Here is a 57,470-nt window from a genome sequence, read left to right as displayed (position 1 = left end):
CCACAGCTTGCGCAGCACGGGACGATCTTCCGGGTGTGGAGAGAGCGGTGCCGGATAGCTGCCGCGCACGCCACGGATCATCTGCCACAGCCGCTGCTTGATGGTTTCCAGCTGGGTGCGGCCATTATCCAGAACCCGATAGCGCCCTTCGAAACCGAGCAGCAGGCAGTAGTTGATCATCTCCAGCAGGAGGATATGTTCACGCGGGTTCTGCGACAGACGCGCCAGCAGCTGGAAGAACTTTTCGCCGCCCCAGGTTTCGTTATGAAACGTGACCAGCAGACCATTGCTTGACCAGACACCGCTGCTGCCCCAGGGGGTCAGCGCCGCGGCTTCATCCAGCGCCGTACAGAGGCAATAGCGCGCCCCGACGATCACCTCATACGCCAGCCCTGCCTGCTGGCAGCGGACTTCAAAACGGCGAATCTCGTCGATCAGACGCTGGCGCAGTGCCACCTGATCGTCATGAGACACCGAATGACGGATTTGCGGAATCGCGTTGAGCAGCGGATTAGCGGCCGCCACCAGCTGATTGTTGCTACTGGCTCCGGTAAACGCGGCATCACTGCCGGTATCCTGTCGTTCCTGCATATTAAGCGCTCGCTTTATTATTCAGTCGGGCTACGGATGGCCCAAAACTCCATATCAAGACCCGGGAACTCCCCTGCGAGATGCAGGGCGAATGCACCGGACTTATCCATCTCGTGCCACAGCTCGCTGCCCTTCTCCAGCTCAAAGTAGCTGTAGCCCGCATGCCATGGGATTTGCGGCGGCGCAACCGGCATGGCGCGCAGCATGATGCCCGGCAGCTGTAACTGAACCAGATCGCGGATTTTCGACACCGGCGCGACTTTCATCTGGGCAGGGAAATGGGTTTGCAGGTGTTCGCCCGGCACGTTGGCTTTGACCGCCAGGACGAAGCCGAACTCGCGCACCATGCTGGTCTCCGGCACCGTGGCGATGTTCAGGCCATGGGAGCGCTCGTTCAGCGGCAGCTGAATGGCCTGATCTTCCATCACCAGCGACAACCCCTGACGCAGCATCAGCATCAGCTTGCTGAAGCATCCCGCAAGGTCGTCGTGATCGTAAATCGGCAGCACGCTTTCGGCGGTGCGTTGCGAGGTCCAGGTGGCAAGCTCCGTGGCAAACGGCAGCCAGCTGCGCCAGAGCGTTTCCGGGTGCAGCAGCGGGAGCGTTTTTAAATGGGAGACTTCGCCCAGTTGACGGTTAACCAGCGACAGCAGCGTAAATTCGATCAGCTCTGAGGTGTTAAAGCGGCCAGGCTGGCGCAAACGCCCCCCAATTTGCTGGCTGCGCTGCACCAGCAAGCCGTGGAGATCGTTGACCATGCTGTAGAGTTGCGGGCTGTTGCAGGCGTTCAGCATCGGCGGAATGTAGCTGCTATCCAGACGCACATGGTTGTCGTTGCGCTTTTCCGCGACAAACGCGATGCCAATCGCCGTCCATTCGGCCGTCAGATCTTTTTCCAGCATCAGGGTCAGACGTAAACGGCCAAACTGCACCGTGGCATCCCCCACCGACATGGCGTTATCGTCTTCCACCTCCTGCTCGAAGGCGATGAAACGCGCCAGTGACGCGGGCTCTTCGCTGAAAATAACCTCTTCACGCTCTCCCCTACGTACCGGCAGCGCGAGCACCACCTTTTCGTTGGTGAGATTGTCAGGAATTTTCAGCGGGGCCGGGCCATTGCGCCCGTTACGAACCTGGAAAAACGTACCGTCGGGTAGCACGCCGCTGGCGTAGCTCAGGGCAATGCAGCCCTGGCGAAGCATCGCTTCGTCCAGTTCAACATCGAGGAAGCCCCAAAGATACGATCGCTGCAGCGCACCCCATTCCCGAACGTGGTTGAGCAGATAACTTTCTGTCCGTTGAAAATGGTGTGGACGCAGGAACATGCCTTCGGTCCAGACGACCTTCTCTGCTTTGGTCATGATAGGTTTCCTGTTTTTAAGCGCGTTACTGGCTGATGACCCGGATGCCATTTATGTCGAGAAAGACATTGGCCTGGAGTTCATCGGATGACCATTTCCAGAACTGGTAGAGATGGTTTTCGCCCGGAACAGGCAGTGGGAGTGAGACACGCCATTTCTTTCCATCCAGCATCTGATATTCGGCCATAACACCGATATAGCGCGCCTCGGGTGAGCTTTGTCCGCTAAGGGTTTTCGAAAGCTGGCCCGGCATCAGGAAGAAAACATCGCTGTTCAGCAGATTCGCGCCAAGCGTGGCTGACGCGTTGTTCTGCAGGGAATAGAAGTCACTGGACATGAAATCCGCATCGGACTTCAACAGCAGCACTCTGACTTTAAGCGGCGCAGAATCATTGATTTGTGGATGAGCCTGAAACTGCAGATTGTAGCGGGAGGGGTCGCTGTGTGAAGACGACGAACAACCACTGACCAGGGCGAATATCACCGCGTAAAAGACGAACCACAGCTTATGAAAATTTTTATTATTCATAAAAATACGCTCAGAAAAGCCGTTTAGTTCAGGATCCAGGTACCGTTAGCGCTGTCTTTGCAGGCTTTGCTGTTACCATCGACATCGACACAGGTCGCTTTTTTACGCGCCTTAGGACGAATAGCCTGTTTACGCACGGTGGCTTCGTACTGATCGGCTTTGATTACCGCACGCATTGGAACGTAACCAATCAGCTGGTCTTGTCCTTCATCGGCAAGCGCCATCCAGTAGTGTTCAACCTGCCCCAGCACCACGTAGGTTTTACCGGTGACAAGCGTACTGACCACTTTCCCACCGAAATCAGGGCGGCTCATCAGGGAGGCCGGATACATGGCACGGTATGGCTCGTTAACCTGAGTGAATTCAGCAGGAGGCGTGATGGCATGACGGTGGGTTAAGGTGACGCCGTTGACCTGGCTGGTCACGATCGTATCGTCGGTGACCACAGGTTTCTGCGGCGCTTTACAGCCCGCCACCGCCATTACAAACAGAAGTGAAAACAATACGCGCATTTTCATATGCTTTTCCGTAGCGATATTTCGATGATGAGATAAAGGGGATGAAGTTTGACTTAAGTGCTATCGTTAAAATAGCCAGGATATTTTCGGGGCGTTACTATTATTCGGGCATAGCTACCGCACGAGCCCTTCAGAATAAGGCCCAGCGTCTTCCTGACATATTTTGACAAACGGTAAACAAGTTTACATGAGCTTGTCACCAATTCAATATTTCCTTCCTCACAACTGCTGCTTAATGAAGCACCCGACTCATTATAGGATTAATCTGAGAAAAAAACTTACTTTGCTGAATTTGTCTTATTATTATGCGTTCCTCTAACGCAAACCATTGATTCAGAAATGAAAAAATCAAAAGAGAACCATTGTCATTAACGCAATACTGCTATTATCGCCACTACCATAATTAGTAGAATAGGGATTTTTTCAGGGAGAGTATGAATATATCTTCCATGAATTATTTGTTGCATTGATAGCGTATCTTTAATAGCGATGACTTTTCCGCCCTGAATTAAGACAATTCATAGACGATGAAAAAAATTAATTTTACGGCGCAAAATAACCAGGTGCCTTTAATCCCTTAGAGGCACGATTTACACCGCCCGCAGTGAATTAACAGTTAAGCAGGACTACATCTTTATTCCCCGGCGCATTGTTCACTTTATCGCCTTCAGCATCGTCGGGTAAATATATTGCAGGTTCCCCTGCCCGCCTTTTCATTTGAAATTTTACTGTCACTAACATTGTCGCATTCACGCCCCCCTTGTCAGGACACATTATCGACATGATAAAAATTTGTTATGATTTCTTTAATTTTTCTCAGCCGCATCATGCACGACCGGCGGTCTAACAGGGTAATCTGGAATGAATAACAAACGACGTGCCGTTCCCGGCATCAGACCTTACGACGGCCCTGCAGGCGGCTGGGGAGCATTAAAAGCGACGGCAATTGCCGTGCGAACACAGATGGATGCCCTGGATGCTCCCGCCACGCTGTTGCGCACCAACCAGCCTGACGGCTTCGACTGCCCGGGCTGCGCGTGGCCAGACAAAGAGCATAAATCCACATTTCAGTTCTGCGAGAACGGGGCAAAAGCGGTCACCTGGGAAGCCACCAGCAAACGGGTGACCCCTGAGTTCCTCGCTCATAACACCGTTACGTCGTTACTGGCAAAATCTGACTTTGAGCTGGAAGGATACGGGCGCCTGACCCATCCCCTGCGCTATGACCGGGCAAGTGACACCTTCCGCCCCGTTGAGTGGGAGGATGCCTTCGAACGCATCGGCGAGGTTCTGCGTGGGCTTGAACCAGACCAGGTGGAGTTTTATACCTCTGGCCGCGCCTCCAACGAAGCGGCCTGGCTGTTCCAGCTTTTTGCCCGTGAGTACGGAACCAATAATTTTCCCGACTGCTCCAACATGTGTCACGAAGCCACCAGCGTCGGTTTACCGCGCTCTATTGGTATCGGGAAAGGCACCGTCTCGCTGGACGATTTTGACAAGACGAAGCTGGTTATCTCCATCGGGCATAATCCCGGCACCAACCATCCGCGTATGATGGGCACCCTGCATGAACTGGCTCGCCGCGGCGTGCCGATCATCGTCCTGAACCCGCTGCGCGAGCGCGCGCTGGAACGGTTTGCCGATCCGCAGAGCGTGATTGAGATGGCGACCTACAGCTCTACCGACATCGCCTCTACCTACTTTCAGGTTAAAGCCGGTGGCGATGCCGCCGCGCTAAAAGGCATCGCCAAACACCTGCTGCAAATGGAAGCCGGGCGCGGCAACGTGCTCGACCACGCGTTTATCACCGAACACACACAGGGCTTTGAAGACTTTGCGGCAGACATTGCGCAAACGAGCTGGGACGCCATTGAGCGCGAGTCCGGGCTGAGCCAGGCGGCGCTGAAACAGGTTGCTGATGCCTACGCGAAATCGAATGCCACCATCATTACCTACGGCATGGGCATTACGCAGCATAATAAAGGGACTTCCAACGTCCGCCTGATCGCCGATGTGCTGCTGCTGCGCGGCAATATAGGCAAGCCCGGTGCGGGGATCTGTCCGCTGCGCGGCCACTCTAACGTTCAGGGAAACCGTACCGTCGGGATAAGCGAGAAACCAACCCCGGCATTTCTGAACCGTCTTAAGGAGGTGTTTGGCTTTGAGCCGCCCTCTCACCATGGCCATGACGCAGTGCAGGCAACCCAGGCCATGATTGACGGTCGTGCCAGAGCGCTTATCTGCCTCGGCGGCAACTTTGCGGTGGCGATGCCCGATCACGAAAACGGCTTCCCGGCGATGAGTAAGCTGGATCTGAGCGTGCACGTTGGCACCAAGCTGAACCGTACGCACCTGCTGGTGGGTAAAGAGACCTTCATTTTACCCTGCCTTGGCCGCACGGAACTGGATATGCAGGCCAGCGGACGTCAGTCCATTACCGTTGAAGATTCTATGTCGATGGTTCATGCCTCCTCAGGCAAGCTGAAACCCGCCTCTCCTCTGCTTCGCGCCGAACCGGCTATTGTGGCCGGCATGGCGAAAGCAACCCTGAAGACAACCCGCGTGGACTGGATGCACCTGGTTGCGGATTACGATCGCATTCGCGATCTGATTGAGCAGACCATTCCGGGCTTTGAGGACTATAACGCGCGGATCCGGGTACCCGGTGGATTCCGTATGCCGCTGCCGCCCACGAAACGTATCTGGCCGACGGCGACGGGCAAAGCGATGTTCTCGGTATTCGAAGGGGTCAATGAGGATGCCAGCGGTGAAGGCGATAACGTCCTGCGTCTGATCACGCTGCGCAGTCACGACCAGTACAACACCACGATTTACGCTCTCGACGACCGCTACCGGGGCGTCTTTGGCCGTCGCGACGTGCTGTTTATGAATGAAGCGGATATGGCGCAGTCAGGACTGGAGCACGGCGATCGGGTGGATATCGAAACCGCCCTGCCAGGCAGCGCTCAGCGTCTGGAGGATATCACTGTGGTGGCATATGCCATCGCCCCGGGCTCGGTCGGGGCCTACTATCCTGAGGCTAACGTGCTGGTTCCGCTCGACTATCTGGATAAAGAGAGCGGCACGCCGTCGTATAAATCGGTGCCCGTCCGCCTCACCCTGCGCTCGAAAGAGATCCGTCCGCTGTAATCCCGGTTAACACAGACCAGGCCTCACGCGCCACGACGCTAAACCCGCCGATAAACAGCGCATCACACACGCCCCGGTATTCCGGGGCGCTCACCAGCGTGGTTAGCGCATCACGGATGGCATGAAGCGTTTCGGGTGCGGTGCCGGACGCAGTGATCAGCGGCAGTCCTGGCGTGAGGGGCGTCTGGTCAATCACAGTTAGCTCCGCCAGCAGGGTCGGTTCATGCCGCTGCAACAGCGCATACGTCACGCAGTCGATCGCCGCGATATCCCCTCCCCCACGTTTTACCTCGATCAGCGACTGGCGATGGCTGCCGCTAAAGATAACCTCTGAGAACCAGGCGTTTAACGCACGTGACGGCACGCGTTTGCGCAGCGCATTGTAGCCAGACTGGGAATCGGGCGCGTTACATACCACCCGCCGTCCGCGAAAATCAGCCAGCGTGCGGTGTTTATCCTCATCACGTACCACCAGAAAACTGCAGTAATTTATCCCTTCGCAGCCCGGTACCCGGTATTGAAAACAGCCGACGACCTGCACCTCCGGCAGTTGTGTCATCAGCGGGTAGCCGCAGGTCTGGCTCAGGATAAGATTAGGCTGCTGCCAGTGTGCCAGCAGATCAGGCTCAGGCCTGCCGGGAATAAGCTCCTCCACCGGCAGACCACGCGCCACCAGCAGACGCTGGACGGCCCGCCACAGGGCAAGAGTATCGGTACTATCCACCGCATACATCGGAAACGCCAGCCGGTTACTCATGTCCTTCCTCCTGTTGACGCCTTGGATGTACGGTGACGTCCACCGACGTTTTCCAGAACCGTCGCATCCATTCGCCATACCCTCTCACCAGAAACCCGTGGTTACGCTCCCGGTACGCCTGCTGGTTTTGCAGATAGATCGTCTTCAGCCCGTACCAGGGCACGCCGGGTAAATCGTGATGTATTGAATGGTAGTAAAGATTTAAAAACAGCACGCGCCAGAACAAGCCTGCTTCGTTAATCACCGAACGCGCCAGCGGGTCGTCCGCCGCGCGATGTTCGAGAAAAGAGCGTACTTTTGTCAGCGTCAGCGCCGGGTAGCTTACCGCCAGCACAAACCAGAGCGGAGAGAAACCGTTGTGCATCATCCAGGTAAAAAGCAGCGCCAATAACGCTATATGCACAAGCCACATCACCATCGCCCGCAGTTGAAGATGGCGAAACGCCGCCACCGCGCTGCCCAGCGTCTGGAGAATATCCAGCAGCGGCGCCAGCAACAGTCGCCCGGTAAAGGTGTTTCGGGCGTGGATCACCCGCTTCTGCCAGGGCGACAATCGCGCCCAGCTCGCCTGCGTAAAGTAGTATGACTCCGGGTCATCCACCGGAATGGTGAGATGGTCGTGACGATGGTGGGCCAGATGAGAATCCCGGTACAGGCCATACGGATACCAGACCGCCAGCGGCAGCGTGCCAAAGAGCTGGTTCAGCCACACGAAACGCGTGGGATGGCCGTGGATCAATTCATGCTGAAGGGACATATACCAGGCGGTAAACCCAATCAGCAACAGCGTGGCAGGCAGCAGACCGAGGGTGTGCCAGAACGCCAGCGTCGAGAACCAGCCGCCATAAATGGTGGCGATCAACAGCCACGTGGGCAGTTCGGTTCGCCAGAGAAACCCCGAGGCGAGATGGTGAATTTGGTCGCGTTGCTGCGGATGTAAATAGAGGGAGCTTCGTTTACCCATTCCTTCAGAGCCGTTTCGCCAGAGATAATATGCTGACGATCCGGGATAACGCCTGAAATAACAAAGAACTTAAATCACTTTGCTTTGCCAGAAAGGCGCGTAGCGCCCGTTAACTCCCTTGCCCTCCGCTTGACTTATTTTGCAATAAAGGTACTTTTCAGGACATGAAGAAGATCCTGATTATTGTTCCTGACGGCGGCATGTTGTTTGAAGCCGCCGGCATCGCCGACATTCTGATGCAAGCCAACCGCCTGCATCCGGGAGGCCTTGCGCAGCCCTGCTATCGCATCATCATCGCCACGACCCAGCCGCACCAGGTGATCCACGGCCAGTCCGGTCTCAATCTGCTGGCAGATTATCGCCTGCCGGAGCTGGATCCCCGTGAGCCGCTTGATACCATCATCATTACCGGGCGCGGCATGAACGAGCAGGAGAGCACCGCCGTGGTGGACTGGCTGCATCTTGCAGCCCCCCATGCGCGGCGGATCGCCTCCATTTGCGGTGGCGCAATGCTGCTGGCCCAGACCGGTTTGCTTGACGGCCGTCGGGCAACCACCCACTGGCGGCTGCTGGAAACCATGCAAGCGCAGTACCCCACCATCCGTGTTGAGGGGGGGCCGCTCTATATTCAGGATGGCCCTGTCTGGACCTCCGGTGGCGTGAGTTCCGGCTTTGATCTGACCCTGGCGCTGGTGGAAGACGATTATGGCTTCAGCCTCGCGCGCGACGTGGCGCAGGATATGGTGATGTATCTGCGCCGCCCGGGAGGACAGCTACAGTTCAGCCGCTATAACCTGTCGCAGTCCGGCTCCTCCGGCCCCATCAGCGAGCTGCAAACCTGGATGCTGCAAAACCTGACGGCCGATCTGTGCGTCGAAAAGCTGGCGGAAAAAGTAGCCATGAGCCCGCGCAATTTCACCCGGGTATTCACCCGCGACACGGGGGCGTCTCCGGCACGCTATGTGACCGAAGCGCGCCTTGCCGCAGCCCGACAGTTGCTTGAACAGACCGACGATCCGCTGTCCGTTATCGCCGAGAAAAGCGGATTTGGCACCAGCATCAACCTGCGTCGCGTATTTGAAAAACAGCTCCACCTCACACCCGGTGAATACCGTCAGCGTTTTCACTGCCGCAAAATGGCGTAATGTGATCCTTTTTTGTCGTTTACGCCATCCGGCCTGAAGCCTACAGTGACTCCAGACAACAGAGATAAGGAGTGCATTATGGTTAAGGTCGGCATTAACGGTTTCGGCCGTATCGGACGTAATTTTCTGCGCGCAGCGCTGGGCAATCCGGACCTGCAGATTGTGGCGATTAACGATCTGACGGACAGCAAAACCCTCGCCCATTTGCTTAAGCATGATTCCCTGCTCGGCACGCTACCGGCACCCGTTGAAGCGGCGGACGGCGCGCTGCAGGTTGACGGCCAGCGCATTACCGTCTTTAGCGAACGCGATCCAGCGAATATTCCCTGGCGGGATGCGGGCGTTGACGTGGTGATTGAAGCGACCGGTTTCTTCACCGAGCGCGAAAAAGCGCTGGTGCATATCACCCACGGCGGGGCGAAGCGCGTCATCATCTCCGCGCCGGGTAAAAATGACGATCTGACGGTGGTGATGGGCGTTAACCACGAGCAGTACGATCCGGCTAAGCACGTGGTAGTGAGCAACGGGAGTTGCACCACGAACGGCCTGGCCCCGGCTGCTCAGGTCCTGCATCAGCAGTTTGGTATTGAGCATGGCCTGATGAACACCACGCACGCTTATACCAACAGCCAGGCGCTGCACGACCAGCCGGAAAAAGATCTGCGCGGCGCACGTGCAGCAGCCCTGTCGATTGTGCCGTACTCCAGCGGTGCCGCGAAGGCACTGGGGAAAGTCATCCCGTCTCTGGACGGCAAGCTGACCGGCTATTCCCTGCGCGTACCGGTTCCGGTGGTCTCGATTGTGGACTTAACGGTGACGCTGAGCCGTGACGTTACGGCCGAAGAGGTGAACGATGCGTTCCGCAAAGCCGCGGCCAGCGGGCCACTGAAAGGCATTCTGGGATACAGCGATGAACCGCTGGTCTCCAGCGATTATCAGGGCGACCCGCGCTCTTCAATTATTGACGGTCTCTCCACCCTGGTAATTGGTGGTCGGATGGTGAAGATCCTGGCGTGGTATGACAACGAGTGGGGCTTCTCTAACCGCCTGGTGGATCTGGCGGTGCTGATGGATAAGAAAGGGTTGTAAGGTTTAAGCCGGGTGGCGCTTGCGCTTACCCGGCTAATAATTCACTCCGCCTTAACCTTCACGCCCATCAACACAATCACCATCGCCGTTACCAGCAGGAAACCGCTTCCGGCAAAGACGCCGCTGGCGCCGTTGAGGTCAAATACCGCCCCGCCCACGGCCGCACCGGCGCTGATTGCCAGCTGGATAGAGGCCACCAGCAAACCACCTGCGCTTTCGGCTTCATCTGGCACCGTCGTGGCAAGCCAGGTTGACCAGCCCACCGGAACCAGACCAAACGCAAAGCCCCACATCGCCACCAGCAATCCATCCAGTATCGCCAGATGACCAAACGCCACCATGGTGAGTGCCAGCACGCCCATGGCGAACGGTACCAGCGCCAGCGTCAGGCGCAGATTACGCGCCAGCAGATGTCCGGCTACGGAGGTACCGATAAAGTTGGCAATCCCAAAGCCCAGCAGAATCAGCGAGATGCTCTCCACGCTTGCCTGCCCCACCGTTTCAAGGAACGGACGCAGATAGGTGAAGAAGGCAAAATGACCGCTGAAGATCAGAATGGTCGCCAGCATTCCACCGATCATTCCCGGACGACGCAGCACGCGGAACAGTGTGCCCAGGCTGCCGCTGCTCTCCGGCTTCATTGACGGCAGTACCCAGAGCTGCCACAGCAACGCCAGCATGCTCGGCAGAATGCAGAGGATAAAGACGTTACGCCAGCCAATCAGGCTGCCAAGATAGCTGCCCAGCGGGGCCGCGACCACCGTGGCGATCGACACACTGGAGAAGATCACCGCCAGCGCTTTCGGCACTTTATCGGCAGGCACCAGACGCATCGCCGTGGCGGTCGACATCGCCCAGAATCCCCCGATGGCAATCCCTAACAGCAGGCGTCCCATCAGCAGTACGTGCAGCGTGGGTGCAAAAGCCACCAGCAGGCTGGAGACGATTTGCAGCACCGAGAAAAACATCAGTACCCAGCGACGGTCGATACTTTTAGTCGCCGGGGTGATCAGCAATCCGGTGACCAGCGCGACCAGCGCGGTGGCGGTCACTGCCTGCCCAGCCATCCCCTCCGTTACGCCCAGGCTTGCGGCCATGGGCGTTAACAAACTGGCGGGCAGGAACTCCGCCGTGATCAAACCAAACACCCCCAGCCCCAGTGAATAGACGGCCCGCCAGGCGGGTTTTGCAGGCACAACAGCCTCTCTCGCCGCGACACATGAACTCATCTGTTGATCTCCCGTTATGAAAATGTGACAACTGTCGCAAAAGGATAGAGTGTTCACCCTGGACGATCTATGACATATAATCTCCACTTATTGATTATTCGTCCGGAGTTTTGCCATGACCGCTCAGTCCCCCGATCTGATTAGCGAGCTGTTGCGCGGAATGCGCCTGTCGGGCGTGAAATACCGCCGCATTGAAGCCAGCGCGCCTTTCGGCGTGGCGTTCCACCAGGCGCCGGGCAAAGCACAGTTTCATTTTGTCAGCCGCGGCAGCGCCCTGCTGCGTATGGAGAGTGGCGCAACGTTCACCTTAAGCGGCGGCGATGCCCTTTTTATTCCGAACGGTAATGCGCACGCCCTGCTGTCTGACGAGAAAGCAACCATCACGCCGGTTAGCGCGTTTCCCAGCGAGCCTATCTGCGGCTCGGTCTGCGCCATCACCTGCGAACCCTGCCCGGACAGCGAGAACACCGTGATTTTCAGCGGATGCATGGACTTTGAACTGGGCGGAATGCAGCCGCTAATTAAAGCGATGCCGGAGGTGATGATGGTGAGCCGGTTGATGTCCACCTGGCCGGAGATCCACCCGCTGCTGGCGGCGATGGAACGCGAATCCATGACGCGTCAGGCCGGATTCGCCGGGATCCTCGCGCGGCTGGCGGACGTGGTGGCGGCGCTAATCGTGCGGGGCTGGGTTGAAGGAGGCTGCGGAAAAGCCACCGGCTGGGTGCAGGTACTGCGTGACCCGCGTCTGAGCCGGGCCATTTACGCCATGCACCAGCAGCCGGGTCTGAACTGGAGCGTGGCGGATCTGGCAAAAGAGGCTGGCACCTCCCGCTCGGTGTTTGCGGAACGTTTTCTCGCCGCGACGGGCACCACCCCGGCGAAATACCTCAGCGAATTGAGGATGCGCCTGGCCATTCAGTACATTCGCCATGAAAATCAGCCTATTGAAACGGTCGCGCTGCGCCTGGGGTACGGATCCCTTGCGGCGTTTAGCCGGGCGTTCAAGCGAATAATCGGCCATGCGCCGGGCACGCTGCGGGAGACCAGCCAGACCCCGGAAGAGGCCTGACTGGCGCAGGACATCAGAAGTAGTATTTGAAGCGCACGCGCCCGCCATAGCGATCGTCGTTACGGTCATCGCCGTCATTCGGATGTGCTTCAACCCAGGAGGCATACGCGCCAAGATAGATATTGAAATTCTTCATCTTCATGACGTTCGGGATCAGGTACGACGCATGAATGGTGTGAATATCATAATCACCGGGATCGGTCACCCAGCAGTCGCCATCACAATCCGCATTAAAGTTGGCGGTGTTGAAATTATCGATCTGGTTATGCGCGTAGATATAGCCCAGCTCAACATTGCGCCATAAGGCATTCACGCCCGCGGTGAAATCCGTCTCGTCGGTAGCATCCATGTAGGCGGTATTCAGGTTCGCCACGATACCGTCATCCGGATCGGTTTTTTGCCCGTTCCAGGTCATGGTAAAGCCATAGCCGGTGCGGTCAGACTGGTCGACCCATCTTCCGGACGCATCGTGGTAGCCGTAGGCATTGTTGACGAGGTTGCTCTCCATCGCGATGGCGGTCGAGAAGTTTCCTTCCTGCCAGGCAATCACCGGACGGACGTAGGCGACGTTTTTATCGTTATCCAGGTCCATGCCATGATACTGCTGGTCAACAAACAGCGAGCTGCCGTCTTCCAGCAGCGTGTTAACCTCGAGATACCAGTTGCCCAGGATTTTACTCATCAGGAAGTTACCGCCGCTGTCGCTACGCCCCCGCCCCTCTTTCATCATATAGATATAGCCGTAACCATCGCCGTAGAGATCGTTAGCGGTGTTGCCGGAATATTCAACGAAGGTATCCTGGTTAAGCGGGAACATGTCATAGGCTTCAAAGCGACCAACTTTTACCTTCCAGTCGTTTTCCGTGCCAAAGAAGAAGACCGCGTCATCCAGGTTCATTTTGCCCGTCAAGTCCGCCAGCGGCTGTACGGAGAAACCGGCAAAATTGCCGTTTTCCATTCGCTTATAGCCGTCAAACCCCAGCAGCAAACGCCCGTTAATATCCCAGCGTTCATGGTTACCGGGTGCCCAGTCTTTATTGGCTGTCGTTTTCATGGACGTTAAACTGCCGGTCTTGCTGGCCGCATCCATATTAAATTCAACGTCACCATAAAATTTAATATCACCGTAGCCGGATAACGTAAGCTTAGGTGCCGTTTGCGCTGTCGCAGGCTCTGTGGATTCAACCACCACAGGATTTGCAGTTACCACGGGATGCTGCTGTTGCTCAAGAACCTGAATTTGTGCTTCTGCCTTTGCTGCCCTTGTTTCGGCCTTTTCGAGGCGCGCCTCCAGTTGCGCCAGTTTATCTTCCAGACGTTGGGTATCATTTGCTGCCATTGCTGCGGTAGAACAAAACGCACTGACGAGCAGTGCAATATTTTTCACTTTCATCGACTCCATCCTCGTGAGTTAATCATTATTTCCTGACGGACACAGAGAACCTCACCGATAATTCAAATGAATTATCGGCTTACTGCTTCAACTATTAAGAGTTAGCGAATTCGCCTTTGTTTAAATCACTCACCACGCCATTCATGACGTTTTCAGTTAATTTATAAAATTTGATCGAGAATGCGGTGAGTAAATAAAAGAGTGATGGGATTAACGTGAACAATAAAATAACGCCCTGAATGGCGGATTCTGACTGTACGGTACTGTTCGACTGGTAATTAAACCAGGCCAGCACCCACCCCAGAATGGCACCACCGACGGCGACACCCAACTTAATCACGAAAATATTGGCCGCAACATTCATACCTGTAATACGACGTTGGGTTTTCCATTCACCGTAATTATTTGCATCAGTGATCATTGACCACTGCAACGCGCCGTTACCGCCTTGGACAATCTGAATGAACACATGGGCAATCAGTGGAATGACCCAGAACTCCAGCGGCAGCCAGAAGCAGGCCACGCCTAACGCAGCGTTGAGAATATTGATCCAGAACGAGAGTTTAACCTTGCAAAAACGGGTCCCGAACGGCTGCGCCAGAACCGAACCAAACATCGAGGCCAGCATCCCACCCAACATAAAGAACGAGATGACGTCAGCCCCCTTGTTGAGAACAGTGTTCACGTAATAGACCACTGCACCACCGCGGATCACCACCGCCACCAGCATCATAAAGTTGTAGATCGAGAGAATGCGCCACTGATCGTTACGAAAGAGGATTTTAACGTCCCGGGCGATGTTCAGATTCTCCTCTTTGATCGGCTGGACGCGCTCTTTGGTGGTGACAAAACAAATGATAAACATCACGCAGCCGATTGCGCCAAAAAGCGCCATCGCCACCTGGATGCCGGTCGCCCTGTCGCCGGGGTAGAGATAGTCCGCCAGGGGCAGAATCAACGCGGTGCCGAGCGCCCCGCCAATTGGCGTAATGGCAAAGCGCCAGGACTGCAACGAGAGGTTTTCACGCGGATCGGACGTCAGCGCCGCCCCCAGAGAACAATACGGGATATTTATGGCGGTATACATCAGGGTCATAAATATATACGCGCCAACGGCATAATAAATTTTCCCGGTTTCAGAAAAATCAGGTATGGAATATACCAGCACGCAACTCACCGCAAAAGGAACGCATATCGCCAGCAGCCAGGGACGAAAACGTCCCCAGCGAGTGGATGTTGCATCGGCAATCGCTCCCATAACGGGGTCGGTAATGGCATCTAATAAGCGGACCAAAAGAAACATGGTTCCCATTACGGCCGGGGGTAAGCCATAAATATCCGTGTAGTAATACGCCAGAATGGCGACCGAGGAGTCAAAAACAATATGACTCGCGGCATCTCCAAGGCTGTAGCCTATTTTTTCCCGGACCGGAATTTTTTCACTCACTGACATCACGTTACTCCTTATTGATGAAACCGGTTTCTGCTTTGGCAATAATTTCGCCTGAGCGCAACGAGGCGATCCATTATGTTTTTTCACCATGAAGTTATGTTTTTTGCTTTATGTGATCGGGATAATTAAAAGAAAGCCTTTATCCGGAAAATTATGCGTAACGGATCGCAATTTATTTTCTCGCCTACAGCCATTCACAATATCAATATTTCAGCCGCGCCACCGGGGCATTAAACGCAACGGTAAATTGTCTGGATTTGTGCAAAGTGCGATGTTCGACACGCGAAGCGCGGAATATTCGACTAAGGTTTTCTGGTGAATGATTACAGCGTGACCGCTGCTCAGCGAAATAAGGAGAAGCACCGATGATAACACCTCAAAAGCTGCGCCCTCGCCTCTTACCTCTGGTTCTGGGCAGTGCGCTGCTCGCGGTTGCCGCGACAGGCAACGCGGAAGAGATGAACTCTGGCCAGACAAATTCACCGGATATCTTGCTCGGCCCTCTTTTCAACGATGTCCAGAGCGCCAAACTCTTCCCCGATCAAAAAACCTTTGCCGATGCCGTACCGAAAAGCGATCCCCTGACGATCCTGGCCGACTACCGCATGCAGCGTCGTCAGTCCGGGTTTGATTTACGCCATTTTGTTGATATGAACTTCACGCTTCCCGCGGAAGGGGAAAAATATGTTCCTCCTGCGGGGCAGAGCCTGCGTGAGCATATTGACGGGCTGTGGCCTGTGCTGACGCGTACCACTGATAAAGCCAGTAACAAATGGGATTCACTCCTGCCCTTACCGAAATCCTACGTCGTGCCGGGCGGGCGTTTCCGCGAGGTCTACTACTGGGACAGCTATTTCACCATGTTAGGGCTGGCGGAAAGCGGCCACTGGGACAAAATCAGCGATATGGTGGACAACTTTGCCTACGAGCTGGATACATGGGGGCACATTCCGAACGGCAACCGCAGTTACTATCTGAGCCGCTCCCAGCCGCCATTTTTCTCGCTGATGGTGGAACTGCTGGCCACGCACGACAGCGAGGCGCTGAAGAAATACCGTCCGCAGATGGAAAAGGAGTACGCCTACTGGATGGAGGGCGCAGATGCGCTGCAGGCCGGAGAGGCCAACAAACGCGTGGTGAAGCTGGAGGATGGCTCGCTGCTTAACCGCTACTGGGATGACCGCGACACACCGCGTCCGGAGTCGTGGCTTGACGATATCACCACCGCCAAAAGCAACCCTAACCGCCCGGCAACCGAAATCTACCGCGATTTGCGCTCTGCGGCGGCCTCAGGCTGGGACTTCAGCTCCCGCTGGATGGACGATCCGCAAAAGCTGGGCACCATCCGCACCACCAGTATTGTGCCGGTGGATCTGAACGCCCTGATGTTCAAGATGGAAAAACTGCTCGCCCGGGCAAGCCAGGAGAGCGGCGATGCCGCCAGCGCGAGCAAATATGAAGCCCTGGCCACGGCGCGCCAGAAGGCGATGGAGAAGTATCTGTGGAACGATAAAGAGGGATGGTATGCGGATTACGACCTGAAGAGTAAGAAGGTGCGTAATCAGCTCACGGCTGCAGCCCTCTTCCCGCTGTATGTGAAGGCCGCGGCACAGGATCGCGCGGATAAAGTGGCTGCAGCGACGTCCTCACGTCTGCTGAAACCGGGCGGCATCACCACCACCACCGTAAACAGCGGCCAGCAATGGGATGCCCCCAATGGCTGGGCGCCACTGCAGTGGGTAGCCACGGAAGGGTTGCAGAATTATGGACAGGACAAGGTCGCGATGGATGTCACCTGGCGCTTCCTGAAAAATGTTCAGCATACCTACGATCGCGAGCAGAAACTGGTGGAGAAATATGATGTCTCCTCCACCGGTACGGGCGGTGGCGGCGGTGAGTATCCGCTACAGGATGGATTCGGCTGGAGCAACGGCGTGACGCTGAAGATGCTGGATCTGGTCTGTCCGAAAGAGAAACCGTGTGACAGCGTGCCGCAGAATCCGCCTGCGGCGAATGATGAGGCTGCGCCGGTGAAAAGTACGGCGCAGTAAGCGAACAATGCCGGGTGGCGCTAACGCCTACCCGGCCTGCATTCCCTGCGGGAGAGGGAAACGATAATCAGAAGCTGTAGCTCGCCCCCAACTGATACGTCCGGTCACGCCCAATCCAGCAGTTTGTCGCGTCGTAGCAGGTCAGCGTCTCTTTGTTGGTGATGTTTTGTGCGCTGGCTTTCAGCGTTAATCCCTCCAGCGACGGCAGGATTTCCCCCATACGATAGGAGGCCGCCAGATCGTACTGCATGGTGCCGCCCAGTTTGCCCGCATCGTTGTTCGGTGAAATTTCCATTGGACCGGTGTAGCGCGCCCCTGCCCCCAGCATCAGCCCTCTCAGCGGCGTGTTGTCAAAGGTGTAATCCCCCCACAGGTTGAACGCGTTCTTCGGCACCTGCGTTGGCCGTTTGCCCTGGTATTTGTCATCTTCGGTATTGATCAGATGGGTGTAGGCATAGTTGGCAATCAGGGTCACGTTATCCGCTGGGCGGCTGACGATTGAGAGCTCAGCCCCTTTAGATTCCACTTCTCCGGTCTGGCTGTAATTCAGGAAGCCCGGATCGGAGGTGACGACATTTTTCTGACGGATATTAAATACCGAGGCGGTAAAGGTTGTGGCGTAATCCGCCAGCAGGTATTTGACCCCGCCTTCCACCTGCTTGCTGGTGGTTGGCTTCACATCTTTAGCCGTGAGCGTTCCCTGCGGCGACACCGGGGCAAACCCTTCGGAGTAGCTGATGAACGGTGACAGCCCATTCTCAAACGCGTAAAGCGCGCCCAGGCGTTTGGTCACGCGGTCCTGCGAGACCCACGCCTTGTCGCCATTCTGCATATAATTGGTGGTTACCGAGCGGTAATCGTCATAACGCAGGCTGGCCAGCAGATTTAAACCGCCAAACTCCACCTGATCCTGCAGGTAATAGCCGTTTTGCTGATAGCTCAGACGATTTTTCTGCCCCGTATACAACCCGAGATCGCGTTCATTGATCTGCGAATAGTCAGGATTTCGCATATCGATGCCAGGCGTTGTTGAGGCATAACGGTAGTAGAAGTGAGAGTCCATCTTTTGATAGTCAAACCCGGCCAACAGGTGGTGTTTCCACTCTCCCAGCGCCACGGTTTTGGTTACCTGGTTATCGATGTTGAAGCTCTTCAGATCTTCATCCGTGGTGTAAGCAAACCGGTTAAGCTGGTAGACCGCGCTCCCCGTCCCCGTGGCATAAACGCTGCGCTGGTGGGTGTCGACATCAAAGTACCGTGCTTTCTGGTTAAAGCCCCAGCCACTGTCAAACTCATGTTCAAAGCTGTAGCCCAGCATCCACTGACGCTGTTTGAAACCGCTCCACTCATCCCCGGCATAATCCCGGCGGTCGGCATATTTCGAGCGCAGATAAGCAAGCGGCAACGGGTTGGATGGAGACAGGCTCGGGGAGTTTTGCGCCAGTGCATCAACCGTAAGACGCGTTTTGCTGTCCGGCTCCCAGGTCACGGACGGGGCAACCAGATAATTTTCATAGCGCGTGGTATGGGGCTGATCGTCATTTTCCGTGGCTTTGCCCAGCAGGCGGTAGTTCCAGTCGCTGTCGGCAATTTGTCCGGTCGAGTCGAGATACCCCTCCTTCAGATTGCGATTGCCGGTGTTGAAACCCAACTCGGTATGGGCGGTTTTTTGTGGCTTTTTACCCTGAATATTCACCAGCCCCCCCGGGGAGCCACCGCCGTAGAGCACAGAAGATGGCCCTTTGAGGATATCAACGCTCTCAATCAGCAGCGGATCGATGCGCGCTTTGGTATTTCCGGTGACGTTATACGGCAGTTGCAGTCCGTTGTAGAACTCCTGGTCAACGGAAAAACCACGGATTTTATATTCGCTCATGTAGGTGGTATTGCCACGCAGCTCTGTCGAAACGCCCGGAACATAGCGCAGGATTTCGTTCACGGAGTTGGCATGGCGTTGCGCGATCTGCTGCGCAGAGACGGTATCGATCACCTGCGGCGTTTTACTTTCGGCAACGGCCGATTTGGTTGCGCTGTTTGTCCATGCGGGGAGAACGCTGCCCTGCTCAGAGCCGGTGACAAGAATGGTGGATTCTTCAGCAAATGCCTGTGCCTGTAATGCCAGCGTCACGGCTCCTGCCAACGCGCATACTGCAAAACGTGAGGTGTTCATAATGTCGTCTTGTGATTATATGTAACTAGGAACGACAATTATTATCATTTCGATTAGCAAATCAATATCACGACAAAAAAAACGGCCCTGTCGCGAGAGCCGTTTTGTGTCATCTATGCCCGTCGGAGCAACCTGAATATGCCCAGGACAACAATGGCGCCCACCACAGCCACAAGGAAACTGTGCAGGTCGAATCCACTGATGTCGCCCCCAAAGCCAAACATGGTCGCCAGCCAGCCGCCGACAACCGCACCAACAACCCCAAGAACACAGGTCAATATAAAGCCGCCGCCATCATTTCCCGGCATGATGAGTTTAGCGATAGCCCCGGCAATAAGACCAAAGATGATCCACGCGATAATACCCATAGCGATGCCCTCTTGCAGGTTTAACGCATGCGCAGAAAACCTTCCGCGCAGGTAACGTAAGTATAGGTCATCACGGTAAAACCGATTTCATCTCACCGACTTAACTTCTCTGTACTGCGAAAAAAACTCACCGGTTTGTATTAAGTTTCGTTTCACGCTGCCGATAACGCAGAGACAGTCTGTCATTTATCAAGGAGCCATCCGGCGTGAGTAATTACAGTGAGCAGTTTCTGAAGCAAAATCCGCTGGCTGTATTAGGGGTATTGCGCGACCTGCAAAAAGGCGAGGTGCCGCTGCGCATCAGCTGGTCAAACAATCAATTCATCAGCAAGATCCTGGATGCTTCTGCAGAGAGGCTGGTCATTGACCTGGGCAGCCAGGAGCATGAAAACCGCGCCGCGCTGCGGGCGGAGAAAATCTCGGTGATGGCAGAAACGCACGGCGCAAAAGTGGAGTTTGTCCTGCCGCGCCTGGAGTTGAGCGAATACGGTGGTCTTCCGGCGTTTGTCACCCCGCTGCCGGCCAACCTCTGGTTTGTTCAGCGCCGTGAATATTTTCGTATCAGTGCCCCGCTTCATCCTGCCTATTTTGGTAAGGCCAAAATGCCGGACAAAAAAGAGATCCGCTTTCGCCTTTTTGACCTCTCCCTGGGCGGCATGGGTGCGCTGATGGATACGCCAAAGCCTGACGGACTGGTAGAAGGCATGCGATTTACCCAAATCGAACTGGATATGGGAGGCTGGGGGCGTTTTTACTTTGATGCGCAGTTGATCGCCATCAGCGAGCGTAAGGTGGTCGACAGCAAAAATGAAACGATCGTCACGCCGCGTCTGAGCTTCCGCTTCCTGAACGTCGGGCCGGGCGCAGAGCGTGAACTGCAGCGGATTATCTATTCTCTGGAGCGAGAGGCGCGGGAGCGGGCGAATAAAGTGTTGTGACAGGAGCCGGGCAGCACACAGGACGCCCGACAACGGCATTACATGGCATCCATTGCTTTCTGAACTTTCCAGATATAACGCGGAGCCTGTGGTGCCGGATGATTTTTCACCACGTGTTCAAAGAACTCGTCTTTGTCCATGTCGTTGATCTCTTCTATCGCCTCTTTACGGTCCGATGAGAACGTCCTGAGCAGCGCACCCGCACCGTTCACGTAAGAGACCACCAGCGCATACTGCATCACTTCAGGATCCTCGATTCCCTTCAGCACGCCGTGTTCCAGAATGCTCAAATAGGCCGTGCCCATGGAGATGTTGCGTTCCGGGTTTTTCAGCTCGCTGGTTGACGGCTGACCACGCCAGCCCATATAGCGGTAGACCTCTCTCCCTGCGGTTGAGGCCTTAAGCTGCATCAGCCCCACGGCGTTAGATTTGCTGACAAGCGTTGGGTTACCGCCGGATTCCACGGCAATGATCGCCGTGATCAGTCGCGGGCTGACGCCCCAGGCCTTGCCTGCCTGTTCACTGATCGGCATCCACTGCATGGCCCGTTTTACAGGCACTTCCGGGTTCCATGCCGGGTTTTGATAGTCATGTTTTGAACTACAGCCAGCCAGCAACACAATCAAAAAAGCAAACCATCTCAATTTCACGTCATCTATCCTTATAGCCGGTCATCGCCCTTGAAGCAGGCAACGTATAAGCGGCATGATATAGACAATTAGATTCTCATTCAGCAAGGAATTGCCATGTCTCAGTTTCATCTTATCGCGCCGTCCGGGTACTGCATCAACCAGGAGGCGGCACAGCGGGGCGTTGAGCGCTTACTGGAACTCGGTTACCCGGTAGAAAATCAGACAATTATCCCCCGCCGCCAGCAGCGTTTTGCCGGTACGGAAGCGCAAAGGCTGAATGATATCAACAGCCTGGTGAACCTGCAGGGTGAGAACAATATCGTGCTGGCGGTGCGCGGCGGCTATGGTGCGAGCCGGTTGCTGGAGAGTATTGACTGGCAAGGGCTGGCAAAGCGTCAGCAGCAGGATCCGCTGCTTATCTGCGGCCACAGCGACTTTACCGTAATCCAGCTCGGGCTACTCGCGCTGCATAACGTGGTGACCTTCAGCGGCCCGATGCTGGCCGGTAATTTCGGGGCACCCGAGCTTGATCCATTTACGGTGGAACACTTCTGGCGCGCCCTGAAAAACCCGACCTACAGCGTTGAGTGGCAGGGCAACGGGCCGCACTGGTCGTGTGAAGGACAACTCTGGGGCGGAAATCTGGCAATGCTGGTGTCGCTCATCGGGACGCCATGGCTGCCGCAAATTGACGGCGGCATTCTGGTGCTGGAAGATATCAATGAACATCCGTTCCGCGTCGAGCGCATGTTATTGCAGCTGTATTACGCCGGTATTCTGGAACGTCAATCCGCGGTTATTCTTGGCAGTTTTACCGGTGCCGCGCCGAATGACTATGACGCAGGATACTCGCTGGAAACGATGGTCGATTTCATCCGCTCACGCCTTGATATTCCTGTTATTACCGGGCTGGACTTCGGCCACGAGCAGCAAACCGTCACCCTGGCGTTAGGCGCGCAGGCCACCCTAAAGCATGATGAAACGGGCAGTCGGTTAACGATTGGGGGTCATCCGGTCTTAAAGGCATAAAAAAGCCGTTAATCCCCCTCAATAAACCGCTGTTTCCGTCGTTAATATGTTAGGGTTTTAGTAACAGCATTAACATTGAGGTGGGAGTAAGACAACATTGGATGCCACAGCGATAATCAGTCTTTTCATTCTGGGTTCTGTGCTCGTAACCTGTAGTATTTTATTAAGTTCATTTTCATCGCGTCTCGGCATACCTATTCTTGTTATTTTCCTTGCCATCGGCATGCTGGCGGGTGTCGATGGTATCGGCGGTATTCCTTTCGATAACTACCCTTTCGCTTACATGATCAGTAACCTTGCGCTGGCGGTGATCCTGCTCGACGGCGGGATGCGCACCCAGGCGAGCTCATTTCGCGTGGCGCTGGGGCCCGCCCTGTCGCTGGCGACGGTCGGGGTGTTAATTACCTCCGGTCTGACCGGCATGATGGCGGCGTGGCTGTTCCATCTCGATCTGATGGAAGGTTTACTGATTGGCGCGATTGTCGGCTCAACCGACGCGGCGGCGGTGTTTTCCCTGCTGGGGGGCAAAGGGTTGAACGAACGCGTCGGGTCCACGCTTGAGATTGAATCCGGCAGTAACGATCCGATGGCTGTATTTCTCACCATCACGCTGATAGAGATGATCCAGCAGCATGAAACAGGCTTAAGCTGGATGTTTGTCCTGCATATCCTGCAGCAGTTCGGCCTGGGGATTGCGCTCGGCCTGGCCGGGGGTTACCTGCTTCAGCAGACGATCAACCGGATATCGCTGCCTTCGGGGCTCTACCCGCTGCTTGCCCTGAGCGGCGGCATTCTGATTTTTGCCGTCACCACTGCGCTGAACGGCAGCGGGATCCTCGCGGTTTATCTCTGCGGTTTCCTGCTGGGCAATCGCCCTATTCGCAACCGTCACGCCATTTTGCAGAACTTCGACGGGCTGGCCTGGCTGGCGCAAATCGGGATGTTCCTCGTGCTGGGCCTGCTGGTGACACCGTCAGACCTGCTGCCGATTGCCGTTCCGGCGCTGATTTTATCGGCGTGGATGATCTTCTTCGCACGCCCTCTGTCGGTGTTTGCCGGTCTGCTGCCGTTTCGCGGCTTCAACCTGCGCGAACGGGTCTTTATCAGCTGGGTGGGGCTGCGCGGCGCGGTGCCCATTATCCTGGCTGTCTTCCCGATGATGGCCGGACTGGATAACGCGCGGCTGTTCTTTAACGTCGCCTTCTTCGTGGTGCTGATCTCGCTGCTGTTCCAGGGAACCTCGCTCGGGTGGGCGGCGAAAAAAGCCAAAGTGGTGGTTCCTCCTGTGGGCTGGCCGGTTTCCCGCGTGGGGCTGGATATTCACCCGGAAAACCCGTGGGAACAGTTTGTTTACCAGCTCAGCGCCGATAAATGGTGCGTGGGGGCATCGCTGCGCGATTTGCACATGCCTGCGGAAACGCGAATTGCCGCCCTGTTCCGCGATAATGTCCTGCTGCACCCAACCGGCAGCACCCGGCTACGCGAAGGCGATATTCTGTGTGTGATTGGCCGCGAGCGGGACCTGCCCGCCCTGGGTAAACTGTTCAGCCAGTCGCCTCCGGTGGCGCTGGATCAGCGTTTCTTCGGCGATTTTATTCTGGAAGCCAGCGCCAGGTTTGCGGATGTGGCCCTGATTTATGGGCTCGACGAAGGGGCTGAAGGCGACGATAACCAGCAAACGCTGGGCGAAATCATCCAGCAGCGCCTTGGTGCGGCCCCGGTTGTGGGTGACCAGGTGGAGTTTGCCGGGATGATCTGGACCGTAGCAGAGAAAGAAGATAACGCAGTGCGGAAAGTCGGTTTGCGGCCGATGGAAGAGGACGTGGAGTAGTGGTTTTTTGCCGGGTGGCGCTAACGCTTACCCGGCACACAGACACGTTACACCGTCACAACTGGCACTCTCGGTGCCAGCGCGCACATCAGTTCATACCCTACCGTCCCCGCCGCGGCAGCCACGTCATCAATTTTGACTTCGTTACCCCACAGCTCGACCGGGGAACCAATGCCCGCCTGCGGACATGGCGTGAGGTCAACGGCCAGCATATCCATGGAGACGGTGCCCACCGTTCCCGTACGCACCCCGTCTACCCAGACTGGCGTGCCGCTCGGCGCGATACGCGGGTAGCCGTCAGCATAACCGCCCGCCACAATACCAATCCGTTGCTCGCCCGTCGCCCGGTAACGGCTGCCGTAGCCCACCGTATCGCCGGCCTTCAGCGTCTGTACACCGATGATTTCGCTGCGCAGGGTCATCACCGGCTTAAGGCCGCTGTTGGCGATATCCTGCCACTGGCCTGAGGGAGAGGCGCCATAAAGGACAATGCCCGGGCGTACCCAGTTATAATGCGCCTCAGGATGCCACAGTGTGGCCGCTGAGTTGGAGAGCGAACGTGGGCAATCCAGCCCTTCTGCTGCCTGCTCAATGCGCACCATCGCATCGGCAATACCGTCCGGTTTTTCCGCATCGGCAAAATGCGCCATCAGCGTCATTTCGCCCACGTTCTTCAGGGCGCGCAGCTGTTGCCATACCGTATGGACCCGCTCAGGCTGGAAGCCCAGGCGGTTCATACCGCTATTCACCTTGAGATAAATATCCAGCGGTGCATGCAGTTTTGCATCCTGAATCGCTTTAATTTGCCAGTTGCTGTGAACGCTGGTGGTCAGCCGGTACTTATCCAGCAGCGGCAGATCGTCGGCGTGGAAGAACCCCTCAAGCAACAGAATGGGCCCTTTCCAGCCGCGCTCGCGCAGCAGAATGGCCTCTTCCAGATTCAGTAACGCAAAACCATCGGTGGCGCTGAGCGCACTCCAGATACGATCGATACCGTGGCCGTAGGCATTGGCTTTCACCACCGACCAGACGCGTGAACCTGGCGCCGCCCGGCGAACAATTTGCAGGTTATCCTTCAGGGCCTGCAAATCGAGCTGAGCCAGAACAGGACGGGACATGACAACTCCTTAGTTATGCGCGCCGTGCAGGTGCTGTGGACGCGAAGGGGTAAACCCCGATTGATAGCGTGCGGCACTTAAATCGTCAAACGGAATTGCCGGCGTGCGCCCGGATATCAAATCGCTAAGCAGCTGGCCTGAGCCGCAGGCCATTGTCCAGCCAAGCGTACCGTGGCCGGTATTGGTCCACAGGTTTTTGAACGGCGTACGGCCAACAATTGGCGTGCCGTCTGGCGTCATTGGACGCAGCCCGGTCCAGAAGGTTGCCTGCTCGACAAAGCCGCCACGCGGGAACAGGTCGCCCACCACCATCTCCAGCGTTTCACGGCGCGGCTTCAGCAGCTCGGTGTTAAAGCCGACAATCTCCGCCATCCCGCCAACGCGGATGCGGTTATCAAAGCGGGTAATGGCGATTTTGTAGGTTTCATCCAGAATGGTGGAAACTGGCGCCCCGCTGTCCTCTTTTACCGGAATGGTCAGGGAGTAGCCCTTCAGCGGGTAAACAGGAATGTCGAGAATGCCCTTCAGCATCGCGGTGGAATAGGAGCCAAACGCCATGACGTAGGCATCCGCTTTAATGACTTCATCGCCACACTTCACGCCGTAGATACTGCCGCCTTCTGACAGCAGTTTGTCGACCGCGGTATTAAAGCGGAATTTCACCCCCGCCTGCTCGCACATCTGCGCGAGACGCTGCGTAAACAGCTGGCAGTCGCCGGTTTCATCATTCGGCAAACGCAGGCCGCCCGTCAGCTTGTGCGACACTTCTGCCAGCGCCGGTTCAACCTGCCCAAGCTGGCTGGCTTCGAGCAGTTGATACGGTACGCCCGCATCTTCCAGCACGGCAATATCACGGGTGGCGTTTTCATACTGTTGCGCCGTGCGGAACAGCTGCAGCGTGCCGCCCTGGCGACCTTCGTACTCAATACCGGTGGAGGCGCGCAGTGCTTTCAGGCAGTCACGGCTGTATTCCGCCAGACGCACCATCCGACCTTTGTTTTCCATGTAGTGCCGGGTGTCACAGTTGCGCAGCATCTGCCACATCCACTTCAGCTGGAACTGGGTGCCGTCGAGGCTGATGGCCAGCGGCGCATGGCGCTGGAACATCCACTTAATTGCCTTCAGCGGAACGCCGGGTGCCGCCCACGGCGCGGCATAGCCCGGAGAGATCTGTCCGGCGTTCGCCGCACTGGTTTCCAGCGCAGGCCCTGACTCACGATCGATAACGGTCACGTCATGTCCCGCCTGACTTAAATACCAGGCGCTGGTTACGCCAACGACACCACTTCCCAGTATGACAACACGCATAGCCACTCCATATGTGCAAAAGAACAATCTTCTAATTACAGATTGATAACCTAGTTGAAAATATTATTCAACATACGACTTTTTTATGGTGACTTACCTCACACATCCCCCAGCATCAGGGGATGAGGCGAATTTGGGATCTCCTGCTGCGCGTTATTTTTAACCAGTATAAAATTCTGTGAAGACCGCTTTTTTTGCCGCATCAAAAACGGGAAATCGCAAAGAAAAAATTTCTGCTCCAGCACGCTTTTTAACACGGTGATCTATGCTTATCAGGAGGCTCTCCAGACAGAGAGAGCTCCCACAACGAGGGCGCGCTAATGGCTACTATTGATTCCCTGAATAAGGACAGCACACGTCTGAGCGATGGACCCGACTGGACCTTCGAGTTGCTGGATGTCTATCTCGCCGAAATCGATCGGGTGGCAAAACTGTATCGTCTGGATACTTATCCCCATCAGATTGAAGTCATTACGTCCGAGCAGATGATGGACGCCTACTCCAGCGTCGGGATGCCGATCAATTATCCGCACTGGTCGTTTGGTAAAAAATTCATTGAAACGGAGCGCTTATATAAACACGGCCAGCAGGGGCTGGCGTATGAAATCGTGATCAACTCCAATCCGTGTATCGCCTACCTGATGGAAGAGAACACCATTACCATGCAGGCGCTGGTGATGGCACATGCCTGCTACGGGCATAACTCGTTCTTCAAGAATAACTACCTGTTCCGCAGCTGGACGGATGCCAGCTCGATTGTCGATTACCTGATCTTCGCGCGTAAGTACATTACCGACTGCGAAGAGCGCTACGGCGTGGACGAAGTGGAGAAACTGCTCGACTCCTGTCACGCGCTGATGAACTACGGCGTTGATCGCTACAAACGTCCACAGAAAATCTCCCTTCAGGAGGAGAAAGCGCGGCAGAAAAGCCGCGAAGAGTATCTGCAAAGCCAGGTGAATATGCTGTGGCGCACCCTGCCGAAACGTGAAGAAGAGAAAGCGGTTGCCGAAGCGCGTCGCTACCCGTCTGAGCCGCAGGAAAACCTGCTCTATTTTATGGAGAAAAACGCGCCGCTGCTGGAGCCGTGGCAGCGTGAGATCCTGCGCATTGTGCGTAAGGTCAGCCAGTATTTCTATCCGCAGAAACAGACCCAGGTGATGAACGAAGGCTGGGCCACCTTCTGGCATTACACCATCCTTAACCATCTGTACGATGAGGGGAAAGTCACCGAGCGGTTCATGATGGAGTTCCTGCACAGCCATACAAACGTGGTGTTCCAGCCGCCTTACAACAGCCCGTGGTATAGCGGCATTAACCCGTACGCGCTCGGCTTTGCGATGTTCCAGGACATTAAACGCATCTGCCAGTCGCCAACGGAAGAAGATAAATACTGGTTCCCGGATATCGCCGGCTCTGACTGGCTGGAAACGCTGCATTTCGCGATGCGTGACTTTAAGGATGAGAGCTTCATCAGCCAGTTTATGTCGCCGAAGATCATGCGTGATTTCCGCTTCTTCACCGTGCTGGATGACGACCGCAATAACTACCTGGAGATTTCGGCGATCCATAACGAGGAAGGCTACCGTGAGATCCGCTCTCGCCTCTCATCCCAGTACAACCTGAGCAACCTTGAACCCAACATTCAGGTATGGAACGTGGATTTACGCGGCGATCGCTCCCTGACGCTGCGCTATATTCCGCACAACCGGGCGCCGCTGGATAAAGGACGCAAAGAGGTGCTGAAGCATGTGCATCGCCTGTGGGGCTTTGATGTACTGCTGGAGCAGCAGAATGAAGATGGCAGCGTGGAGCTGCTGGAACGTTGCCCGGCGCGGTTGAATACATTGTAATGGTTTTTGCCGGGTTTTGTAGGCCCGGTAAGCGAAGCGCCACCGGGCGAAAAAAAACCTCTCACTTGAGAGGTTTTTTATTTCAGCGGCCCTGAATGGCTAAATCACCCGGCAGTGTTTTCTGCATCCGGTGCCAGATTTCACCGGAATCGTGGCCGTAGCGGCGCACCGTTTCATACACCTGATCGTGCAGGCCTTCAGTACAGAGCTTGCTGAGCTTATGGTAGAAGCCCAGCGCCAGGCTGCGCGCCTCGGGGTTGGCAAAGTAGTGGCGACCGATACGGGTATACAGCCCTTTCATGCCGTTCAGGATCAGACCGTACACCGGGTTACCGGAGGCAAACGCCAGTCCGCGGAAAACGTTGTAATCGAGCGTGGCAAAGGCATCCGCGTGATCTTCCACTTCGTTCGCGCTGGCAAGCACCTGCAGCGCGTCTTCCGGATGCTGACGAAAAGCGGTACGAATAAAGATTGTCGCAATGTTGGTACGCACCGAGAGCAGATTATCGATCAGCTGTGGCACGCTTTCGTGATCGAGGCGTGCCAGCGTTTCAAGAATGTTCAGCCCGGAGGTTTCCCAGAAGTTGTTTACTTTCGTTGGCTTACCGTGCTGGATCGTCAACCAGCCATCGCGCGCCAGTCGCTGGAGCACTTCACGCAGCGTGGTGCGAGTGACGCCAATCAGTTCAGAGAGTTCGCGTTCAGCCGGAAGAATGGATCCCGCAGGGAAGCGATTATTCCAGATGCTTTCAATGATGTACTCTTCCGCGAAACCCGCCGGGCTCTGCGCCTTAATGACCATAGTGAGATTTCCATTACACAGCTTTTGCAAATTGCACTCATCATACCAGAGGCATGCAGTGGCAGGTAGCGCGTGAAAGAGAGAAAAGAGGGATCGCTGTTTTATTTTCGTGAAATTTACAATACACGCTTATCCGCCTCTGCCCCGCGTTTTTTGCGTATACTGATGTTTTGTTTTACCTGACGGGGAAGGACGTCTGTTGTGGAAATTTCTTTTGGGCGCGCGCTGTGGCGCAATTTTTTAGGCCAGTCTCCTGACTGGTACAAACTGATACTTCTGGTTTTCCTGGTTGTTAATCCCATTATTTTTAGTATCGCTCCGTTCATCGCCGGGTGGCTGCTGGTGGCGGAGTTTATCTTCACCCTGGCCATGGCGCTGAAATGTTATCCCCTGCTGCCGGGTGGTTTGCTGGCTTTTGAAGCCGTGGTTATCGGCATGACGAGCGCAGAGCATGTCAAAGCCGAGCTGGCATCCAACCTGGAAGTGCTTCTGCTGCTGATCTTCATGGTGGCCGGTATCTACTTTATGAAACAGCTGCTGCTGTTTATCTTCACCCGCCTGTTGCTCAGCATTCCGTCTAAAACGATGCTGTCGCTGGCGTTCTGCCTTGCTGCCGCATTCCTTTCGGCCTTCCTGGATGCGCTAACCGTCGTGGCGGTGGTCATCAGCGTTGCCGTCGGGTTTTACGGCATTTATCACCGCGTGGCATCGTCCCGTCCGGGCGAGGATTTGCAGGACGACAGCCACGTCGAGGCGCATAACCGTGAGGTGCTGGAACAGTTCCGCGCGTTTCTGCGCAGCCTGATGATGCACGCAGGCGTCGGTACCGCATTAGGTGGCGTGATGACCATGGTAGGTGAGCCGCAAAACCTGATCATCGCCAAAGCGGCTGAGTGGCATTTTGGCGAGTTTTTCCTGCGCATGGCCCCGGTCAGCCTGCCCGTGTTCGTCTGCGGGTTAGCGACCTGTATCCTGGTCGAGAAATTCAACGTTTTCGGCTACGGTGCGCAGTTGCCTGAGCCAGTTCGCAAAGAGCTGCATAAATTCGACGAGCAGAACCGTACGCAGCGCACGCGCCAGGAGACGCTGCGTCTGATTGCGCAGGGGATCATCGGTCTCTGGCTTATCGTCGCGCTGGCTTTCCATCTTGCCGAAGTCGGGCTGATTGGTCTTTCAGTTATTATTCTTGCGACGACCTTTAGCGGGGTAACGGATGAACATGCTATCGGTAAAGCCTTTACCGAAGCCCTGCCGTTTACCGCGCTGCTGGCGGTCTTCTTTGCGGTGGTGGCGGTGATTATCGACCAACACCTGTTCGCCCCGATTATTACTTTTGTACTGCAGGCGGCGCCCGACGCGCAACTGTCGCTCTTCTATCTGTTCAACGGCCTGCTGTCATCCATCTCCGATAACGTTTTTGTCGGCACGGTCTACATCAATGAAGCCAAAGCGGCGATGGAAGAAGGCATTATCAACGCCGGGCAGTTCGAGCTGCTGGCGGTTGCCATTAATACCGGCACCAATCTGCCGTCGGTGGCGACGCCAAACGGACAGGCCGCGTTCCTGTTCCTGCTGACCTCGGCCCTCGCGCCACTCATACGTCTTTCTTATGGAAAGATGGTCTGGATGGCGCTGCCCTATACGCTGGTGCTCACCATTGTGGGATTGCTTTGCGTCAAAATTACCCTCATTCCCTGTACGCAATGGCTGATACAAGCGGGTATACTTGCGGCGCATTAAAATTCGTTTACACTGCGCTTTCTAAGCATGTTCCAGGGAAATGATTATGTTGAGATTTTTAAACCAGTGCTCCCGCGGTCGCGGAGCATGGTTGTTAATGGCCCTGACCGCCTTTGCGCTGGAAATGGTCGCGCTGTGGTTCCAGCATGTGATGGGACTCAAACCCTGCGTGCTCTGTATCTACGAGCGCTGCGCGCTGTTTGGCGTCATGGGCGCGGGTCTGTTGGGTGCGATTGCACCTAAAACACCGCTCCGCTACGTCGCTATCGCGGTCTGGCTGTACAGCGCCTGGAAAGGGATTGAGCTTTCCTGGCAGCACGCCATGATGCAACTGCACCCGTCGCCGTTTATGACCTGTGATTTCGCTGCCCGCTTCCCGAGCTGGTTGCCGCTGGATAAATGGCTGCCGCAGGTGTTTGTCGCTTCCGGTGACTGCTCAGTACGTCAGTGGGAATTCCTGTCGCTGGAGATGCCGCAGTGGCTGGTGGGCATTTTTGTGGCCTACTTCGTCGTGGCGCTGCTGGTGCTGATTGCTCAGCCGTTTAAGCCGAAGAAGCGCGATCTGTTCGGAAGGTAAAAGCAAAACGGCAACGATAGTTGCCGTTTTTAGTTTTTGCGCCCTCTCCCGTGGGAGAGGGTTGGGGTGAGGGCATCAGGCCGCACCCCAATAAAAACCCGCCTCGGCGGGTTTTTATTTATCACCGGGTCGGGTGATTCATAATGTGGTCTTCCCAGTCCCGCACCTCGGACTCTTTCACCGCGATGTGGCGCACCGAAATACGCTCGCCGTGCATGGCCGCTTTAGACCCGGTCAGCAAGGGGTGCCATGTCGGCAGATCCTTCCCTTCCGCCAGCAGGCGATACGCGCAGGTATGCGGCAGCCATTCAAACGTCGGCAGGTTCTCACGGGTGAGCTTAATGCAGTCCGGCTCGAACTCGAAGCGGCGCTCGTAGTTGCGGCACTGGCAGGTTTTGATGTTTAACTGCTTACAGGCAACGTTGGTGAAATAGATTTCATCAGTGTCTTCATCCATGAGCTTATGCAGGCAGCACTGCCCGCAGCCGTCACATAACGACTCCCACTCCACGTCTGTCATTTCGTCGAGAGTTTTGCGTTGCCAGAAAGGGATGTCGTTCATCAGGATGTCCACACGTCAAAAGAAAGCGCACCTTATAACGAGTCTGGCACGTTGATGCAAGTTTTGCCGCCCTGAGGGGCGGCAAAATGCGTTTACAGCACGCGGGTTTTCAGTGACAGGCCGTTAAAGCTCACGTCCAGTTCGTCTCCACCTTTAAGAGGGCCGACACCTTCTGGCGTACCGGTCAGGATCACATCACCCGGCTTAAGGGTAAAGAAGCGGCTCATATAGGCAATCAGCGGCACGATCTTATGGATCATATCTGCCGTGGTGCCCTGCTGGCGGATCTCACCGTTCACTTTCAGGCTGAGGGACGTGTTCTGTGGATCGCCGGTAAATTCGCCGACCGGAACAAAACCCGAGATCGGGCAAGCATTATCAAAGCCTTTGGCTTTTTCCCACGGCTGCCCTGCTTTCTTCAGCTTGCCCTGTACCTCACGCAGCGTCAGATCCAGCGCCACGCCGTAACCGGCGATAGCTTTTTGCACATGCTCTTCGGAGGCCTGGCGTAGCGTCGCGCCAATCAGCACCGCCAGCTCCACTTCATGATGCACAGAACCCAGTCCCTGCGGCAGTGCCAGCGGCTGGCGGATATCGCAAAGCGCGGTTTCCGGCTTAATGAACAGCACCGGCTCTTCTGGCGTCGCGCTGCCCATTTCCTGAATGTGTTTGGCATAATTGCTGCCCACGCAAACCACTTTGCTGACGGGATAATCCAGTAATGCACCTTGCCAGTTATGATGTTGATACATGGTCGACCCCTAAACGGTTGATGTGTTATGCCCGAAAACAGGTGAGGCTATTTTTTACCGGTCGCCTCAAGATGCTGTTTTAATAAATTCTCGGGAGGTGGCGGAAGCTGTAAATAATAGCCTTGCTCCGTTAAGGCCGTTTTAACTTTTTCCAGATCGGCGTTAACCAGTTTCTTACGACCGTCGAGCGGCAGCAGCATCGCCAGCTGAGGTCGGCCAAAGCTCTTCATTAATTCTTCTGGCACGCGGGAAAAATCGTCTTTCTTTTCGACATAAAGATAGGTCTGGTCGCGGCTTGTACTTCTGTAGATCACACAAAACATGTTTTTACTCTGAATTCATAGGTGGTTGCTTGCCTCAATATACTCCTGACTATAACATGCCTGATACTCTTCGGAATATCGCAGCGAGTGGTTGCGGTTAATAGCAAATTGAGTAAGGCCAGGATGTCAAACACGCCCATCGAGCTTAAAGGCAGTAGCTTCACCTTATCAGTGGTACATTTGCATGATGCAAAACCCGAGGTTATTCGTCAGGCGTTAGAAGACAAAATCGCTCAGGCTCCCGCCTTTCTGAAACACGCCCCTGTTGTTATCAATGTCAGCGGTCTGGAATCCCCGGTTAACTGGAAACAACTCCAGCAGGCCGTCTCCTCTACCGGTCTGCGCATTGTGGGCATCAGCGGCTGTAAAGATACTGAGCTGAAAGCGGAAATCGACCGTGCGGGACTGCCTCTTCTGAACGAGGGCAAAGAAAAAGCCCCACGTGCGGCCCCCGTTGCCGTTGAAACGCCCCCACCTGCGGTACAAAACGTTACCGCCCTCACAAAAACGCGAATGATTGATGTCCCGGTTCGTTCCGGACAGCGCATTTATGCACCAAACTGTGATCTAATTGTTACAAGCCACGTCAGCGCTGGCGCTGAGCTGATTGCAGATGGCAATATTCACGTTTACGGTATGATGCGTGGGCGTGCACTCGCCGGGGCGAGTGGCGATCGGGACGCACAAATATTTTGTACTCACCTGACTGCGGAACTGGTGTCCATCGCAGGTGAATATTGGCTGAGCGACAAGATCCCAGCCGAATTTTATGGCAAAGCGGCTCGTCTGCGACTGGCAGACGACGCGTTGACCGTTCAACCGTTGAATTGATCCCTTTTTAACAAGGAATTTCTATGGCACGCATTATTGTTGTTACTTCGGGTAAAGGAGGCGTTGGCAAGACCACCTCCAGCGCGGCCATCGCTACTGGTTTGGCCCAGAAGGGAAAGAAAACCGTCGTTATCGATTTCGATATCGGTCTGCGTAACCTCGACCTGATTATGGGGTGTGAACGTCGCGTCGTGTATGACTTCGTAAACGTGATTCAGGGCGATGCCACCCTTAACCAGGCGCTGATTAAAGACAAGCGCACCGAGAACCTTTATATCCTCCCGGCCTCTCAGACGCGTGACAAAGACGCCCTGACCCGCGAAGGGGTTGAAAAGGTGCTCGATGAGCTGAAAAAAATGGAGTTCGACTTCATTGTCTGTGACTCCCCTGCCGGTATCGAAACCGGTGCCCTGATGGCGCTCTATTTCGCTGATGAAGCGATCATCACCACGAACCCTGAAGTGTCATCCGTCCGTGACTCTGACCGCATTCTCGGGATCCTCGCATCCAAATCCCGCCGTGCGGAAAATGGCGAAGACCCGATTAAAGAGCACCTGCTGCTGACCCGCTATAACCCGGGCCGCGTAAACAAAGGTGACATGCTGAGCATGGAAGACGTGCTGGAGATCCTGCGCATTAAACTGGTGGGCGTCATCCCGGAAGACCAGTCCGTGCTGCGCGCCTCTAACCAGGGCGAGCCAGTGATCCTTGATACAACAGCAGATGCCGGTAAAGCGTATGCGGATACGGTTGACCGTCTGCTGGGAGAAGAACGTCCTTTCCGCTTCATTGAAGAAGAGAAGAAAGGTTTCCTCAAACGCCTGTTCGGAGGATAAGTTATGGCATTACTGGACTTTTTTCTCTCGCGGAAAAAGAACACCGCCAACATCGCAAAAGAACGACTGCAAATCATCGTTGCGGAGCGTCGTCGTAGCGACGCCGAGCCTCACTACCTGCCGCAGCTGCGCAAGGACATCCTGGAAGTGATCTGCAAATATGTGCAGATTGACCCGGAGATGGTCACCGTGCAGCTGGAGCAAAAAGACGGGGATATTTCGATTCTGGAGCTGAACGTTACGCTCCCGGAAGCGGAAGAGTCGCGTCCGTAGTTTTTGATTTCGTAGCCCCGGTAAGCGCAGCGCCACCGGGGGAATATGCCGGGTATATCGCCCGGCATATTGATTATCGTGGATACCCTTCCAGCAACGTATTCAGGCGATCGGCCATCAATTCCCCGCGCCAGCCCGCCATCATTTCCGGTAAGCCATTCTGCGGTTTCAGCTTCCAGTGCCAGTTCAAAAGCTGGTTTATCTGACGACGTGATGCCAGCAGTTCGGCACTCAGTTTGCTTTCTGCCGCCACAGCCTGCACCAGCGCTTTAATATCTTTAAACGCTTTGCGATAGCCCGGCATATCCATCAGATTCAGCAGCGGCTCTGGCAGTGCGTCATCCGGTATCTGCTGCGCTTTGGCCACCAGCGCGAGCAGCGTTTTTCCGTGAAAACGAATTTCGCTGCCTGAAAGCCCAATGCTGTCCAGCTCGCCCATGCTGCCTGGCATATAGCGTGCGACCGCCCACAGGTGCTCTTCGCGTACCACAAAGTTAACGGCCAAATCGCGTTCGCGCGCTTTACGCAGGCGCCAGTCGGCTAATAATTGCAGACAGGCCAGCTGACGCGTACGCAGCTGCCACGCGTTGCTGATATCGCGCCAGGCCTCTTTCGGGTCAGCGATTTCCTGGCGACGTTGCTGCGTCATGCGACACTCATCCAGTGCAGCAGGCAGCCAGCCGGAGGCTTCTGCCTCTTTCATCAGTTGTCCGGCAATCGGCAGCAGGTAAAACACATCTGCCGCAGCGTAGTCCAGCTGACGCTCTGTGAGCGGGCGCGCCAGCCAGTCGGTACGGGATTCACTTTTATCCAGGGTCAGGCCGGTGTACTCCTCAACCATGGCGGCAAAGCCCCATGAAAGCGGACGATTGCTGAACGCAGCGAGGATCTGCGTGTCAATCAGCGGCTGCGGCATGATGCCAAACGTATTCAGAAAGACTTCCAGATCTTCACTGCCTGCGTGCAGGTATTTGGTGACCGCAGTATCAAGCAGCAGGTCACGCATCGGCGTCCAGTCGGTAATGCCGAGCGGGTCAATCAGCGACACGTGTTTGCCGTCGTACATCTGAATCAAACCCAACTGCGGATAATACGTCCGGGTACGGACAAACTCGGTATCCAGGGCGATGGCAGGAAAGTCGCGCGTCACTTCGCACAGCGAAGCCAGCTCGTCGTTGGTCGTGATCATCTGGTAATTCAAAACGGTTTCTCTTTTGTTTGCGCCCATAAAAAACGCCGGCTAAACCGGCGTCTGGGCGATTAGCGTGAAGCTCAGGCCTTATTGTCCACTTTGGCACGGGCTTCGTCACGTAATTCTCGTCGTAATATCTTCCCGACGTTCGATTTCGGCAACTCATCGCGGAACTCCACCAGCTTCGGCACTTTATAGCCGGTGAGCTGACGGCGGCAGAACGTGATGAGCTCCTCCTCGGTAAGAGAGGCGTTTTTCTTCACCACAAAAATCTTCACTGCCTCGCCGCTGCTGCCGGAAGGTACGCCAACCGCGGCAACTTCAAGCACGCCGCTATGCTGCATCACCACATCTTCGATCTCATTCGGATAGACGTTAAATCCGGAGACGAGGATCATGTCTTTCTTACGATCGACAATGCGCAGGAAGCCCTCTTCGTCCATCACCGCGATATCACCGGTGTGTAGCCAGCCGTCTTTGATGATTTCGTCGGTGGCATCAGGACGCTGCCAGTAGCCCAGCATCACCTGTGGCCCTTTAACGCACAGTTCACCCGGCTCGCCCGGTGCAACTTCGTTGTCGTCATCATCCACCAGTTTGGCTTCCGTCGACGGTACGGGCAGGCCGATACTGCCGCTGTGATAGTCGATATCATGCGGATTGACGCTGACCAGCGGGGCGCATTCGGTCAGGCCATAGCCTTCGAGTAAATACTGGCCGGTGAGTTTCACCCAGCGCTCGGCCACCGCCTGCTGAACCGGCATTCCGCCGCCCGCAGAGAGGTGCAGCGTGGAGAAATCAAGCTGCTGGAACTCTTTGTTATTAAGCAGCGCGTTAAACAGGGTATTCACTCCGGTCATGGCGGTGAACGGGTATTTCGCCAGCTCTTTAACCAGCCCCGGAATGTCGCGTGGGTTGGTGATCAGCACGTTCTGACCGCCCAGCTCAATGAACAGCAGGCAGTTCATGGTCAGCGCAAAAATGTGATAAAGCGGAAGCGCGGTGATGACCACCTCTTTGCCCGGATGCAACAGCGGCCCGTAGGTCGCATTCACCTGTTCAAGGTTCGCCAGCATATTGCGGTGAGTCAGCATGGCGCCTTTGGCCACGCCGGTAGTGCCACCGGTGTACTGCAGGAACGCAAGATCCTCTGACACCACTTCCGGTTTGACGTATTGCATACGATACCCGGCATGCAGCGCGCGGCGGAAAGAGATGGCATCCGGCAGATGGTATTTCGGTACCAGACGTTTAATGTATTTGACGACAAAGTTAACCAGCGTGCCCTTGGCGGTGGAGAGCTGATCCCCCATGCGCGTCAGGATGACGTGTTTAACCTGGGTTCTGTCGACCACTTTCTCCAGCGTGTGGGCAAAGTTTGAGACGATCACAATTGCGGTCGCGCCGCTGTCGTTCAACTGATGCTCCAGTTCACGTGGGGTGTAGAGCGGGTTGACGTTGACGACAATCATCCCGGCCCGCAGGATACCAAATAACGCGACCGGGTATTGCAGCAGGTTCGGCATCATCAGCGCGACGCGATCCCCTTTTTGCAGCCCCAGCCCTTCCTGCAAATAGGCCGCGAACGCCCGACTCCGCTCCTCAAGCTTACGGAACGTCATCACCTCACCCATATTGATAAACGCGGGCTGATCGGCGTAACGCCTTACCGAGTGTTCAAATAATTCAACCAGGGATTGATAACGGTCAGGATTGATCTCCGCAGGCACATCTGCGGGATAACGGTTAAGCCAAACCTTGTTCAATGCATCACCTCTGAATTGAGTGTTCGTCGTCATCACAACCCCGATAATAAACAGTTTGTTAACATTATATTAACTCAGCGTACCAGTTTATTAATTGCCCAGATTTAAGGTTGCGAAGCGCGTCACTCTTTTTTTTCGTTTTAGCCGTAAAAAAACAGAGACAGCGGCTGAGCCGCTGTCTCTTTTCTAACAATAACAGTAAGTTACTCAGTAACGATCGTCTGTACCTGCGCCGGGCCTGGGTTATACCAGCCCCAGCCGGGGTAGCCGTAACGATACGGGTGTGGGCCCCACATCCACGGATCAACAGGCTGAGGCGGCATGATCACCTGCTGTGTCAGCCGCCAGCGTTTGTAGCCGTTAACCTGCATGGTCATAAATTTGTAAGGCGTTGTGCCGATTTTGCCCTGTGTCGTGCCGGTAATCGGCCCGACGACGGTCACCAGCTGTCCACGGAAATCAACCGGGTCGAGGAAGCCGCTGACATCGGCAAAAATGCGCCCACGCGAGGTTTCGCCGAGGATCGGCCGCGCGCCGCTATCCAGTGGCACGGTGGCGATCTCCAGCCGGGTTTTCCCCTGCTGGTTTTGCACCTCAATCACCTTCCCGCCGAAGCGCGCTTCCTGACCGACGTAAAGCTCAGGGGCATTCATCACGCGAACCAGATCCTGCTGTGGCGTAGGGCTACTGCCCTTAATCGCATCAGGAACGGAAACGCATCCGCTCAGTGCTATGGCCACAGCGCCTGCCATAATTAGGCGTACTACTTTAGTCTGAACCGCCATGATGCGACTCCTTTTTCTCAGTTCCTGTTACTGAGATTCACTCGCGGCCTGGAAGTTTCTTCCACGCGACGGTGTTTCGCAAATAAACCGGCTCGGCATGTTCAACAGCCACGGTTTTTCCTGCTGCGAGCAGCTGGCAGGCCAGAGGAAGCATATCCTCTGCGGCAGGCAGAAGCATGTTGCCGTCCACCAGCGTTACGCCGGTACCGTTTGCCATGTCAGGCCATGCCGCCCAACCGGTCCCTACCGTCGCCCATTCACCGGAGAGGTTCTGCAACCGTTCGGTTACCGCTTCCGGCTTGAGCACCGCTTCCGTCTCTTCGCCGTGCCACACGCCCTGCTCGTCGCGGGTGTATTCAGCCCAGTAGACTTCGCCCATGCGGGCATCAATCGCTGCCAGCACACGGGTAGCACCGGTCATACGCCACGCGCCCTGCGCCATCGTCGCCAGGGTGGAAACACCGATCATCGGCAGGTCAGCGCCCAGCGCCAGCCCCTGCGCAATACCGATCCCAATGCGTACACCCGTAAAGCTGCCGGGGCCACGGCCAAAGGCCAGCGCATCGAGGTCGGTTAAGGTGGTGTTGCCCTGGGTCAAAATCGCTTTCACCAGGGGCAGAATACGTTGGGTGTGTTCTCGTGGGCACTCTTCGAAATGAGCAGAAATAGCACCGTCGTTCCACAGAGCAACGGAACACGCCTCTGTAGCGGTATCAATAGCCAGAATTCGCATCAGTCGTCGCGCTCTCGCAATGGTCAGTCACAAAATGGCGCGCATCTTAGCACACTCCCGGGCAAATTACTCCGCCGTTGGGTTGGCCAGGAAGCGAACCGCGCGTTTAATGTCCCGCGTACGCGGCGCGGGCGGCAGGCTGGCGAGGAAGGTCGCACCGTAGGGGCGCATCACCAGCCGGTTATCACAGATTACGAGCACGCCGCGGTCGTCCACGTCGCGGATCAGTCGTCCTACCCCCTGCTTAAGGGTGATCACCGCGTCCGGCAGCTGTACCTCGTCGAAAGGATCGCCCCCGCGCAGACGGCAGTCTTCCATTCGCGCTTTGAGCAGCGGATCGTCCGGCGAGGTAAAAGGCAGTTTATCGATAATGACCAGCGACAGGGTATCGCCCCGCACGTCCACACCTTCCCAGAAGCTGCTGGTTGCCACCAGAAGCGCATTCCCGGCACTGACAAACTGCTGTAACAGTTGCCCTTTGCTGGTTTCCCCCTGCAGCAGCACCGGCAAGGTCATGGTGGCGCGGAACTGTTCTGCCAGGTCGCGCATCATGGCGTGAGAGGTGCAGAGCATAAAGCAGCGGCCATTGTTGGCCTCAATCATCGGCTTCAGCATGGCTGCCAGCAGGCGTGCGGCGCCGGGCTGGTTGGGTAACGGCAGATTACGCGGCACGCAGAGCAGCGCCTGTTTTTCATAATCAAACGGGCTCGGCAGCAGCAGTGACTCCGCCTGTTCAATCCCGAGACGCTCGGTGAAGTGGTGCAGATCGTCATTCACCGACAGGGTCGCGGAGGTAAATATCCAGCTCCCCGGTTTTTGCGCCATCACCTCTTTGAATTTGTCTGCCACCGTCAGCGGCGTAAGCGCCAGGGTGAAATGACGAGACGTGCATTCATACCAGTAGCTGTACCCCGGCTGGTTGATCTCCTTCAGCCGTTTCAGCCGCCCGCGATAGAGCGTGGCGCGCTCGAAGGCAGCGTCCAGCAGCGCAGAACGGCCAAGCGACAGTTTCGCCACGTCGTAACAGAGTTCCAGCGCATCATCCAGCAGCAGTAGCGCACGCTGGATATTATTGTCCGCCAGCAGCTCGCGCAGATTGCCGCGGTAGCCCGGCTCGCCAAGCTGCAGGCGAAAATCCTGCGCGCTTTGCGCGAGGCGATCGGCACATTTTTGCAGCTGCTGGGTATCTTTTAATTCAGTGCGATAAGCAATGGTGAAATCTTTCGCCAGATCCAGCAGCTGGCGGCTGGAGAGCGACTGGCCGAAATACTGGCTGGCGATATCCGGAAGCTGATGGGCTTCGTCGAAGATCATCACTTCCGCTTCAGGAATAAGTTCGCCAAAACCGCTGTCTTTCACCACCATATCCGCGAGAAACAGATGGTGGTTGACCACCACCACATCTGCATCCATCGCCGTTTTACGCGCTTTGACCACAAAACAGTCTTTATACAGCGGGCAGTCGCTGCCCAGACAGTTGTCATTGGTGCTGGTCACCAGCGGCCAGGCAGGAGAGTCTTCCGCCACGCTCGCGCAGGTGCTGATATCCCCCTCTTCCGTCTGGTTAGCCCAGGCGCGAAGGATGATCACATCACTCAGGGTCTGCACCGGCAGGTCGCCGCCCGCCAGCGCCTGCTGTTCAAGACGCTCCAGGCAGAGATAGTTGGAGCGCCCTTTCAGCAATGCCAGCCGCCCTTTGTATTTCAGCGCTTTTGCCACCGTCGGCAAATCACGGCTGTAGAGCTGATCCTGCAACGCCTTCGAGCCGGTAGAGATGATCACCTTCTTTTTCGCGCGCAGCGCCGGTGCAAGGTAAGCGTAGGTTTTTCCCGTGCCGGTTCCGGCCTCGACCACCAGCGGCTGTGCCTTATCGATGGCGCGAGCGACGGCATGCGCCATCTGACGCTGCGGTTCACGCGGTTTAAAACCGGGAATAGCCTGTGCTAACTGCCCTTCAGGGGAAAAATCGTCTGCCACGGTGTTCTCTCACTGTATTTTTGCACAGGGATTATGTCAGCCCATCCTCTCCTGTGCCACCCCAAATAGTGACGACGGCGAAACAATATGGCAGTCTTGCCGCCTGATGACGAAAGTAACGAGGAAACGTTTATGACAATTGTGCGCATTGATGCCGAAGCCCGCTGGTCTGATGTAGTCATTCATAACCAGACGCTCTATTACACTGGCGTGCCGTCCAATCTGGATGCGGATGCCTTTGAACAAACAGCTGACACCCTGGCGCAGATCGATGCGGTGCTGGAAAAGCAAGGAAGCGACAAATCGCGTATTCTGGACGCCACCATTTTCCTGGCGAATAAAGACGATTTTGCGGCCATGAACAAAGCCTGGGATGCGTGGGTGGTGGCGGGTCACGCGCCTGTACGTTGTACCGTACAGGCCACGCTGATGAAGCCGGAATACAAGGTAGAGATTAAGATTATCGCGGCTGTGTAAGCCGGTTACTCTTCATCCTCGAAACGCGCCACGATCCGCTCGCCGGTATGGGTGGCGCGAAGTTCTTCCGCCACCTGAGAAATGGCCTGCCCGCTGCTCATCCCCTGGGACATCAGCTCCTGGATCCGCTCAACCGCTTTCTGCTGTTGCTCGTGGCTCAGAGAAGGTAAACCTGCAAACATCGTCAACTCCTGCTAAATTATTCGCGCTAATTATTTCACGCTGCCCGGTAGTATGCCACACATGAACATGCGCTTCCCCACTGTTATTACCCTGCCGTGGCGTACTGACGCCGCTGAATTCTGGTTTGCTCGTCTGAGCCATCTTCCCTGGGCGATGCTGCTGCATTCCGGCCATGCGGACCATCCTTACAGCCGCTTCGACATTGTGGTTGCTGACCCGGTGCGCACGGTAACATCCGAAAACCAGCCCTCCACGCACGATCCGCTGATCAAGCTTCAGGAGGCTATCGACGAGCTGGGTTTGTCTGCCACGCCGAACCCGGATCTTCCCTTCCAGGGCGGTGCGCTGGGCGTGTTTGGCTATGACCTTGGTCGCCGCTTTGAAACGCTGCCTTCCGTTGCGAAGGCGGATATTCCGCTGCCGGATATGGCGGTGGGACTTTACGACTGGGCGCTGATTGTCGATCACCATAAACAGGTGGTCTCCTTGCTCAGCCATTCGGATGTGGAGGCACGCCTGGCGTGGCTGAACGCGCAGCAGCCCGCAGCCGCGCCGGATTTCCGTCTGACCTCTGCGTGGCGTTCAAACATGACCCCGCAGACCTATGCGGAAAAATTCGCACGCGTGCAGGCGTATCTGCAAAGCGGCGATTGTTATCAGGTGAACCTTGCCCAGCGCTTCCAGGCGACGTATCAGGGCGATGAATGGCAGGCCTTTACCCGCCTCAATGCCAGCAACCGGGCACCTTTCAGTGCGTTTATCCGTCTCGATCAGGGCGCGATCCTGAGTCTTTCGCCTGAGCGGTTTATTCATCTGGCGGAAGGCAAGATCCAGACACGCCCGATTAAAGGGACCTTGCCGCGCCTGAGCGATCCGGCTGCCGACCGCCAGCAGGCGGAAAAGCTCGCCGCGTCACCGAAGGATCGCGCCGAAAATTTAATGATTGTCGACCTGATGCGCAACGACATTGGCCGGGTGGCGGTACCGGGCAGCGTTCGCGTGCCGGAGCTGTTCGTCGTCGAGCCTTTCCCGGCGGTGCACCATCTGGTCAGCACCATTACCGCACAACTGCCGGCTTCGCGTACCCCCTGCGATCTTCTGCGCGCCGCGTTCCCGGGTGGCTCCATCACCGGCGCGCCAAAAGTGCGGGCGATGGAGATTATCGATGAGCTGGAACCGCACCGTCGCAACGCCTGGTGCGGCAGCATTGGCTACGTTAGCGTCTGCGGCACGCTGGATACCAGCATCACTATTCGCACCCTGACGGCCTGCGACGGCCAGCTTTACTGTTCCGCAGGCGGCGGGATTGTTGCTGACAGCCAGGTCGAGGCGGAATATCAGGAAACCTTTGATAAAGTTAACCGTATCCTGCAACAACTGGAGAACTGACGGGTGGAGAGAGAGAACCTGACGCTGGATGATTTTCTGTCGCGCTTTCAGCTTTTGCGGCCACAGGTGAGCCGCGAAGCGCTTAATCAACGTCAGGCGGCGGTGCTGATCCCCGTGGTGCGCCGTGAGCAGCCCGGTTTGCTGTTGACCCAGCGCTCCCCTCATTTACGCAAACATGCCGGTCAGGTCGCTTTCCCCGGCGGCGCGGTAGACAGCAGCGATGCCTCGCTGATTGCCGCGGCGCTGCGTGAAGCGCAGGAAGAGGTGGCGATCCCACCGGAGGCCGTCGAGATTGTCGGCGTCCTCCCGCCGGTGGACAGCGTGACCGGTTTCCAGGTGACGCCGGTGGTGGGCATTATCCCGCCCGGCCTTCAGTATCACGCCAGTGTTGATGAGGTGTCTGCGGTGTTTGAAATGCCACTGGAAGAAGCCCTTCGCCTCAGTCGCTATCACCCGCTGGATATTCAGCGCCGTGGACACGATCATCGGGTCTGGTTGTCCTGGTATCAGCATTATTTTGTCTGGGGCATGACGGCGGGCATCATTCGTGAACTGGCTCTGCAAATCGGCCTGAAGCCTTGACTATACTTTACATTCCACCCTCTTTTGTCAGGTTTGCGATCGGCGTCGCGCTATTAGCAAAACCATCGTTAACCATTAGTTTAATTCATGTGAATAGTTAAGCCGAGGTCGATGTTCCCTCTTACACTATGCGCAGTTATAACATCGTTACTGGAACCCCGGTAACCCTGTCAGGAGTGTGAAAGTGATTAGTATATTCGACATGTTCAAAGTGGGAATTGGCCCTTCGTCTTCCCATACTGTTGGGCCGATGAAGGCCGGTAAACAGTTCGTCGATGATCTGGTCGAAAAAGGATTACTGGAAAGCGTTACCCGTGTCGCCGTGGATGTCTACGGCTCACTGTCATTAACGGGTAAAGGCCACCACACCGATATCGCCATTATTATGGGTCTGGCGGGCAATATGCCGGACACTGTAGATATTGATGCCATCCCGGCATTCATCCGTGACGTGGAAGCGCGCGGTCGTCTGCTGCTGGCTAACGGCCAGCACGAAGTGGATTTCCCGCAGGATGACGGGATGCGTTTTCGTAGCGACAACCTGCCGCTGCATGAAAACGGCATGACCATCCATGCCTGGAATGGCGAAAAAGAGATTTACAGCAAAACGTACTACTCCATCGGCGGTGGATTCATCGTGGATGAAGAGCATTTCGGTAAAGAGAGCACCGGCGACGTCAACGTGCCGTATCCTTTCAAATCGGCCACCGAGATGTTGGGTTATTGCAAAGAGACCGGCCTGTCGCTGTCCGGCATGGTGATGCAGAACGAACTGGCACTGCACAGCAAAAAAGAGATCGAAGACTATTTTGCAAACGTATGGCAGACCATGCGCGCCTGTATCGATCGCGGGATGAACACCGAAGGCGTGCTGCCGGGTCCGCTGCGCGTACCGCGTCGTGCCTCTGCCCTGCGCCGCATGCTGGTGACCACCGATAAATTCTCCAACGACCCGATGAACGTGGTCGACTGGGTGAATATGTTCGCTCTGGCGGTTAACGAAGAAAACGCTGCCGGTGGCCGCGTGGTGACGGCGCCCACCAACGGTGCGTGCGGTATTGTTCCGGCGGTGCTGGCTTATTACGATCACTTTATTGAACCTGTTACGCCAGATATCTACATCCGTTACTTCCTGGCGGCAGGTGCCATCGGTGCCCTGTACAAAATGAACGCCTCTATCTCTGGCGCTGAAGTAGGATGCCAGGGTGAAGTGGGTGTGGCCTGTTCCATGGCAGCCGCTGGTCTGGCTGAACTGCTGGGCGCAAGCCCTGAGCAGGTTTGCGTGGCGGCGGAAATCGGTATGGAACATAACCTGGGCCTGACCTGTGACCCGGTTGCCGGGCAGGTGCAGGTACCGTGCATTGAGCGTAACGCCATTGCGTCGGTGAAAGCGATTAACGCCTCCCGTATGGCAATGCGCCGTACCAGCGAGCCTCGCGTGTCGCTGGATAAAGTTATTGAGACCATGTACGAAACCGGTAAAGACATGAACGCGAAGTACCGTGAGACTTCCCGTGGTGGTCTGGCCATTAAGGTACAGTGCGACTAATACCTCCCCTCGCCCATCTGCAACGGATGGGCGAAATTTCCTTCTGATTCTCGTCGCCTTTCACTTTCCCCACTACACTTTCACTGTTGCGTCTGGCTTTTGGGGCTGGAGGTGTATCAGGCGACCGTTCATGCAAACCGCACAAACGATCATTAAAAACTATCGCCGAAAACGCGTTATCGTCTGCGTGACGGTTGCGCTCCTTACGCTCATCCTGACGTTGGGCATTCGATTTATTTCACAGCGCAATGTTAATCAACAACGCATTGTCGATTTCGCCAGCCATACCGTTCGCTCACTTGAAAACGTCCTGCTTTCCCTGGATAACCGCCGGCCGGAGTTGTTGGGTCTTGTCGGCCAGCCGTGCCCGCAGGCGCATCTGACTCTGCGTAAGCAGGCCGCCATTTTACAGACCGTCCGCTCGATTACCCTGATTAAAGAGGGGATCCTCTACTGCTCCAGTATTTTTGGCAGTCGCGCCGTCCCGGTTCATGAATTATTTCCCGAACTGCCGTCAGGTCTGCCAAAATTGATTTTATCGACCGATAAGTGGCTGCTTAAAGGCAGCCCTATTCTTATCCAGTGGCACCCGACGTCACAACGCGGTGAAGAGGGGGTGATGGAAGTGATCAATATCGATCTCATCACTAGAATGATCCTTGAGCCGCCCCGCCCGCTTATCACTGACGTGGCGTTAACCGTGGGAGATCGCTCTTTACGCTACGGTCAAGGTATTACCGACGCGCTGAAGTTTAATGAGGCTGACTCGCGAATAGAGGAAGTCTCTACACGCTTTCCATTTACCATCACGGTCAGTGGGCCGGGTCCTGGCGCGCTGGCACTTAAAAGCCTGCCGGCACAGCTGCCGCTGGGGTTAATGCTGAGCCTGGTTCTGGGGTATCTGGCCTGGCTGGCCACAGCAAACCGGATGAGCTTCACGTGGGAGATCGATATGGGGATTGCGGCGCGGGAATTTGAGCTGTTCTGTCAGCCGCTGGTGAATGCCCGTACGCAGGAGTGTATCGGCGTGGAAATTCTTCTGCGCTGGAACAACCCGCGTCAGGGTTGGATCTCCCCGGAAGTGTTCATCCCCCTGGCAGAAGAACATAACCTGATTGTTCCCCTGACCCGCTACGTGATTGCCGAGACGGTTCGCCAGATAGGCTACTTCCCCTCCCACCCGGGCTTTCACATCGGTATTAACGTGGCGGCCAGCCACTTCCGTCACGCCGTGCTACTTCAGGATCTGAACCGCTACTGGTTCAGTGCAAACCCGAGCCAGCGGCTGGTTATCGAACTCACCGAGCGTGACGCGCTGGTCGATGCAGATTATCGCATCGTGCGCGAGCTGCATCGCAAAGGGGTCAAACTGGCTATCGACGATTTTGGTACCGGCAACAGTTCGCTCTCCTGGCTTGAAAAGCTTCATCCTGACGTACTGAAAATCGACCAGTCCTTTACCACCGCCATTGGAACCGATGCCGTGAACTCAACGGTGACAGATATCATTATTGCGCTGGGTCAGCGGCTGAATATTGAGCTGGTTGCGGAAGGGGTCGAAACGGAGGAGCAGGCGCGCTACTTACGCCGACACGGTGTTCATACTCTGCAGGGGTATTTCTATGCGCGGCCGATGCCGCTTAGGGATTTTCCACAATGGCTGGCGGAGAGTTCACCTCCGCCAGCGCATCATAACGGGCACATCGTGCCCTTAATGCCGTTGCGTTAAGAAGCGTTACTCATCTTCGTCGTGCACGGATTGCTCTTTAACAATACGCACCATATCAACGCGATAGTCGTTGGCTTCAACAATGGTAATGCTCAACGGGGGCAGTTCGATCACATCCCCCACGCGCGGGATCTGCCCGTTTACGGCGATGACCAGACCGGCCACAGTGGCAATGTCTTCTTCATCGTTGACCACGTTTTCCAGCCCCAGCGTATGCGAAAGCGCGTGCAGGTCAGTGGTACCTTTCACCAGCCAGCCTTCACCATCGGCCACGATTTCCGGTGTTTCGTCCTCATCCGGGAACTCACCGGCAATGGCTTCAAGCACGTCCAGCGGCGTGACCAGCCCCTGCACCACACCAAACTCGTTGGTGACAATCACGAAGCTGCCGCGGGCACGGCGCAGAACGCCAAGCAGGTTGATGGGGTCCAGCGTTTCCGGTACCACGATAGCCGGTGAGGCGGCGGCGATGGCTTCGACGTCAACGCCCTCTTCCAGCGCGACCAGCATCTCTTTGGCACGCACGACACCGATGATCTCATCCAGCTCACCGCGACACACCGGGAACAGGCTGTGCGGTGAAGAGAGCAGCTGCTGACGAATTTCATCAACGCTCAACCGGGAATCTACCCAGCTGATCTCGCCGCGCGGGGTCATGATTCCGCGCAGTGAACGGGAGGCCAGGGAGAGAACGCCGTTAATCATATAACGCTCTTCTTCCACAAATGCCCCTTCCGGCACCGGAACCGGGTTACGGTTCTCGGTGTCACTCTGCACATTCACCTGACGGCGACCGCCCATCAGGCGCAGGATGGCATCCGCGGTGCGGGCACGCAGCGGCTGATTGGACTGCTGCTTAATAAAGTTACGGCGTGCAATCTGGTTAAACAGTTCGATCAGGATCGAGAAGCCAATCGCGGCATACAGATAACCTTTCGGAATATGGAAACCGAAACCTTCCGCAACGAGGCTCAGACCGATCATCAGCAGGAAGCTCAGACACAGCACCACGACCGTCGGATGTTGGTTCACAAAGCGGGTCAGCGGTTTAGACGCCAGCAGCATAACCGCCATGGCGATAACTACCGCCGCCATCATCACCGGGAGATGGTTCACCATACCCACCGCTGTGATCACCGCATCAAGCGAGAAGACAGCATCCAGCACCACGATCTGCAGCACCACAACCCAGAAGCTGGCATAGCCTTTGCCATGACCATCGTCGTGCTGACGGTTCTCCAGCCGCTCGTGCAGCTCTGTCGTTGCTTTAAAGAGCAGGAATATCCCCCCGAGCAGCATGATCAAATCGCGGCCAGAGAAGGTGAAATCCATGACGGTAAAGAGCGGTTTTGTCAGGGTGACCATCCACGAGATCACGGACAGCAGCGCCAGACGCATAACCAGCGCCAGCGAGAGGCCGATCAGACGCGCTTTATCACGCTGTTTTGGCGGCAGTTTGTCCGCGAGGATGGCAATAAACACCAGGTTATCAATGCCGAGAACGATCTCCAGCACCACCAGCGTGAGCAATCCCACCCAGATTGACGGGTCCATTAAGAATTCCATGACAAGCTCCTGCTAAAGGAATGACGAAACGGTGCCCCACTCAATGTGGGCAAAACAGCGGTAAACAGAGTCGATACGTGGCGAGGATCGCCGGTGAAAAAGGCGCGAAGTGGCCTGATAGATGACTGACGTCGGTGACGGTCCATATAGTGGGCTGTAGCCCTATACTCCTGATCAATTAAACGGAGGCTAAACATATCAGAGACATTACGTTTTTAGCAAAGATTTACGTTCCTTTGCAAAAACGTGAAAAGGCAGAATTTGTGTTGAGTAATTTCTGATTTTCGAAACCTAAATTACGGATCTTCATCACATAAATTATTTTTTCACTATCTAAAATAATTCGCGTAAGTCTGAGCTTTTTTAACTCTAACCCTTATCTGAATCGATTCGGTTCGCCAATACGATTCTCAGTACGTCTGCCTGGCAGAGGTATTAATGATAATAAAAGGAGGTAGCAAGTGACCATTGCTATTGTCATAGGCACACATGGTTGGGCTGCAGAGCAGCTACTCAAAACAGCAGAGATGCTGTTGGGCGAGCAGGAAAACGTCGGCTGGATCGATTTCGTTCCCGGTGAAAACGCCGAGACGCTGATTGAGAAATACACGGCTCAACTGTCGAAGCTGGATACCAGCAAAGGCGTGCTGTTTCTCGTTGATACATGGGGCGGCAGCCCGTTCAACGCTGCCAGCCGCATTGTCGTCGATAAAGAGCACTATGAAGTTGTCGCCGGGGTCAATATCCCGATGCTGGTGGAAACCTTCATGGCACGCGACGACAATCCGGCTTTTGATGAGCTGGTTGCCCTGGCGGTCGAAACCGGTCGCGAAGGCGTGAAAGCGCTGAAGGCACAGCCGGTTGAGAAACCCGTACCTGCGGCTGCCGCGGCACCGAAAGCCGCTGCCCCCGCAAAACCGATGGGCCCGAACGATTATATGGTGATTGGCCTTGCGCGCATCGATGACCGTTTAATTCACGGCCAGGTGGCAACGCGCTGGACCAAAGAGACCAACGTTCAACGTATTATCGTGGTCAGCGACGAAGTGGCCGCCGACACGGTGCGTAAAACCCTCCTCACCCAGGTTGCTCCTCCGGGCGTTACCGCGCACGTGGTGGATGTCGCCAAGATGATCCGCGTCTATAACAACCCGAAATATGCCGGTGAACGTGTGATGCTTCTGTTCACTAACCCGACAGACGTCGAGCGCATTGTTGAAGGCGGCGTGAAAATCACCTCCGTGAACATTGGTGGTATGGCTTTCCGTCAGGGCAAAACGCAGGTCAACAACGCGATTTCAGTCGATGCGAAAGATATCGAGGCATTTAACAAGTTGAATGCTCGCGGTATTGAACTGGAAGCCCGTAAGGTTTCCACGGACCCGAAACTGAAAATGATGGATTTGATCGGCAAAGTTGGGAAATAAGCCCGCGCCGGTTTTTCACATAAAGATTATGCAATAGGAGAAGTACAATGGAGATTACCACTCTTCAGATTGTGCTGGTGTTCATCGTCGCGTGTATTGCGGGTATGGAATCCGTACTTGATGAATTTCAGTTCCACCGCCCTCTGGTGGCCTGTACGTTGATTGGCGCCGTTCTCGGTGATATGAAAACCGGTATCATCATCGGTGGTACCCTGGAAATGATCGCCCTTGGCTGGATGAACATCGGTGCGGCGGTTGCGCCCGATGCCGCGCTGGCGTCCATTATTTCAACTGTGTTGGTCATTGCCGGTCATCAAAGCATCGGTGCCGGTATCGCTCTGGCAATTCCGCTGGCCGCCGCAGGCCAGGTACTGACCATTATCGTTCGTACTATCACCGTGGCTTTCCAGCACGCGGCGGATAAGGCGGCCGAAAACGGCAACCTCACGGCGCTCTCCTGGATCCACGTCTCGTCCCTGTTCCTGCAGGCGATGCGTATCGCTATTCCTGCCGTTATCGTCGCTATCTCCGTAGGCACCAGCGAAGTTCAGGGCATGCTCAACGCCATCCCTGAAGTGGTCACCAGCGGTCTGAACATCGCCGGTGGTATGATCGTGGTGGTTGGTTATGCGATGGTCATCAACATGATGCGCGCAGGCTACCTGATGCCATTCTTCTACCTGGGCTTCGTAACTGCGGCGTTCACCAACTTCAACCTGGTTGCTCTCGGTGTGATTGGTGCGGTAATGGCAATTCTCTACATCCAGCTCAGCCCGAAATATAACCGCGTTGCGGGTGCCCCAGCGCAGGCTGCTGGTAATAACGATCTCGATAACGAACTGGACTAACAGGTGAGCGAAATGGTTGATATGACTAAAACTACCCCTGAGAAGAAACTCACTCCGGGTGATATTCGTGGCGTGTTCATCCGTTCTAACCTGTTTCAGGGTTCATGGAACTTCGAACGTATGCAGGCCCTGGGCTTCTGCTTCTCCATGGTACCGGCGATCAAACGCCTCTACCCGGAGAACAACGAAGCACGTCGCCAGGCGATTAAGCGTCACCTGGAATTCTTTAACACCCATCCTTACGTAGCGGCACCGGTACTGGGCGTTACCCTGGCGATGGAAGAGCAGCGTGCAAACGGCGCAGAAATCGACGATGGTGCCATCAACGGTATTAAAGTCGGTCTGATGGGTCCGCTGGCAGGCGTAGGTGACCCGATCTTCTGGGGTACTGTTCGTCCGGTCTTTGCAGCGCTGGGCGCGGGTATCGCGATGAGCGGCAGCCTGCTTGGTCCACTGCTGTTTTTCATCCTGTTCAATGCGGTGCGTCTGCTGACCCGTTACTACGGCGTGGCGTACGGTTACCGTAAAGGGGTGGATATCGTTAAAGATATGGGCGGCGGCTTCCTGCAAAAACTGACAGAGGGGGCGTCAATCCTCGGCCTGTTTGTGATGGGGGCACTGGTTAACAAGTGGACGCACGTGAACATCCCGCTGGTGGTTTCAACCATCACCGGACAGGATGGGCAAACCCGTGTGACCACCGTGCAGACCATCCTTGACCAGCTGATGCCTGGCCTGGTGCCGCTGCTGTTGACCTTCGCCTGTATGTGGCTGCTGCGTAAGAAAGTGAACCCGCTGTGGATCATCGTTGGCTTCTTCGTCATCGGTATCGCGGGCTACGCTGTCGGTCTGTTGGGCCTGTAAAGCTTTATGTTATACGCCGGGGGCTTGCCCCCGGTTTTTTTATCTGGAGGATGAATGACTGTCACGGACACCGTACTGGTTTTGTTTATTGTTGCCCTTCTGGCTTACGCGATCTATGACGAGTTCATTATGCCTCGCCGCCACGGCGAGACGCTGCTGACCCTTCCCCTCTTACGCCGTGGACGCATTGATGCGTTTATCTTCGCCGGTCTGGTGGTCATCCTGATTTACAATAACGTGACCAGCCATGGTGCAATATTAACCACATGGTTATTATGTGCGCTGGCATTAATGGCGATTTACCTGTTCTGGATCCGTTCGCCAAAACTCATTTTTAAAAAACACGGGTTCTTCTTTGCCAATGTCTGGATAGAATATAACCGCATTAAAGAGATGAATTTATCTGAAGACGGGGTGCTGGTGATGCAATTAGAACAGCGCCGCCTGCTCATTCGGGTCAAAAATATAGATGACCTGGAAAAGATATACAAATTACTCATTAAAACTCAATAAGTTATATTTATAGCATCGGCTATATTCCGTGTTAACGTTGCTCACGAAATATAGCCATAGCTATATTCCATTCTTTTTATCCTTCCTATTTTTTAACGCTATTTTTACGAATAAATCTAAATGAAAATCGTTATCAACAAGACAATAAAATAATACCCCGCTGTTGTTGTTTTATATTCTCAAAATATGTTAAGGTTGCGCCCGTCGTTGGGGAGTAGCTAATTTCCTGTACTCAGGAAATGTACGTGTCAACATACTCGTTGAAAAACGTGGCGCGTACAGATCGTTTTCTGCACATCATAGTGCGACGGTCAGGCGAGACCATAGATACATCAACTGCTGTTTACTGGGGGCAGTGATGTGTCATATGGATATCTCCCGGTCTGGACGCTTGTATGAACATCTCCGCCACCATTCTTCTCGCTTTCGGCATGTCCATGGATGCTTTTGCTGCTTCCATCGGAAAAGGTGCCACACTCCATAAACCAAAATTTTCTGAAGCGCTGCGCACAGGTCTGATTTTCGGTGCTATTGAAACCCTGACGCCGCTTATCGGCTGGGGCCTGGGTATGCTGGCCAGCCAGTTTGTACTGGAGTGGAACCACTGGATTGCGTTTGTGCTGCTGGTGTTTCTCGGCGGACGAATGGTGATTGAAGGATTCCGTGGCAACAGCGATGAAGATGAAGAGCCTCAGCATCGCCACGGGTTCTGGCTGCTGGTCACCACCGCAATTGCCACCAGCCTTGACGCGATGGCCGTCGGTGTTGGTCTGGCCTTCCTGCAGGTGAATATCATTGCCACCGCGCTGGCCATTGGTTGCGCCACATTGATTATGTCCACCCTGGGCATGATGGTTGGCCGTTTTATCGGCCCGCTGCTGGGTAAGCGAGCCGAGATCCTGGGCGGGATCGTGTTAATCGGTATTGGTGCCCAGATACTCTGGGCACACTTCGCGGGTTAACCTTCGCGCTGCCAGCAGTGGATGCTGAAATCCGTCTGGCAGCGAAACGTGGCCTGTGCAGCCAGCGTCTCCCGGACAGCCGGTTTTGCACGCCAGGCAAACGGCGTCATTTGCAGTAACGCCACGGCTTCATCCCCTTTCAGATCCATCTCATACGCTACGGTTTCTTCCTGCCTGAGCACAAAACCAGCCAGTTGTTCTGAATGGGGAGCATGCAGGCGAACCTCGTCATAAATCAGCCCTTTCAGCTCCATCAGATGACGTGGTCCAGGCGTGACGGTTATCACCCACCCGCCGGGTTTCACCACCCGGGCCAGCTCGTCTGCCTTACAGGGAGCATAAATACGCACAACGGCATCCATGCTGGCATCTTCAAACGGCAGCCGGTGGCTTGAGGCCACGCAGAACATCACCCCCGCGTAGCGTTTTGCCGCTGCGCGAATCGCCGCTTTCGAGACGTCCAGACCCGTCGTCTGCGCGCCCTTCCCGGCGGCAATCTCGGCAAACCTTGCGGTGTAATACCCTTCACCACAGCCGATATCCAGCAGAGCGGAGGCACTCTGCGTCAGCGTGTGGTCCAGCAGCTGCGCGACACTCTCCCTTAGCGGCTTGTAATGTCCGGCATCCAGAAAGGCACGTCGCGCCTGCATCATCTCTGCGCTGTCGCCCGGATCGCGGGAGCGTTTATGCTGCACCGGCAGAAGATTCACATACCCCTCTTTCGCCATATCAAACTGATGTCCCTGCGGACACGCATAACTTTTCTCAGAACGCGTCAGGCGCGCGTGACAAAGGGGGCAACTGAAGGGCATGACAACTCCGGGGCATAAATCAAAGGGCGAAGTGTACCGCTATTCGCCCCGTTATAAAACGCCAGGGTTAACGCATGACGATAAGGTGGCCGGAATCAGCCGGCAAGCCATCCGGTTTCACGTTCTCCAGGCGCAGCACATTCCCCATGATCTCACTGAAAACGGGCGCTGAAACGGCACCACCATAATAGGCACCGTTCTGCGGATCGTTTATGACTACCACCAGCGCAAAACGCGGGTCGCTGGCAGGCGCAACGCCTGCGGTATAGGCGACATACTTATCGACGTACTTGCCACTGTCATCAATCTTTTTCGCCGTACCGGTTTTGACCGCCACCCGGTAATCCCGTACGGCGGCCTTCACTCCTCCTCCGCCCGGAAGCGCCACGCTTTCCATCATGTGTTCCACTTCATGGGCAATCTCTTCTGGCATGACTCTGTGGCCTATCACCGGCGGGTCGATACGGGTGATCGAGAGCGGGCGCTCAAGCCCATACCCGCCAATGGTGGCGTAGACATGGGCCAGTTGAAGGGGCGTCACCATCAGGCCGTAGCCGAAGGCAAAGGTTGCCCTGTCGAGTTGACTCCAGAATTTACGCTGCGGCAGTAACCCTGAGCTTTCGCCCGTTAAACCCAGCCCGGTATTGGTGCCAAAGCCAAAGTTCCGGTAGGTATCGATAAGATGCTGGATGGGCATCGCCAGAGAGAGACGGGAAACACCGGTGTCGCTCGATTTTTGCAGGATCCCGGTCATCGTCAGTTCCGGATAGTAACCCACATCACGGATACGGTGACCGTCAAGAGTATACGGATGGGTATCAATGACGCTGTCCGGTTGCACCAGCCCCTGCTGCAATGCCGTCATCAGAACCAGCGGCTTAACGGTGGAGCCGGGTTCGAAGGTATCGCTAATGGCACGATTACGAAAATCGTTTAACGTTGCACCTTCACGGTTGTTTGGGTTGAAATCGGGATAGCTCGCCATGGCGAGTATTTCCCCTGTGGGGATATTGATCAGGACCGATGCACCCGACTCGGCTTTATTCCAGGCAACCGCATTATCAAGCGCGTCCTCGGTGATGGTTTGCAGACGCTCGTCAATGCTCAACTGGATATTATGCGCAGGAACGGGCGCCACTTCGGTCAGGTTTTCCACCACGCGTCCATAGCGGTCCTCCCTCACCTGCCGGACCCCGGCCTTCCCCATCAGCTGCGCGTTGAAGCTCTTCTCTACGCCTTCAATCCCCTGGCCATCAATATTGGTAAAACCGATAAGGTTTGCGGCCACATGGCCTGCCGGATAAAAACGCCGGGACTCATCGCGCAGGTTGATGCCCGGCAAATTGAGTTTATCGATCCACTGCGCCTGAGCAGGATCCACCTGACGGGCAAGGTAAATGAAGCGTCCCTGCGGATTACTGTTAATGCGAGATGCCAGCGTGCTAAGGGAGAGATGCAGCGCACTGGCCAGCGCCTGCCAGCGGTCATCAAACCCAACCCCACCTTTTGCCAGCACCGTTTTGGGGTCGGCCCAGACGGCCCTGACGGGCACACTCACCGCCAGCGGACGGCCTTCACGATCCATGATCATGCCACGCGGTGCATCAATCGCCACCTCACGCAGCGATCGCATATCTTCCTGTTTTACCAGATTGTCAGGTTTAATAATCTGCAGCCAGGCAACGCGTCCCAGTAAAAATGCCAGGCTGCAAAAAATAGCAAAACAGAGCAGAGCAAAACGTGCCGGGGTGAAACTGCCGGCACTCGGTATCATTTTCTTCTTCACCTGAACCCCAGGGCTGTTGAACAACGCCCTGATTTAACGGGAAAAGCCGCTGTGGAGGGGGGAAAACAGTGCTAATAATCTCGTAGCTTTGCAACAAGTTACTAACAGAGACAGGGATGGTAATATTTTGAAAGATAAGGCATATAAAAAAGCCCCGCGTTTGCGAGGCTTTATGTCTGAGATTGAAGTGCTACGCGCTTCAGTCAGCAGCGGTTCGATCAGATAGCAGTTACGTTAACTGCAGCTGGGCCTTTCTGGCCGTCCTGAATTTCGAACTCAACGTTCTGGCCTTCAGCCAGAGTTTTGAAGCCGTTACCCTGGATTGCAGAGAAGTGTACGAACACGTCTTTGCTGCCGTCAGCAGGAGTAATGAAACCAAAACCTTTAGACTCGTTGAACCACTTAACTTGACCTTTAATCTTTGCCATTTGCAAAATTCCTTAGAGTGTTTTCTTAGCCCGCAGGCATTGACTGAGATAAAACTGAGACATTACTGCTTGAGGCACTAATATAAGGTTCGGCAGAGAAGCGGTATTCAACGACAACGTGTTTACTCAGGACTTCTTTACTGAAAATGCCACACATAAACAGAACTGTACCTCGTTTGACCCAAAACGTGTTATCACACACTATGTTTAATATGGCAAGCCATTTTTAAACATGTCTCGATCCGCCGCACAAATTCGAACACAGCCTGTAAGGATTTGCACATTTATGCTTACCGCGTACAAACCAGTCCTCGTCCTTATACAGACTCAACGTTGCTTTCACACCCGCTGTAATCAAAGACTTTTTTAACATAGCTCAATCATTACAATGCGTCCAGCAACCCACGAAAGAAAGCCGGAAACAGTGATTGATTTAGAACATTTTGTGAAAAGTTATGCTCAAATCATTGTAACGCAACTGTATTGTTACAAAGAAAATACACAGCTAATAAGCCCGGCCAAACTGTGTTAAAAATCACCAGATAATAAAAATGACCTGCCCCCACGATTAGATACAACACTCAGTTAGTAACGTCGGAATCTTCATTCTCAGAATGACCCTTTCTCCAGCCCGCTGCAAATTCAGACGGTGTCTGA

At 55.4% G+C, this 57,470-nt stretch carries 53 protein-coding genes and 1 pseudogene (1 of these 54 running past the window's edge); 24 read left to right on the top strand and 30 right to left on the bottom strand.

Going from position 1 to position 57,470, the window contains the following annotated elements; genetic code table 11:
• The 4 genes in view from ACOTX3_RS07625 to ACOTX3_RS07610 are tightly spaced (at most 25 nt apart) and all read right to left on the bottom strand, a layout consistent with a single transcriptional unit that may run on beyond the window.
• Window positions 1-591: the beginning of a DotU family type VI secretion system protein gene (locus tag ACOTX3_RS07625; protein ID WP_013096177.1), read on the bottom strand. Its footprint begins 648 nt before the window's first position; only the first 591 of its 1,239 coding nucleotides appear in the window; its start codon is at window positions 589-591; the stop codon falls past the left edge of the window.
• A gap of 17 nt (window positions 592-608) precedes the next feature.
• Window positions 609-1,952, bottom strand: coding sequence for a type VI secretion system baseplate subunit TssK (tssK, locus tag ACOTX3_RS07620; protein ID WP_020690866.1), 1,344 nt, complete (start codon window positions 1,950-1,952; stop codon window positions 609-611).
• Window positions 1,953-1,977: 25 nt separating this feature from the next.
• Window positions 1,978-2,481, bottom strand: a complete 504-nt coding sequence (gene tssJ / locus ACOTX3_RS07615; RefSeq protein ID WP_013096175.1) for a type VI secretion system lipoprotein TssJ — start codon at window positions 2,479-2,481, stop codon at window positions 1,978-1,980.
• Between the two features lie 23 nt (window positions 2,482-2,504).
• Complete coding sequence (locus ACOTX3_RS07610; RefSeq protein ID WP_058678610.1) at window positions 2,505-2,999, bottom strand: hypothetical protein; 495 nt, start codon at window positions 2,997-2,999, stop codon at window positions 2,505-2,507.
• Window positions 3,000-3,860: 861 nt separating this feature from the next.
• Here ACOTX3_RS07610 and ACOTX3_RS07605 point away from each other — a divergent pair.
• Window positions 3,861-6,149, top strand: coding sequence for an FdhF/YdeP family oxidoreductase (locus tag ACOTX3_RS07605; RefSeq protein ID WP_127869004.1), 2,289 nt, complete (start codon window positions 3,861-3,863; stop codon window positions 6,147-6,149).
• Here ACOTX3_RS07605 and ACOTX3_RS07600 read toward each other — a convergent pair.
• Both ACOTX3_RS07600 and ACOTX3_RS07595 read right to left on the bottom strand, forming a co-directional pair.
• Window positions 6,115-6,906 carry a phosphate/phosphite/phosphonate ABC transporter substrate-binding protein gene (locus tag ACOTX3_RS07600; protein ID WP_058678608.1) on the bottom strand — a complete coding sequence of 264 codons (792 nt, stop codon included), beginning with the start codon at window positions 6,904-6,906 and terminating at the stop codon, window positions 6,115-6,117. The two genes, ACOTX3_RS07605 and ACOTX3_RS07600, sit on opposite strands and share 35 nt — an antisense overlap.
• Window positions 6,899-7,870, bottom strand: a complete 972-nt coding sequence (locus tag ACOTX3_RS07595) for a fatty acid desaturase (protein WP_058678607.1) — start codon at window positions 7,868-7,870, stop codon at window positions 6,899-6,901. The genes ACOTX3_RS07600 and ACOTX3_RS07595 overlap by 8 nt, the downstream gene beginning before the upstream one ends.
• A gap of 164 nt (window positions 7,871-8,034) precedes the next feature.
• Between ACOTX3_RS07595 and ACOTX3_RS07590 the strand changes: the two genes are divergently transcribed.
• Together ACOTX3_RS07590 and gap are read left to right on the top strand one after the other, a co-directional pair.
• Window positions 8,035-9,015 (top strand): GlxA family transcriptional regulator, encoded by a 981-nt coding sequence (locus ACOTX3_RS07590; protein WP_127869005.1) that lies wholly within the window; start codon window positions 8,035-8,037, stop codon window positions 9,013-9,015.
• Between the two features lie 78 nt (window positions 9,016-9,093).
• A complete protein-coding gene (gene gap / locus ACOTX3_RS07585; protein WP_020690860.1) occupies window positions 9,094-10,104 on the top strand; it encodes a type I glyceraldehyde-3-phosphate dehydrogenase in 1,011 nt (336 codons plus the stop codon).
• Window positions 10,105-10,145: 41 nt separating this feature from the next.
• On the opposite strand, the gene ACOTX3_RS07580 is transcribed toward gap, so the two are convergent.
• Window positions 10,146-11,333, bottom strand: a complete 1,188-nt coding sequence (locus ACOTX3_RS07580; protein WP_013096167.1) for an MFS transporter — start codon at window positions 11,331-11,333, stop codon at window positions 10,146-10,148.
• A gap of 115 nt (window positions 11,334-11,448) precedes the next feature.
• On the opposite strand from ACOTX3_RS07580, the gene ACOTX3_RS07575 reads away from it, so the two are divergent.
• Window positions 11,449-12,405, top strand: coding sequence for an AraC family transcriptional regulator (locus ACOTX3_RS07575; RefSeq protein WP_013096166.1), 957 nt, complete (start codon window positions 11,449-11,451; stop codon window positions 12,403-12,405).
• A 13-nt stretch (window positions 12,406-12,418) separates the two neighbouring features.
• Here ACOTX3_RS07575 and ACOTX3_RS07570 read toward each other — a convergent pair whose 3' ends face one another.
• Window positions 12,419-13,798 carry a carbohydrate porin gene (locus tag ACOTX3_RS07570; RefSeq protein ID WP_127869006.1) on the bottom strand — a complete coding sequence of 460 codons (1,380 nt, stop codon included), beginning with the start codon at window positions 13,796-13,798 and terminating at the stop codon, window positions 12,419-12,421.
• 94 nt (window positions 13,799-13,892) lie between these two features.
• The gene (locus tag ACOTX3_RS07565) at window positions 13,893-15,251 is read right to left on the bottom strand and encodes a glycoside-pentoside-hexuronide (GPH):cation symporter (protein WP_127869007.1); all 1,359 of its coding nucleotides are present in this window, start codon (window positions 15,249-15,251) and stop codon (window positions 13,893-13,895) included.
• Window positions 15,252-15,616: 365 nt separating this feature from the next.
• Here ACOTX3_RS07565 and ACOTX3_RS07560 point away from each other — a divergent pair, with 365 nt between their 5' ends.
• Entirely contained in the window at window positions 15,617-17,302 is a 1,686-nt protein-coding gene (locus tag ACOTX3_RS07560; RefSeq protein ID WP_127869008.1) for an alpha,alpha-trehalase, read from the top strand.
• Window positions 17,303-17,369: 67 nt separating this feature from the next.
• Here ACOTX3_RS07560 and ACOTX3_RS07555 read toward each other — a convergent pair whose 3' ends face one another.
• The gene (locus ACOTX3_RS07555) at window positions 17,370-19,472 is read right to left on the bottom strand and encodes a TonB-dependent siderophore receptor (protein WP_058678602.1); all 2,103 of its coding nucleotides are present in this window, start codon (window positions 19,470-19,472) and stop codon (window positions 17,370-17,372) included.
• A gap of 113 nt (window positions 19,473-19,585) precedes the next feature.
• The gene (locus tag ACOTX3_RS07550) at window positions 19,586-19,840 is read right to left on the bottom strand and encodes a GlsB/YeaQ/YmgE family stress response membrane protein (RefSeq protein WP_013096161.1); all 255 of its coding nucleotides are present in this window, start codon (window positions 19,838-19,840) and stop codon (window positions 19,586-19,588) included.
• Window positions 19,841-20,046: 206 nt separating this feature from the next.
• Here ACOTX3_RS07550 and ycgR point away from each other — a divergent pair, with 206 nt between their 5' ends.
• The gene (ycgR, locus tag ACOTX3_RS07545) at window positions 20,047-20,778 is read left to right on the top strand and encodes a flagellar brake protein YcgR (protein WP_023621730.1); all 732 of its coding nucleotides are present in this window, start codon (window positions 20,047-20,049) and stop codon (window positions 20,776-20,778) included.
• Between the two features lie 38 nt (window positions 20,779-20,816).
• Here the strand turns inward: ycgR and emtA are convergent, their stop codons facing one another.
• Complete coding sequence (gene emtA, locus ACOTX3_RS07540; RefSeq protein WP_023621731.1) at window positions 20,817-21,428, bottom strand: membrane-bound lytic murein transglycosylase EmtA; 612 nt, start codon at window positions 21,426-21,428, stop codon at window positions 20,817-20,819.
• Between the two features lie 96 nt (window positions 21,429-21,524).
• Here emtA and ldcA point away from each other — a divergent pair, with 96 nt between their 5' ends.
• Complete coding sequence (gene ldcA / locus ACOTX3_RS07535) at window positions 21,525-22,439, top strand: muramoyltetrapeptide carboxypeptidase (RefSeq protein WP_020690850.1); 915 nt, start codon at window positions 21,525-21,527, stop codon at window positions 22,437-22,439.
• A gap of 97 nt (window positions 22,440-22,536) precedes the next feature.
• Entirely contained in the window at window positions 22,537-24,270 is a 1,734-nt protein-coding gene (locus ACOTX3_RS07530; protein WP_013096157.1) for a potassium/proton antiporter, read from the top strand.
• A gap of 47 nt (window positions 24,271-24,317) precedes the next feature.
• Here the strand turns inward: ACOTX3_RS07530 and dadX are convergent, their stop codons facing one another.
• Window positions 24,318-25,388: a catabolic alanine racemase DadX gene (gene dadX, locus ACOTX3_RS07525; protein WP_013096156.1), complete on the bottom strand. Its 1,071-nt coding sequence runs from the start codon at window positions 25,386-25,388 to the stop codon at window positions 24,318-24,320.
• A 9-nt stretch (window positions 25,389-25,397) separates the two neighbouring features.
• Window positions 25,398-26,696 carry a D-amino acid dehydrogenase gene (locus ACOTX3_RS07520; RefSeq protein WP_014832348.1) on the bottom strand — a complete coding sequence of 433 codons (1,299 nt, stop codon included), beginning with the start codon at window positions 26,694-26,696 and terminating at the stop codon, window positions 25,398-25,400.
• 320 nt (window positions 26,697-27,016) lie between these two features.
• Here ACOTX3_RS07520 and ACOTX3_RS07515 point away from each other — a divergent pair, with 320 nt between their 5' ends.
• Window positions 27,017-28,549 (top strand): SpoVR family protein, encoded by a 1,533-nt coding sequence (locus tag ACOTX3_RS07515; RefSeq protein ID WP_013096153.1) that lies wholly within the window; start codon window positions 27,017-27,019, stop codon window positions 28,547-28,549.
• Between the two features lie 82 nt (window positions 28,550-28,631).
• Here the strand turns inward: ACOTX3_RS07515 and fadR are convergent, their stop codons facing one another.
• Window positions 28,632-29,351: a fatty acid metabolism transcriptional regulator FadR gene (gene fadR, locus ACOTX3_RS07510; protein WP_013096152.1), complete on the bottom strand. Its 720-nt coding sequence runs from the start codon at window positions 29,349-29,351 to the stop codon at window positions 28,632-28,634.
• Window positions 29,352-29,552: 201 nt separating this feature from the next.
• Here fadR and nhaB point away from each other — a divergent pair, with 201 nt between their 5' ends.
• Together nhaB and dsbB are read left to right on the top strand one after the other, a co-directional pair.
• On the top strand, window positions 29,553-31,091 hold the full coding sequence (gene nhaB / locus ACOTX3_RS07505) for a Na(+)/H(+) antiporter NhaB (RefSeq protein ID WP_058678601.1): 1,539 nt from the start codon (window positions 29,553-29,555) through the stop codon (window positions 31,089-31,091).
• A 46-nt stretch (window positions 31,092-31,137) separates the two neighbouring features.
• Window positions 31,138-31,668, top strand: coding sequence for a disulfide bond formation protein DsbB (gene dsbB, locus ACOTX3_RS07500; RefSeq protein ID WP_058678600.1), 531 nt, complete (start codon window positions 31,138-31,140; stop codon window positions 31,666-31,668).
• 121 nt (window positions 31,669-31,789) lie between these two features.
• Here dsbB and ACOTX3_RS07495 read toward each other — a convergent pair whose 3' ends face one another.
• From ACOTX3_RS07495 to ACOTX3_RS07485, 3 genes are all read right to left on the bottom strand, one after another.
• The gene (locus ACOTX3_RS07495; RefSeq protein ID WP_014832353.1) at window positions 31,790-32,230 is read right to left on the bottom strand and encodes a YcgN family cysteine cluster protein; all 441 of its coding nucleotides are present in this window, start codon (window positions 32,228-32,230) and stop codon (window positions 31,790-31,792) included.
• A 92-nt stretch (window positions 32,231-32,322) separates the two neighbouring features.
• Window positions 32,323-32,982 (bottom strand): fumarylacetoacetate hydrolase family protein, encoded by a 660-nt coding sequence (locus tag ACOTX3_RS07490; protein WP_013096147.1) that lies wholly within the window; start codon window positions 32,980-32,982, stop codon window positions 32,323-32,325.
• A gap of 47 nt (window positions 32,983-33,029) precedes the next feature.
• Window positions 33,030-33,305: a YcgL domain-containing protein gene (locus ACOTX3_RS07485; RefSeq protein ID WP_013096146.1), complete on the bottom strand. Its 276-nt coding sequence runs from the start codon at window positions 33,303-33,305 to the stop codon at window positions 33,030-33,032.
• 123 nt (window positions 33,306-33,428) lie between these two features.
• On the opposite strand from ACOTX3_RS07485, the gene minC reads away from it, so the two are divergent.
• The 3 genes from minC to minE are packed head-to-tail and all read left to right on the top strand — an operon-like array spanning window position 33,429 to window position 35,245.
• Window positions 33,429-34,136: a septum site-determining protein MinC gene (gene minC, locus ACOTX3_RS07480; protein ID WP_020690845.1), complete on the top strand. Its 708-nt coding sequence runs from the start codon at window positions 33,429-33,431 to the stop codon at window positions 34,134-34,136.
• Window positions 34,137-34,159: 23 nt separating this feature from the next.
• Window positions 34,160-34,972, top strand: a complete 813-nt coding sequence (gene minD, locus ACOTX3_RS07475; RefSeq protein ID WP_013096144.1) for a septum site-determining protein MinD — start codon at window positions 34,160-34,162, stop codon at window positions 34,970-34,972.
• Between the two features lie 3 nt (window positions 34,973-34,975).
• Entirely contained in the window at window positions 34,976-35,245 is a 270-nt protein-coding gene (gene minE, locus ACOTX3_RS07470) for a cell division topological specificity factor MinE (RefSeq protein WP_008500504.1), read from the top strand.
• A 73-nt stretch (window positions 35,246-35,318) separates the two neighbouring features.
• Here the strand turns inward: minE and rnd are convergent, their stop codons facing one another.
• The 5 genes from rnd to ACOTX3_RS07445 all read right to left on the bottom strand — a co-directional run bounded on the left by rnd (window position 35,319) and on the right by ACOTX3_RS07445 (window position 41,698).
• Complete coding sequence (rnd, locus tag ACOTX3_RS07465) at window positions 35,319-36,446, bottom strand: ribonuclease D (protein ID WP_029882295.1); 1,128 nt, start codon at window positions 36,444-36,446, stop codon at window positions 35,319-35,321.
• 71 nt (window positions 36,447-36,517) lie between these two features.
• The gene (gene fadD / locus ACOTX3_RS07460; RefSeq protein ID WP_072193822.1) at window positions 36,518-38,203 is read right to left on the bottom strand and encodes a long-chain-fatty-acid--CoA ligase FadD; all 1,686 of its coding nucleotides are present in this window, start codon (window positions 38,201-38,203) and stop codon (window positions 36,518-36,520) included.
• Window positions 38,204-38,406: 203 nt separating this feature from the next.
• Window positions 38,407-38,988, bottom strand: coding sequence for a Slp family lipoprotein (locus tag ACOTX3_RS07455; protein WP_013096141.1), 582 nt, complete (start codon window positions 38,986-38,988; stop codon window positions 38,407-38,409).
• A 37-nt stretch (window positions 38,989-39,025) separates the two neighbouring features.
• On the bottom strand, window positions 39,026-39,721 hold the full coding sequence (gene tsaB, locus ACOTX3_RS07450; protein ID WP_013096140.1) for a tRNA (adenosine(37)-N6)-threonylcarbamoyltransferase complex dimerization subunit type 1 TsaB: 696 nt from the start codon (window positions 39,719-39,721) through the stop codon (window positions 39,026-39,028).
• Window positions 39,722-39,787: 66 nt separating this feature from the next.
• Window positions 39,788-41,698 carry an ATP-dependent DNA helicase gene (locus ACOTX3_RS07445; protein ID WP_013096139.1) on the bottom strand — a complete coding sequence of 637 codons (1,911 nt, stop codon included), beginning with the start codon at window positions 41,696-41,698 and terminating at the stop codon, window positions 39,788-39,790.
• A gap of 132 nt (window positions 41,699-41,830) precedes the next feature.
• Here ACOTX3_RS07445 and ACOTX3_RS07440 point away from each other — a divergent pair, with 132 nt between their 5' ends.
• Window positions 41,831-42,175 (top strand): RidA family protein, encoded by a 345-nt coding sequence (locus tag ACOTX3_RS07440; protein WP_013096138.1) that lies wholly within the window; start codon window positions 41,831-41,833, stop codon window positions 42,173-42,175.
• Window positions 42,176-42,180: 5 nt separating this feature from the next.
• Here ACOTX3_RS07440 and ACOTX3_RS07435 read toward each other — a convergent pair whose 3' ends face one another.
• Complete coding sequence (locus ACOTX3_RS07435) at window positions 42,181-42,357, bottom strand: YoaH family protein (protein ID WP_058678599.1); 177 nt, start codon at window positions 42,355-42,357, stop codon at window positions 42,181-42,183.
• Window positions 42,358-42,418: 61 nt separating this feature from the next.
• Here ACOTX3_RS07435 and pabB point away from each other — a divergent pair, with 61 nt between their 5' ends.
• The 4 genes from pabB (at window position 42,419) to ACOTX3_RS07415 (ending at window position 47,607) form a co-directional block, all read left to right on the top strand.
• Window positions 42,419-43,747 (top strand): aminodeoxychorismate synthase component 1, encoded by a 1,329-nt coding sequence (pabB, locus tag ACOTX3_RS07430; RefSeq protein WP_047023049.1) that lies wholly within the window; start codon window positions 42,419-42,421, stop codon window positions 43,745-43,747.
• Window positions 43,748-43,750: 3 nt separating this feature from the next.
• Window positions 43,751-44,329: a CoA pyrophosphatase gene (locus tag ACOTX3_RS07425; RefSeq protein WP_013096136.1), complete on the top strand. Its 579-nt coding sequence runs from the start codon at window positions 43,751-43,753 to the stop codon at window positions 44,327-44,329.
• Between the two features lie 184 nt (window positions 44,330-44,513).
• Window positions 44,514-45,878, top strand: coding sequence for an L-serine ammonia-lyase (gene sdaA, locus ACOTX3_RS07420; RefSeq protein ID WP_038419892.1), 1,365 nt, complete (start codon window positions 44,514-44,516; stop codon window positions 45,876-45,878).
• A gap of 130 nt (window positions 45,879-46,008) precedes the next feature.
• On the top strand, window positions 46,009-47,607 hold the full coding sequence (locus tag ACOTX3_RS07415) for an EAL domain-containing protein (protein WP_020690838.1): 1,599 nt from the start codon (window positions 46,009-46,011) through the stop codon (window positions 47,605-47,607).
• Between the two features lie 6 nt (window positions 47,608-47,613).
• Here ACOTX3_RS07415 and yoaE read toward each other — a convergent pair whose 3' ends face one another.
• Window positions 47,614-49,173: a CNNM family cation transport protein YoaE gene (gene yoaE / locus ACOTX3_RS07410; protein ID WP_013096133.1), complete on the bottom strand. Its 1,560-nt coding sequence runs from the start codon at window positions 49,171-49,173 to the stop codon at window positions 47,614-47,616.
• Window positions 49,161-49,319, bottom strand: a complete 159-nt coding sequence (locus tag ACOTX3_RS07405; protein ID WP_372588456.1) for a protein YoaL — start codon at window positions 49,317-49,319, stop codon at window positions 49,161-49,163. Before ACOTX3_RS07405 ends, yoaE begins: the two co-directional genes overlap by 13 nt.
• A 315-nt stretch (window positions 49,320-49,634) precedes the next feature.
• Between ACOTX3_RS07405 and manX the strand changes: the two genes are divergently transcribed.
• From manX to mntP, 5 genes are all read left to right on the top strand, one after another.
• Window positions 49,635-50,600, top strand: coding sequence for a PTS mannose transporter subunit IIAB (gene manX, locus ACOTX3_RS07400; RefSeq protein ID WP_029882299.1), 966 nt, complete (start codon window positions 49,635-49,637; stop codon window positions 50,598-50,600).
• Between the two features lie 47 nt (window positions 50,601-50,647).
• Window positions 50,648-51,448, top strand: a complete 801-nt coding sequence (gene manY / locus ACOTX3_RS07395; RefSeq protein WP_003859914.1) for a PTS mannose transporter subunit IIC — start codon at window positions 50,648-50,650, stop codon at window positions 51,446-51,448.
• A gap of 12 nt (window positions 51,449-51,460) precedes the next feature.
• Window positions 51,461-52,312 carry a PTS mannose transporter subunit IID gene (locus ACOTX3_RS07390; RefSeq protein ID WP_006175979.1) on the top strand — a complete coding sequence of 284 codons (852 nt, stop codon included), beginning with the start codon at window positions 51,461-51,463 and terminating at the stop codon, window positions 52,310-52,312.
• Between the two features lie 54 nt (window positions 52,313-52,366).
• A complete protein-coding gene (locus ACOTX3_RS07385; RefSeq protein ID WP_013096131.1) occupies window positions 52,367-52,825 on the top strand; it encodes a DUF986 family protein in 459 nt (152 codons plus the stop codon).
• Window positions 52,826-53,220: 395 nt separating this feature from the next.
• Window positions 53,221-53,787: a manganese efflux pump MntP gene (gene mntP / locus ACOTX3_RS07380; protein ID WP_013096130.1), complete on the top strand. Its 567-nt coding sequence runs from the start codon at window positions 53,221-53,223 to the stop codon at window positions 53,785-53,787.
• On the opposite strand, the gene rlmA is transcribed toward mntP, so the two are convergent.
• The 4 genes and pseudogenes from rlmA to ACOTX3_RS07360 all read right to left on the bottom strand — a co-directional run bounded on the left by rlmA (window position 53,784) and on the right by ACOTX3_RS07360 (window position 56,970).
• Window positions 53,784-54,599 (bottom strand): 23S rRNA (guanine(745)-N(1))-methyltransferase, encoded by an 816-nt coding sequence (rlmA, locus tag ACOTX3_RS07375; RefSeq protein ID WP_058678598.1) that lies wholly within the window; start codon window positions 54,597-54,599, stop codon window positions 53,784-53,786. The genes mntP and rlmA overlap by 4 nt on opposite strands.
• 67 nt (window positions 54,600-54,666) lie before the next feature.
• Window positions 54,667-56,373 carry a peptidoglycan glycosyltransferase FtsI gene (gene ftsI / locus ACOTX3_RS07370; RefSeq protein ID WP_072193823.1) on the bottom strand — a complete coding sequence of 569 codons (1,707 nt, stop codon included), beginning with the start codon at window positions 56,371-56,373 and terminating at the stop codon, window positions 54,667-54,669.
• 230 nt (window positions 56,374-56,603) lie between these two features.
• On the bottom strand, window positions 56,604-56,813 hold the full coding sequence (gene cspE / locus ACOTX3_RS07365) for a transcription antiterminator/RNA stability regulator CspE (RefSeq protein WP_001062678.1): 210 nt from the start codon (window positions 56,811-56,813) through the stop codon (window positions 56,604-56,606).
• A gap of 12 nt (window positions 56,814-56,825) precedes the next feature.
• Window positions 56,826-56,970 (bottom strand): annotated as a pseudogene (locus ACOTX3_RS07360) (DUF2627 domain-containing protein).
• Between the last annotated feature and the right edge of the window lie 500 nt (window positions 56,971-57,470).

The organism is Enterobacter cloacae complex sp. IR5384, from assembly GCF_049237265.1.
In the GTDB taxonomy this organism is placed as follows: domain Bacteria; phylum Pseudomonadota; class Gammaproteobacteria; order Enterobacterales; family Enterobacteriaceae; genus Enterobacter; species Enterobacter cloacae.
This window is presented reverse-complemented; position numbering and strand designations above follow the sequence as displayed.

Coding starts and splice junctions, on each gene's coding strand:
- pabB (WP_047023049.1), top strand. CDS start 42,419: ATGAACATGCGCTTCCCCACTGTTATTACCCTGCCGTGGCGTACTGAC.
- ACOTX3_RS07605 (WP_127869004.1), top strand. CDS start 3,861: ATGAATAACAAACGACGTGCCGTTCCCGGCATCAGACCTTACGACGGC.
- tsaB (WP_013096140.1), bottom strand. CDS start 39,721: ATGCGAATTCTGGCTATTGATACCGCTACAGAGGCGTGTTCCGTTGCT.
- ACOTX3_RS07440 (WP_013096138.1), top strand. CDS start 41,831: ATGACAATTGTGCGCATTGATGCCGAAGCCCGCTGGTCTGATGTAGTC.
- minE (WP_008500504.1), top strand. CDS start 34,976: ATGGCATTACTGGACTTTTTTCTCTCGCGGAAAAAGAACACCGCCAAC.
- ACOTX3_RS07515 (WP_013096153.1), top strand. CDS start 27,017: ATGGCTACTATTGATTCCCTGAATAAGGACAGCACACGTCTGAGCGAT.
- yoaE (WP_013096133.1), bottom strand. CDS start 49,173: ATGGAATTCTTAATGGACCCGTCAATCTGGGTGGGATTGCTCACGCTG.
- ACOTX3_RS07520 (WP_014832348.1), bottom strand. CDS start 26,696: ATGCGTGTTGTCATACTGGGAAGTGGTGTCGTTGGCGTAACCAGCGCC.
- minD (WP_013096144.1), top strand. CDS start 34,160: ATGGCACGCATTATTGTTGTTACTTCGGGTAAAGGAGGCGTTGGCAAG.
- tssK (WP_020690866.1), bottom strand. CDS start 1,952: ATGACCAAAGCAGAGAAGGTCGTCTGGACCGAAGGCATGTTCCTGCGT.
- ACOTX3_RS07555 (WP_058678602.1), bottom strand. CDS start 19,472: ATGAACACCTCACGTTTTGCAGTATGCGCGTTGGCAGGAGCCGTGACG.
- ACOTX3_RS07610 (WP_058678610.1), bottom strand. CDS start 2,999: ATGAAAATGCGCGTATTGTTTTCACTTCTGTTTGTAATGGCGGTGGCG.
- ACOTX3_RS07570 (WP_127869006.1), bottom strand. CDS start 13,798: ATGAAAGTGAAAAATATTGCACTGCTCGTCAGTGCGTTTTGTTCTACC.
- fadR (WP_013096152.1), bottom strand. CDS start 29,351: ATGGTCATTAAGGCGCAGAGCCCGGCGGGTTTCGCGGAAGAGTACATC.
- ACOTX3_RS07595 (WP_058678607.1), bottom strand. CDS start 7,870: ATGGGTAAACGAAGCTCCCTCTATTTACATCCGCAGCAACGCGACCAA.
- ACOTX3_RS07485 (WP_013096146.1), bottom strand. CDS start 33,305: ATGTTTTGTGTGATCTACAGAAGTACAAGCCGCGACCAGACCTATCTT.
- rlmA (WP_058678598.1), bottom strand. CDS start 54,599: ATGCCCTTCAGTTGCCCCCTTTGTCACGCGCGCCTGACGCGTTCTGAG.
- ACOTX3_RS07435 (WP_058678599.1), bottom strand. CDS start 42,357: ATGTTTGCAGGTTTACCTTCTCTGAGCCACGAGCAACAGCAGAAAGCG.
- ACOTX3_RS07575 (WP_013096166.1), top strand. CDS start 11,449: ATGACCGCTCAGTCCCCCGATCTGATTAGCGAGCTGTTGCGCGGAATG.
- ACOTX3_RS07550 (WP_013096161.1), bottom strand. CDS start 19,840: ATGGGTATTATCGCGTGGATCATCTTTGGTCTTATTGCCGGGGCTATC.
- ACOTX3_RS07590 (WP_127869005.1), top strand. CDS start 8,035: ATGAAGAAGATCCTGATTATTGTTCCTGACGGCGGCATGTTGTTTGAA.
- manY (WP_003859914.1), top strand. CDS start 50,648: ATGGAGATTACCACTCTTCAGATTGTGCTGGTGTTCATCGTCGCGTGT.
- ACOTX3_RS07490 (WP_013096147.1), bottom strand. CDS start 32,982: ATGTATCAACATCATAACTGGCAAGGTGCATTACTGGATTATCCCGTC.
- gap (WP_020690860.1), top strand. CDS start 9,094: ATGGTTAAGGTCGGCATTAACGGTTTCGGCCGTATCGGACGTAATTTT.
- ACOTX3_RS07405 (WP_372588456.1), bottom strand. CDS start 49,319: ATGGACCGTCACCGACGTCAGTCATCTATCAGGCCACTTCGCGCCTTT.
- ACOTX3_RS07565 (WP_127869007.1), bottom strand. CDS start 15,251: ATGTCAGTGAGTGAAAAAATTCCGGTCCGGGAAAAAATAGGCTACAGC.
- ACOTX3_RS07415 (WP_020690838.1), top strand. CDS start 46,009: ATGCAAACCGCACAAACGATCATTAAAAACTATCGCCGAAAACGCGTT.
- minC (WP_020690845.1), top strand. CDS start 33,429: ATGTCAAACACGCCCATCGAGCTTAAAGGCAGTAGCTTCACCTTATCA.
- ACOTX3_RS07560 (WP_127869008.1), top strand. CDS start 15,617: ATGATAACACCTCAAAAGCTGCGCCCTCGCCTCTTACCTCTGGTTCTG.
- ACOTX3_RS07390 (WP_006175979.1), top strand. CDS start 51,461: ATGGTTGATATGACTAAAACTACCCCTGAGAAGAAACTCACTCCGGGT.
- ldcA (WP_020690850.1), top strand. CDS start 21,525: ATGTCTCAGTTTCATCTTATCGCGCCGTCCGGGTACTGCATCAACCAG.
- ACOTX3_RS07495 (WP_014832353.1), bottom strand. CDS start 32,230: ATGAACGACATCCCTTTCTGGCAACGCAAAACTCTCGACGAAATGACA.
- ACOTX3_RS07600 (WP_058678608.1), bottom strand. CDS start 6,906: ATGAGTAACCGGCTGGCGTTTCCGATGTATGCGGTGGATAGTACCGAT.
- mntP (WP_013096130.1), top strand. CDS start 53,221: ATGAACATCTCCGCCACCATTCTTCTCGCTTTCGGCATGTCCATGGAT.
- ACOTX3_RS07580 (WP_013096167.1), bottom strand. CDS start 11,333: ATGAGTTCATGTGTCGCGGCGAGAGAGGCTGTTGTGCCTGCAAAACCC.
- tssJ (WP_013096175.1), bottom strand. CDS start 2,481: ATGAATAATAAAAATTTTCATAAGCTGTGGTTCGTCTTTTACGCGGTG.
- ACOTX3_RS07455 (WP_013096141.1), bottom strand. CDS start 38,988: ATGGCGGTTCAGACTAAAGTAGTACGCCTAATTATGGCAGGCGCTGTG.
- dadX (WP_013096156.1), bottom strand. CDS start 25,388: ATGTCCCGTCCTGTTCTGGCTCAGCTCGATTTGCAGGCCCTGAAGGAT.
- dsbB (WP_058678600.1), top strand. CDS start 31,138: ATGTTGAGATTTTTAAACCAGTGCTCCCGCGGTCGCGGAGCATGGTTG.
- ftsI (WP_072193823.1), bottom strand. CDS start 56,373: ATGATACCGAGTGCCGGCAGTTTCACCCCGGCACGTTTTGCTCTGCTC.
- ACOTX3_RS07385 (WP_013096131.1), top strand. CDS start 52,367: ATGACTGTCACGGACACCGTACTGGTTTTGTTTATTGTTGCCCTTCTG.
- cspE (WP_001062678.1), bottom strand. CDS start 56,813: ATGGCAAAGATTAAAGGTCAAGTTAAGTGGTTCAACGAGTCTAAAGGT.